Source organism: Gracilibacillus kekensis, from assembly GCF_900143085.1.
In the GTDB taxonomy this organism is placed as follows: domain Bacteria; phylum Bacillota; class Bacilli; order Bacillales; family Amphibacillaceae; genus Gracilibacillus; species Gracilibacillus kekensis.
The window spans coordinates 115,343-160,548 of record NZ_FRCZ01000008.1; the positions used below are offsets into that span (position 1 = coordinate 115,343).

The 45,206-nt window shown below is 37.0% G+C and carries 37 protein-coding genes and 1 other annotated feature (1 of these 38 cut by a window edge); of the genes, 27 read left to right on the forward strand and 10 right to left on the reverse strand.

Features of this window, described 5'->3' with window-relative positions; genetic code table 11:
* The 3 genes from BUC25_RS17015 to BUC25_RS17025 all read left to right on the forward strand — a co-directional run.
* Positions 1-1,542: the 3' portion of a DUF262 domain-containing protein gene (locus tag BUC25_RS17015; protein ID WP_073203079.1), read on the forward strand. Its footprint begins 132 nt before the window's first position; the window shows 1,542 of its 1,674 coding nt (coding positions 133-1,674); its start codon lies off the left edge, out of view; its stop codon occupies positions 1,540-1,542.
* On the forward strand, positions 1,539-3,527 hold the full coding sequence (locus tag BUC25_RS17020; RefSeq protein ID WP_073203080.1) for a DUF262 domain-containing protein: 1,989 nt from the start codon (positions 1,539-1,541) through the stop codon (positions 3,525-3,527). Before BUC25_RS17015 ends, BUC25_RS17020 begins: the two co-directional genes overlap by 4 nt.
* Before the next feature lie 525 nt (positions 3,528-4,052).
* Positions 4,053-4,703, forward strand: coding sequence for a hypothetical protein (locus BUC25_RS17025; protein ID WP_073203081.1), 651 nt, complete (start codon positions 4,053-4,055; stop codon positions 4,701-4,703).
* Positions 4,704-4,971: 268 nt separating this feature from the next.
* Here the strand turns inward: BUC25_RS17025 and BUC25_RS17030 are convergent, their stop codons facing one another.
* From BUC25_RS17030 to BUC25_RS17045, 4 genes are all read right to left on the reverse strand, one after another.
* Positions 4,972-5,847 carry a CPBP family intramembrane glutamic endopeptidase gene (locus BUC25_RS17030; RefSeq protein ID WP_073203082.1) on the reverse strand — a complete coding sequence of 292 codons (876 nt, stop codon included), beginning with the start codon at positions 5,845-5,847 and terminating at the stop codon, positions 4,972-4,974.
* A gap of 143 nt (positions 5,848-5,990) precedes the next feature.
* Positions 5,991-6,635: a response regulator gene (locus BUC25_RS17035; RefSeq protein ID WP_073203083.1), complete on the reverse strand. Its 645-nt coding sequence runs from the start codon at positions 6,633-6,635 to the stop codon at positions 5,991-5,993.
* Positions 6,622-7,800 carry a sensor histidine kinase gene (locus tag BUC25_RS17040; RefSeq protein WP_073203084.1) on the reverse strand — a complete coding sequence of 393 codons (1,179 nt, stop codon included), beginning with the start codon at positions 7,798-7,800 and terminating at the stop codon, positions 6,622-6,624. The genes BUC25_RS17035 and BUC25_RS17040 overlap by 14 nt, the downstream gene beginning before the upstream one ends.
* Positions 7,801-7,860: 60 nt before the next feature.
* The gene (locus BUC25_RS17045; protein ID WP_139251854.1) at positions 7,861-8,181 is read right to left on the reverse strand and encodes a winged helix-turn-helix transcriptional regulator; all 321 of its coding nucleotides are present in this window, start codon (positions 8,179-8,181) and stop codon (positions 7,861-7,863) included.
* Between the two features lie 127 nt (positions 8,182-8,308).
* On the opposite strand from BUC25_RS17045, the gene BUC25_RS17050 reads away from it, so the two are divergent.
* The 17 genes from BUC25_RS17050 to BUC25_RS17130 all read left to right on the forward strand — a co-directional run bounded on the left by BUC25_RS17050 (position 8,309) and on the right by BUC25_RS17130 (position 29,785).
* Positions 8,309-9,226: an NAD-dependent epimerase/dehydratase family protein gene (locus tag BUC25_RS17050; protein WP_073203115.1), complete on the forward strand. Its 918-nt coding sequence runs from the start codon at positions 8,309-8,311 to the stop codon at positions 9,224-9,226.
* Between the two features lie 404 nt (positions 9,227-9,630).
* Positions 9,631-10,758, forward strand: coding sequence for a DUF418 domain-containing protein (locus BUC25_RS17055; protein WP_073203116.1), 1,128 nt, complete (start codon positions 9,631-9,633; stop codon positions 10,756-10,758).
* Between the two features lie 18 nt (positions 10,759-10,776).
* Positions 10,777-11,889: a sensor histidine kinase gene (locus BUC25_RS17060; protein ID WP_073203085.1), complete on the forward strand. Its 1,113-nt coding sequence runs from the start codon at positions 10,777-10,779 to the stop codon at positions 11,887-11,889.
* A complete protein-coding gene (locus tag BUC25_RS17065) occupies positions 11,886-12,491 on the forward strand; it encodes a response regulator transcription factor (RefSeq protein ID WP_073203086.1) in 606 nt (201 codons plus the stop codon). The genes BUC25_RS17060 and BUC25_RS17065 overlap by 4 nt, the downstream gene beginning before the upstream one ends.
* Before the next feature lie 384 nt (positions 12,492-12,875).
* Positions 12,876-14,312 (forward strand): ABC transporter substrate-binding protein, encoded by a 1,437-nt coding sequence (locus BUC25_RS17070; RefSeq protein ID WP_073203087.1) that lies wholly within the window; start codon positions 12,876-12,878, stop codon positions 14,310-14,312.
* A gap of 71 nt (positions 14,313-14,383) precedes the next feature.
* Positions 14,384-15,325: a carbohydrate ABC transporter permease gene (locus BUC25_RS17075; protein WP_073203088.1), complete on the forward strand. Its 942-nt coding sequence runs from the start codon at positions 14,384-14,386 to the stop codon at positions 15,323-15,325.
* On the forward strand, positions 15,322-16,137 hold the full coding sequence (locus BUC25_RS17080) for a carbohydrate ABC transporter permease (protein ID WP_073203089.1): 816 nt from the start codon (positions 15,322-15,324) through the stop codon (positions 16,135-16,137). Before BUC25_RS17075 ends, BUC25_RS17080 begins: the two co-directional genes overlap by 4 nt.
* 29 nt (positions 16,138-16,166) lie before the next feature.
* A complete protein-coding gene (locus BUC25_RS17085) occupies positions 16,167-17,174 on the forward strand; it encodes a zinc-dependent alcohol dehydrogenase family protein (RefSeq protein ID WP_073203090.1) in 1,008 nt (335 codons plus the stop codon).
* A gap of 102 nt (positions 17,175-17,276) precedes the next feature.
* Positions 17,277-19,406, forward strand: coding sequence for a BglG family transcription antiterminator (locus tag BUC25_RS17090; RefSeq protein WP_073203091.1), 2,130 nt, complete (start codon positions 17,277-17,279; stop codon positions 19,404-19,406).
* Positions 19,403-20,809 carry a PTS transporter subunit EIIC gene (locus tag BUC25_RS17095; protein ID WP_073203092.1) on the forward strand — a complete coding sequence of 469 codons (1,407 nt, stop codon included), beginning with the start codon at positions 19,403-19,405 and terminating at the stop codon, positions 20,807-20,809. The genes BUC25_RS17090 and BUC25_RS17095 overlap by 4 nt, the downstream gene beginning before the upstream one ends.
* 787 nt (positions 20,810-21,596) lie before the next feature.
* A complete protein-coding gene (locus BUC25_RS17100) occupies positions 21,597-24,236 on the forward strand; it encodes a winged helix-turn-helix domain-containing protein (protein WP_073203093.1) in 2,640 nt (879 codons plus the stop codon).
* 256 nt (positions 24,237-24,492) lie between these two features.
* Positions 24,493-25,155, forward strand: coding sequence for a DUF4386 domain-containing protein (locus BUC25_RS17105; protein WP_073203094.1), 663 nt, complete (start codon positions 24,493-24,495; stop codon positions 25,153-25,155).
* Positions 25,155-25,871: an NAD(P)H-binding protein gene (locus tag BUC25_RS17110; protein WP_073203095.1), complete on the forward strand. Its 717-nt coding sequence runs from the start codon at positions 25,155-25,157 to the stop codon at positions 25,869-25,871. The genes BUC25_RS17105 and BUC25_RS17110 overlap by 1 nt, the downstream gene beginning before the upstream one ends.
* A gap of 33 nt (positions 25,872-25,904) precedes the next feature.
* On the forward strand, positions 25,905-26,648 hold the full coding sequence (locus BUC25_RS17115) for a CPBP family intramembrane glutamic endopeptidase (protein ID WP_139251855.1): 744 nt from the start codon (positions 25,905-25,907) through the stop codon (positions 26,646-26,648).
* Positions 26,649-27,065: 417 nt separating this feature from the next.
* Positions 27,066-27,905: a hypothetical protein gene (locus tag BUC25_RS17120; protein ID WP_073203097.1), complete on the forward strand. Its 840-nt coding sequence runs from the start codon at positions 27,066-27,068 to the stop codon at positions 27,903-27,905.
* Positions 27,906-28,025: 120 nt separating this feature from the next.
* Positions 28,026-28,742, forward strand: coding sequence for a sulfite exporter TauE/SafE family protein (locus BUC25_RS17125; RefSeq protein WP_073203098.1), 717 nt, complete (start codon positions 28,026-28,028; stop codon positions 28,740-28,742).
* Positions 28,743-29,071: 329 nt separating this feature from the next.
* The gene (locus tag BUC25_RS17130; RefSeq protein WP_244535207.1) at positions 29,072-29,785 is read left to right on the forward strand and encodes a transposase; all 714 of its coding nucleotides are present in this window, start codon (positions 29,072-29,074) and stop codon (positions 29,783-29,785) included.
* A gap of 37 nt (positions 29,786-29,822) precedes the next feature.
* On the opposite strand, the gene treC is transcribed toward BUC25_RS17130, so the two are convergent.
* Together treC and treP are read right to left on the reverse strand one after the other, a co-directional pair.
* Complete coding sequence (gene treC / locus BUC25_RS17135) at positions 29,823-31,472, reverse strand: alpha,alpha-phosphotrehalase (protein WP_073203100.1); 1,650 nt, start codon at positions 31,470-31,472, stop codon at positions 29,823-29,825.
* A gap of 31 nt (positions 31,473-31,503) precedes the next feature.
* Positions 31,504-33,447: a PTS system trehalose-specific EIIBC component gene (treP, locus tag BUC25_RS17140; RefSeq protein ID WP_073203101.1), complete on the reverse strand. Its 1,944-nt coding sequence runs from the start codon at positions 33,445-33,447 to the stop codon at positions 31,504-31,506.
* Positions 33,448-33,705: 258 nt separating this feature from the next.
* Positions 33,706-33,957: a binding site (T-box leader), on the forward strand.
* A 111-nt stretch (positions 33,958-34,068) separates the two neighbouring features.
* Between treP and BUC25_RS17145 the strand changes: the two genes are divergently transcribed.
* The 4 genes from BUC25_RS17145 (at position 34,069) to BUC25_RS17160 (ending at position 38,439) form a co-directional block, all read left to right on the forward strand.
* Positions 34,069-34,413, forward strand: a complete 345-nt coding sequence (locus BUC25_RS17145) for a TIGR04076 family protein (RefSeq protein ID WP_084543513.1) — start codon at positions 34,069-34,071, stop codon at positions 34,411-34,413.
* On the forward strand, positions 34,413-35,459 hold the full coding sequence (locus tag BUC25_RS17150; RefSeq protein ID WP_073203103.1) for an aldo/keto reductase: 1,047 nt from the start codon (positions 34,413-34,415) through the stop codon (positions 35,457-35,459). The genes BUC25_RS17145 and BUC25_RS17150 overlap by 1 nt, the downstream gene beginning before the upstream one ends.
* A gap of 55 nt (positions 35,460-35,514) precedes the next feature.
* Positions 35,515-36,942, forward strand: a complete 1,428-nt coding sequence (locus BUC25_RS17155) for a Na+/H+ antiporter NhaC family protein (protein WP_073203104.1) — start codon at positions 35,515-35,517, stop codon at positions 36,940-36,942.
* 264 nt (positions 36,943-37,206) lie between these two features.
* On the forward strand, positions 37,207-38,439 hold the full coding sequence (locus BUC25_RS17160) for an endo-1,4-beta-xylanase (protein WP_073203105.1): 1,233 nt from the start codon (positions 37,207-37,209) through the stop codon (positions 38,437-38,439).
* Positions 38,440-38,537: 98 nt separating this feature from the next.
* Here the strand turns inward: BUC25_RS17160 and blaI are convergent, their stop codons facing one another.
* The 3 genes from blaI to bla all read right to left on the reverse strand — a co-directional run bounded on the left by blaI (position 38,538) and on the right by bla (position 41,785).
* Positions 38,538-38,921 carry a penicillinase repressor BlaI gene (gene blaI, locus BUC25_RS17165; protein WP_084543514.1) on the reverse strand — a complete coding sequence of 128 codons (384 nt, stop codon included), beginning with the start codon at positions 38,919-38,921 and terminating at the stop codon, positions 38,538-38,540.
* 23 nt (positions 38,922-38,944) lie between these two features.
* The gene (locus tag BUC25_RS17170; protein ID WP_073203106.1) at positions 38,945-40,717 is read right to left on the reverse strand and encodes a BlaR1 family beta-lactam sensor/signal transducer; all 1,773 of its coding nucleotides are present in this window, start codon (positions 40,715-40,717) and stop codon (positions 38,945-38,947) included.
* A gap of 138 nt (positions 40,718-40,855) precedes the next feature.
* Positions 40,856-41,785, reverse strand: coding sequence for a class A beta-lactamase (bla, locus tag BUC25_RS17175; RefSeq protein WP_073203107.1), 930 nt, complete (start codon positions 41,783-41,785; stop codon positions 40,856-40,858).
* 363 nt (positions 41,786-42,148) lie between these two features.
* Between bla and BUC25_RS17180 the strand changes: the two genes are divergently transcribed.
* The 3 genes from BUC25_RS17180 to BUC25_RS17190 all read left to right on the forward strand — a co-directional run bounded on the left by BUC25_RS17180 (position 42,149) and on the right by BUC25_RS17190 (position 44,799).
* Positions 42,149-43,102: a LytTR family DNA-binding domain-containing protein gene (locus tag BUC25_RS17180; protein ID WP_073203108.1), complete on the forward strand. Its 954-nt coding sequence runs from the start codon at positions 42,149-42,151 to the stop codon at positions 43,100-43,102.
* 153 nt (positions 43,103-43,255) lie between these two features.
* On the forward strand, positions 43,256-44,104 hold the full coding sequence (locus BUC25_RS17185; protein WP_073203109.1) for an ABC transporter ATP-binding protein: 849 nt from the start codon (positions 43,256-43,258) through the stop codon (positions 44,102-44,104).
* Positions 44,104-44,799 carry an ABC transporter permease gene (locus BUC25_RS17190; RefSeq protein WP_073203110.1) on the forward strand — a complete coding sequence of 232 codons (696 nt, stop codon included), beginning with the start codon at positions 44,104-44,106 and terminating at the stop codon, positions 44,797-44,799. Before BUC25_RS17185 ends, BUC25_RS17190 begins: the two co-directional genes overlap by 1 nt.
* Before the next feature lie 87 nt (positions 44,800-44,886).
* Here BUC25_RS17190 and BUC25_RS17195 read toward each other — a convergent pair.
* On the reverse strand, positions 44,887-45,206 hold a 320-nt coding region (locus BUC25_RS17195), incomplete at its 5' end, for an IS30 family transposase (protein ID WP_139251856.1).

Sequence of the window (45,206 nt, forward strand, 5' to 3'; positions counted from 1 at the left end):
AATCCTAAAGAAATCGATGAAAATGGTGAAAAAACATGGTATTGTTTGCAGCCAATTGTGGTTAAAAAAAGAGATGAATACTTTGAAGTAATAGATGGACAACAGCGATTAACAACCATCTATTTAATTCTATTTTATTTAAATCAACTTTTAGTAAAGAAACACAGAAAAAAAATATTTGAATTGAATTATGAAACTCGAAAAGGAATTCCTGATTTTTTGAGGGACTTAAATGAAGGTTTGGAAAATACGGATAATATAGATTTTTATTACATATCCCAAGCGTATAACGTTATTAGTAAATGGTTTGAACGTGATGATTTTAACCTCTTTGATTTTCAATCAAAATTTAACTTTAACACAAAAGTAATATGGTACGAAAGCTTTGAAGAAAATCCAATTGCTATATTTACAAGAATTAACATTGGAAAAATACCTTTAACTAATGCTGAACTTATAAAAGCTTTATTTCTAAATAGCTCTAATTTTGATCAAAAATATGATGATAAGGTTAGACTGAAGCAATTAGAAATTGCTGCTGAATGGGATAGAATTGAGCAGTATTTACAAGACGATATGTTGTGGTATTTTATCAATCAATCAAATATGAAAACGAACCGGATAGACTTTATTTTTGAGTTAATGAATACTGATAATAATCCAAAGGATAAGTACTCTACTTTTAGATTTTTTAGCAGAAAATTTATTTCTAAAGATGAGAAAACTATTGAATCAAACTGGTTAGAAGTAAAGAACTATTTTCAAAGGTTTGTTGAGTGGTTTAATGAAAGAGAATTATACCACAAAATTGGTTTTCTAATTGCAGAAGGTGAAGATATTAAGACGATAATTGAAGGTTCACAATCACGAACCAAAACTGAATTTAAAATCTTTTTGAATAACTTAATTAAGCAAAGGCTTAGCAATGTTAATATCAGTGAATTGCAGTGCGGTGAAGATAGCAAGAAAATTAAAGCCATTCTTTTACTCTATAATATTCAAACAATGCTAAACAATGACGTAGATAATTCAAGTTTTCCATTTCATCTTTATAAGGAGGAGAATTGGGATATCGAACATATAACTTCAATTAGGGATAAAATGCCTGAAAACCCCAAAGGTAGAGAGAATTGGTTAAATGATGCAGTTGAATTTATAGACGATAAAGATTTAAAGATTAAAGTTCAAAATTATATTCTCGATGATGAATTTAATGAAATATACAACGAGGTTATTTCGCATTTCAATCGTGATATCAAGGATGATGATATTAATGATTTATCTAATTTAGCTTTACTTGATTCTAGTACAAATCGTGGATATAAAAATGCTGTTTTTCCTGTAAAACGAATGACAATAATTCAAAAAGAGAAAATGGGGAAATTCATTCCTTTATGTACAAAAAATGCGTTTTTAAAATATTTTAGTGAATACCCTCCAAGGATGTCCTTTTGGACGCAAGAAGACCGCGAAAAATACTATTTAGATATAGAGTCAGTTTTAAAAGCGTACTTGCCAGAAGAAAGCGAGGTTAATAAATGAAGTTTTCAGAGGGAAGAGGCGAATTATATAGTTTTTACCAACTTATGAATGAATATGTTATAGAAATACCAATCATTCAGAGAGACTATGCTCAAGGTAGATTGGACAAAATTGAATTAAGAAACGAATTTCTTCAAGCCATAAAAAGTGCACTTTTTGAAAATAAACCTATAAACCTTGACTTTATTTATGGGAGTACAACAAACGGAATACTTCAACCACTTGATGGTCAACAACGATTGACTACTTTATTTTTGCTTCATTGGTATGCTGCAGTCAAAGATAAAACCTTAAATGAAAAAAATAAAGAAATATTATCAAAGTTCACCTATGAAACAAGGGCCTCTTCTAGAGAGTTTTGTCAAGCCTTAATAGACCAATCAATTCAAAATATTGATGAAAATACAACAATAAGTTTGTTAATTAAAGACTCAAACTGGTATTTTCTTTCTTGGAATCATGATCCTACAATTGATGGTATGTTGAGGACTATTGATCATATCCACACACTGTTTAATGATTTACCTGATTTATGGGAACTGCTGGTCTCAGATGAGAATATAATAAGTTTCTATCATATTGAATTGAAAAATTTTGGTCTAAGTGATGATTTGTATATAAAAATGAATGCGAGAGGAAAGGCTTTAACCTCTTTTGAGAATTTTAAAGCATCTTTTGAAAAACAAATAAGTGATAAGAAATGGGATGTTAATAAAGATTTTGAAGAGACCTTTTCATGTAAAGTGGATACGAAATGGACAGATCTATTTTGGAAACATAGGAGCCATAGAAATGGTATAGATGAAGCAATGATAAGATTTTTCTCTTCTATTGCTATGATAAGTTCCGCTATAGAAAAGACACCAAATAGGACGGAAACCATTAGATCGTTACAAAACGACCCAAGGGCAATTAGACCCGGCCATTTTTCAGGTCTAGGTTATAATTATTTGCATAGAGCACTTGATGTTTTCACCAAACTTTACGAAAACGACCACGAACTGAAAGTAGATGTCCCATACGGTTCTTACATTACCAATGGGGATATATTTAGAACCTTAGTATATAACACTGTGAATGCTAGTTATACTCAAAAGGTAATATTTTTTGCGCAAACAGAGTACATTTTAAGAAACCCAGAGATTGATCTTGTATTGTTTGAAGATTGGATGAGAGTTGTAAGAAACATTGTCAATAGAGGGGATATAGAAAGGTCTGGAAGTAAAGCTTCAATAGTCCGTAGTCCAGAATCTTTCGATGGTGCTATTAATTTAATTAACGAACTAGCTACTGGATGTAGTAACATATATGAATTTTTAGTTACTCATACTGTAACATCACAATTTGCTAAAAGTCAGATAGAAGAAGAACAATTAAAAGCAAGATTAATAGGCTATGGAAAGCATAATAAGAAAGCTATTGTCGAAGCTGAAAATATTGACTTTTTTAGTGGTAGAATAAGTTTATTATTTGAATGTATTGATTTTGATGGTAGGGACGATAGTTTTAATCTAGATAAATTTCTCGATGTCGCCAATGTTTTTAGGGTTTATATTGATAATGAAATTACAGATAAATTAAGACGAGCGCTTTTAACAATTTCTACAGATTCAGGTGATAATAACTATTATGATTATTGGTGGTCATGGTCATATGCAGTTGATGCAAATAAACGTTGCTTAATAACTAAAAAAAGTGAACTTGAGTATTATGTTTATGGTAACTATAAGAGTAGAGACGAGTACAAACAATATTTAATAAAACTAGTTCAGCAGCTAGTAGATTATAATTTGGATGAGATAATTGATATGTTTGAACCACCTGTAGAGATGCCAAATTGGAAAAAAAGATTAATAAAAGAGCCAAATTTACTTAGTACCTATTGTAAATCCAAGTATATTGCCATTCCAGAATCAGAGAAATGTTGCTACTTATTAAAAGGAGTCAGACCCAGAGATATAGACTCTTGCTTTAAAGTTCAATAGAGATAATAAACTCTCTACAAAGAAATAAATTGAAAGAGTAATAAGGAGAGCGGAAACATTAAGGAAGAAAGATAAATTTTAATTAAGTTAAACGGATTTTAAAAGAAGTTGGTTTGAACATAATTAATAATAAAGTAAAGATCACATAATTGTGGTCTTTATTACGTTCTATCCGCTTTAGGTAAAAAAACCTCATTTTGGTTGGTTACGGAGAACCGTATCATAAGTAAATGAGGTTTTTGTAAGCTATTAAAATTTTAATAATAAAGTCGGAGATAAGCAATTGTGAAATGATGGCTTATCTTTGTCTTTTTTCTGCTGTTATAGTAATAAATTAATTTGAGTTTTAGTACAGTAATCCATATATACGATATAAATATTTAGAAGAATCAAAGTAAATGATACCTATATACAGATTTTTGTAAATATTATCTAAATATAATCGAGTTTAATGATAAAATAACATTGGGTTGTAATTATTAGTTATGACTTTTTCGATTTAATACTTTAGGGGGGAAGAAGAAAATGAGTTTTATTGTTAATAAATTACTATTAATTGGATTGTTAGGGTTAGTGCTAGGTGCTTGTTCTGCAGCTACCGATACGGAAGAAAGCTCAGAGAATATAACAGAAGAGACCGTAGTAGAAACTGTAGAAGCAATCGAAGAATCTGAAGAAAGAAGTATTGTAGCCGATGAGATTACAACAACCTTCTATCCAGAAGTAACTAGATTAAGACATCTTACCGAAGAAGACCTTGAGTGGTACGATATAATTATGACAAGATTAAATGCTATCGATGATTTCTCAGGTGATCGGGAGACTGTATACGAGATAGCTGAAGAATACGGAGAAGATCCTGAAGAGCTGTGGTTTAATTGGTTAGAAATTGTTGACGCAAAAAGGTACGGTGATAATGGAAATTATGCTATTTTGTCAGAGGCTTATCATAAATTAACTACTGAAATAATTGAAAAGAACATCGTGGGAGCAAATATAGAAATAATTAGCGGTGGATCTAGATTTGACGATGTAAAATTAACCACATATGAACATCAAGAGGTATATGTAGATGGAGAAACTCACAATATTTCCTACATAATTGAACACAGAGATGATTTTAAAATTGCTGAAATAATTGAATTTAAAGTTAACGAGGAAAAGGTAGATTTATAGATGTATTATGTTTAGTTACATTCCTTGTAACTATTTTATCGCTGTTAAAGACCTCATTTAGACATCAATCGTGCGTAGAACCGTATCACAAGAAAAGGCGAAAACCCGCGGTGTTAGCCAATTTAGTGGAATTTCGCCCTTTATATTTTCTTATAAAGAAAAGACTGTTCGCCGATGTGAAGTCAAGTAAAGGGACAGCCATTTCCCTTTTTATAGTACTTTGAAAAATGCTTTACGCATTATTCCTTTGCTCGCGCATGTTTTTAGTTCAAATCTTTAGTAACGATGCCCGTTTCCTTGTAGCATAAATCAGCATAGGAATGGAAATAAGCAGGCTGACTATAATCGGAACAATGGAGGCCTCGAGTCCAAAATCTCCCCCTGTGAGAAGTGCAGATCCGTTTACTTTTACATTATACAGCCCGGCTGTTAAGTATCCAGAAACAGGAATGCCGACCATATCCTCAATTGCATTCCAGGCAAAATGCAGTCCTATGACAAACCACAGGTTCCGTCGCCATAAGAATGCAGCTCCCAGCAGAAGACCTGCTTCAATGGATATAGCGAAGGCACTCCATAGTGTTGCCCCTGGATTCCCAATATGGGCAACTCCAAAGAATAGTGAGGTCACAGCGAGTGCGGGCCAGGCTCCCACCAAATTTTGAATTGCTTGAAACATAAACCCACGAAAGATAAGCTCCTCAATGATGGCTGCGCTTAAAGCTGCTTCAATGGACATTATCAGAACAGCACTCGTATCTACGGAACTCGCCCATTGTAAGGAGTAACCCCCCATAGCAACAATAATTAGGATGGACACTACGATAAAGAGTGCCCCTGTTAGAAGCCCCATCCCAGTTTCAATGCCTGCGCGTTGTATTGATATCTCAGCAGTTGACCGGCGAGCCAGGTATTTCATTGTAAGTCTATAGACCATGATGACAATAAAGCATTTCGTAAGTGTAAGTAGAAGGGAAGTGATTCCCTCTGTTTGATCGGTTAGCTGCCGAAATAGTGAATCTACCAGAATAATACCGATAGCTCCCGTAATCATCCATACGATTGGATAACGCCAAAATGAACTCCATTTACTTAAATTTTCGCCATTCTGTTGTTTCTCGTTATATACATATCTATTTCTCATTTCTTACTTCAGCTCCTTTATATCACGTAAGTACGTTATAAGTGTAAGCTGAAAAAGTCATAGTTGGTAAGTGCGCTTTGGTCATATGACTATAAAAAAGCCAGTAACTAAAATAAGTTACCAGCATCTTAGCTATTGGCCTTTTATTGATCCATGATTCCCGAATCTCGGGCCTTACGGGTCGCCTCTCGCCTTCCACTCACATTCAGCTTCGAATAAATCGTTGAAATGTAATTTTTAACTGTTCCTACACTAAGAAACAACGCCTCAGCGATGTCTTGATTGCGCATGCCTGAAGCTAGCTTATGCAGTACTTCAATTTCGCGGGAGCTGAGCCCGTATACATTACTTTTCGGTGCGGAGGTTTGGTTCATACTTTTGATCATTTTCGTTGCCATCTCCTGCGTAATTAAAGTCCCTCCCGCATGAACCACCCTTATGCCCGCAGCCAGTTCCTTGGGATGAATGGCTTTGAGCAAATACCCCTCTGCTCCATGGCTTAATGCTGTCAGCACATATTCTACTTCCTGGTATGAGGTCAGTATGATAACTTTAGTTACAGGTAGCCGCTCTTTAATCAGTGCCGTTGCCGCAACGCCGTCCATGACCGGCATATTGATATCCATCAGCACAATATCTGGCTGAAACTGCTCACAGCCTTTGATTGCTTCTTCCCCATTTTTGGCTAAGCCAACAATTTCAAAATCTTCTTCCATGGACAGTATGATACTGAGACTCTCCAAAATTAATTCCTGATCATCGGCAAGCAGTATTTTAATCTTTTCCATGCAATACCATCATTCCTTTCAGAGGGATTTCACACCTGACTTCGGTAAATGTGGCTGTTCCTACCTCAGATGATACAAACAGATTACCTCCCAACTCCTCGACCCGTTGTTTCATAGTAGTCAATCCGAAGCCATATTCCAGCTTGTCAAAAGGTTTTCCATTATTTTGAATGAACAATTGCACATTGGACTCGGAAAACCAAAGCTCCAGACGCAGTTGAGACGCTTTTCCATGTTTCAGTGCATTCGTAAAAGACTCTTGGATGACCCGAAGGATCGTTTGCCGCACCTCAAAGAGCAACGGCGGTTCCTTCCCTAGCAGATTCAAGACCACGTCAGTTCCTGTGTGCTCTCGAAAACTGACCACAAGTTCCTCGACTTGTTGTATAAGATTTGATTCTTCTTCTTCGCTTATCTCGTGGACAATGCTTCTCATTTCGTTGAGATTATTTTCAGCTAACGCTCTTAAACGAATTAAGCGATCTTTGACCTCGGCAGTGTTGTTATCCAAAAGAGCAATGGAAACATCAAGGCTCATAATAAGTGAGATAAAAGAATGCCCCAGCGTATCGTGAAGCTCCTTGGACATGCGGTTGCGCTCTTTAAGCAAAGTCATCTTCTCAATCTCAGCGGCGTAGTGAGTTAACAGCTTATTTTGCTGCTCAACTTCAGCCACTAGCTCATTTTTCTGATAATACGCATTGGCTACGGAGCTTGCCCATATGCCGATAAAGCAGAATAAAAGGTTATCTGCTCCGATACCAAGGGTTTGTTTCAAGGATAATCCTAAATGAGACTGAAAGGTAAAAGGAATCAAAGCAACGATGGGAATGATCCAGAGCGTATGTCTAGTCCATAAGAAACCCATTGTAAGACTCGGCAACAAGTAGTCTGCTTTGGAAGCCAGATCTGGATGGAAGACAGTATTCACATAATAAGAGCCGCCTAGCAATAGCTCCAATATGCAAAACCAGGCCTTGTTCTTCCGCCGCCCTGGAAACCAGAATATCATAGGAACGATAAACGCTGCCATCAACCAAATGAAGTTTAACCATGTACTGTTTGAAGGCTCACCTTCTGTAAAAAACCGGGACAACAACAAAAAATAATGGTATGAACGAAGAGCAAATATGCCCCAATCCATAAAAGATAGTATTTTTTTCATATCAGCCACTTTTCCAATAAAATAAATAAATTAGTGCTAGTTAATCGTATGTAATTGTAACTATCTTACATTCCAAGTATTTCCCCATTCTTTCATAGCTTCAAAGATTGGCAGAAGGGATCGCCCCTTTTCTGTAAATGAATACTCCACATGAGGGGGTATTTCTGAATAAATAGTGCGATTTATAATGCCTTCTTCCTCTAACTCTTTTAACCTTAGCGAAAGTGTCCTTGGACTAATCCCTCTTAGAGATCTTTGTAACTCCCCGAAACGCTTCGTTCCTTGTAAAATATCCCTAAGAATTAAGAATGTCCACTTGCCTCCTATTACATCCATCGTCTTTTCAATAGGACAGTTCTGATAATCTGGTTCAAGCATCATCTTTTATCCCTCCTACTATATTTTTGTATAGTAACTTCACTTAAATTCCGTACTATTATTTCTGTTGCACTTCATTTAGTATAGCAATACAGGGTGGTTAAGTAAAATAATGGAAGGGATGATTAAAATGAAAGTTATTGTCTTTGGAGGAACTGGATTTATTGGCAGTCATGTCGTTGAACAACTACAATTAGCTGGGCATCACGTAACGACAGCAGTTCGTACTACAAGCAATACAACTTTTTTAAAAAGCTTAGGGGTTAATATCGTTAGGATAGACTTTTCAGATCCCGGAGCAATTGGTAAAGCAATGGATGGGAAGGATGTAGTTTATAATTGTACGGCAGATCCAAATCAGAATATGCCAAGCGATTTAGATGCTCCAGTAGAAATTAAATTAACTAAAACACTTATTGAAACAGCAGCTTTGCATGGTGTTTCCAGGTTTATTCAGTTAAGTACAATTGTAATTTATGATCTTAAAAGTAATGAACCCATAGATGAATCTTACATTTCCCAACCGGAGTATCCAATACAAAAAGTAGCTATGGAAAGGGAAAGAATAGTTAAAGAAATTGGAAAAAATGCTGGGATTGAGACCATCATTTTACGTCCGGCAAGCACCATTGGAGCGAGGGATACGAAATCTTTTTTTTCAGGACTTTTTACAGCTCATACTCATGATCAATTTCCTATTGTAGGAGAAGGTGATCGGAAAGTTTCTTTAATAGATACAAGAGATATTGGAAGAGCGATGGAGTTTTTAGGAGTTTACAATAAACCAAAGGATGATAAAGGCGTTTATTTAGTTAAAGGATTTGATGTTACCTGGTATGAACTAAAGAAGGAAATGGACCGAATAACTGGAAGAAACGCTATAGTTAATCCAATATCAACATCTGAGCAGACATTTATGATAAAGAATTTTTCAGTAAATAGAATTTGGAACGATAACAAATTAAGAAAGTTAGGTTTTCAAACAAGGTATTCCTTATCTGACGCAGTAGGGACTTCGGTTCATGATTTACTTAATAGAGCAGAATAAATAAATTATTTGATCCTCTTCTAACCCTGAAAATGATCAAATTAATCAAGCTATAAGGGAGAGCTTTTATAGCCTCCTTTTATACTTTTTCCAATTATAGTCAAGAACTTTTGAACAATAAAAGGTCAGGCTCTATTACGCTACTATGTTAGTTAATTAGAATCTGACCTTCTTTTAAGTATAGGATCTTAAATAATTATCAAAGTTTTCAACCGGTCGCTCATACAAGGGTGACCGTGTGCACATTGAGGCTGTGGAAAGCTAGACAGGCTGCTACAGAAATCGTTAATGATTTTGATTATATATGACACGTGTCATAGGGTTCCTCTTACAGGTGTGAATTTTCCTCGTTGCTTTTGTTGGATAAGATTAATTTATAAATAAAGAAGGAAAGTGTGAGAGGAATGAAAGAGAGAATTAGACTGCTTGACATATTGAGAGGAATCGCTGTATTAGGTACGTTGGGAACAAATATATGGATATTCGCGCATTTGGGTGATCTGTCTTTTATCACCACGTATGAGTACTCTGACTGGTGGAAAACTGAAGATCTCATGAGAATGTTCGTTTTATTTTTGGTAAACGGTAAACTTCTCGGATTGCTTACGATCATGTTTGGTGTGGGAATGGAATTGAAATACCAGCAGATGGTACGGAAGAACAAAGCATGGCCAGGTGTGTACAAATGGACGGCGATCTTTCTGATTGCGGAGGGTTTTCTCCATTATGTCCTTGTGATGGAATATGACATATTAATGAGTTATGGTGTGACAGCTCTTCTCGTCGCATATATCCTGAAACGGGGCGACCGTTTTATCTCCAGAATTATGAAGCTGATTGGGGGATTTCAACTGGGAGTGATCTTGCTAATAACGATTGCCAGTCTTTTTGGTGGAAATGTGTCACTCGGAAGTTTTGATGATGTAGTGGCATTATACCAGAACGGCAGCTGGCTTGATCAGGTAGAATATCGACTCTCCAGCTTTTTGCTGCTGAGAATGGAAGCTATATTAATTATCCCAATGAATATTTTCCTGTTTTTATTAGGTGTTCGTGTGATGAGGGCAGGGGTATTTTCACCAGATGAGAATGGCAGAAAACAGCGGAGTAATCTGTTTAAAATTGGAATCTATTTCGGTCTGCCGCTGAATTTATTAATTTTTATACCTGGGGGAGCATTTGATCTGCCGGTTCGATATTTGTTTGCGCCAATATTGTCACTTGGGTATATTGGTTTAATAGGAAAAATGATAGAATATAAGAAATGGGACTGGTTATGGCAGAGACTGGAACAAGCAGGGCGCATGTCGCTAAGTTGTTATGTGATACAAAATGTGATTGCTTCTGTTATTTTCTACGGGTGGGGTTTTGCTTTAGGTGGTAAGGTTGATTCACTGACGATTATCCTCACCTGGACAATGATCTCCTTATCTCAACTAATATTGGCATCCGTCTGGAGCCATAAGTTTCAGCAGGGTCCAATGGAAATTATTCGACAGCGGACAATCCGATTACTTTCCCAGAATAACTAAAAATGGAGAATGTCAGTTATGATGAAAAAGATATATCCAAGTGATCAGATAAACCATTATTTACTTATTGATGCCATTTCTATTGTTTTCTTATTCTTCCTTATCCTACGCGAGGAAACCATATTTGGTTTGTTTGGTAATTTACTGTTACTAGCGGTTTTCTTGCTATCTTTTTATATCGGGATCTGGCACCGGGATTGGCGATTATTAGCCGCGTCTTTGTCAGGCTTGTTTGTTTTAACATTATTCGGTGTTTTTGTCAGTTCTTCTATTTTACTATTTGGTTTTATTTTCGCAGATTTAATAGGCAGATCCAGGTCAAAATGGCATATCGGATATGGAATAGCAGCAATCGCCATTATGTTCGCCATTGTGTATTGGCAAAGTTCAGATAGTCAGGATAATTACTTCCTCTTGCCTGTTATGATTTTGCAGTTAGTTTTCCCAATACTAATACATATTAAGGAAAAATCAAACCGTTTGCAGGGGGAATTGGATGCAGCAAATGCCGAAATAGAAAAGTACATCCAGGAAGAAGAAAGACAACGAATAGCTAGAGATATCCATGATACACTTGGCCAGACGCTAACAATGATTAAACTGAAAAGTGAATTAACTACGCGGTTGATCGATAAAGATGTACCAAGAGCAAGAGAGGAATTAACTGATATCCTCATAACATCAAGAAGTGCCTTGAAACAAGTAAGAGAATTAGTTTCAGATATGAAATTTATTTCATTACAGAGTGAATTAGACAGTGCGGAGAAATTAATACAATCTGTCGGAATGAAGTATAAATTACATATTGGGGAGCTCCCACTTTTATCAAGTGTTGCGGAGACGATGACAGCTCTTTCTATCAGGGAAAGTGTCACAAATGTAATTAGACATAGTAGGGCAAGATGCTGCATGATCACAAGCGAAGTGATAGGCAGCAGCCTTGTTATCCGGATTTATGATGATGGCATTGGTCTAAATGATTCGGGGAGCGGCAATGGTATCCAATCTATTAAGGAGCGGATGCAATTAATAAAAGGAACAGCAGCCATTTCCAATGCATCTCCTTGTGGCACAGAAGTAGAATTGAATATCCCATACTATGGGGAAGAAAAGGAGAACCGTATCCAATGATTCGTGTCATGATTGCAGAAGATCAGCATATGCTGAGGGGCGCCTTAAGCTCTTTAATTGAACTGGAAACAGATATGGAAGTACTTGCAGAAGTATCTGATGGTGATAAAGCATGGGAAGTCATCGAGAAGGAAAAACCTGATGTTTGCATACTAGATATTGAGATTCCTGTTGTAAGTGGTCTTGAATTGGCTGAAAAAATAAGAGCGACAGAGCAATCATGTAAAGTTTTGATGGTGACCACTTTTGCGCGGCCGGGATATTTGCAAAAGGCAATAGATCTCGAAGTGGAGGGCTATCTGCTGAAGGATGAACCAATTGATTATCTGATCGATGCGATTCGAAAAGTGATAAACGGTGAACGGGTGATTAGTACAGACCTTGCTGCAACACTTTTTATGAAAGAAACGAATCCAATGACGGAACGGGAAACGGAAGTGCTTCGCCTCGTAAAAGAGGGGTTAACGACAAATCAAATATGCGATAGATTATTTTTAACAAAAGGCACTGTGCGTAACTATCTGTCAGCAGTCATTCAGAAGTTATATGCAGAATCAAGGCAACAGGCTGTTAAGATAGCTTCAGAAAAAGGATGGATATAGTCCTTTAAAGTGGCTGATGTCTCAGCTAAATACTAAACTTGAAATAAAGACTCGACAAGAACAGTGGAATGAATCAGAATTTATTTCAACAGTTAACAATGATAAAAAACAAAAATTAAAGTTGAGTGAAAAATCAAGGTAAAATCCTTGATTTTTTTTTCATTTTAAAGTGTCGATAGTTGATAACATATAGACCCAAAAACGAGTTAAATTTTCGCTTTTAACCCTAATAAACAAAGATTATGAACTTGTTATAAAGGAAGTGATTTAAATTTTGTCATCACTTAATTGTGACAAATTTATGACAAGTCGCATGCCAAAGGTAATAGATAATTTGCTATGATTTAAATTGTAAGCGCGCTCAAAAATTAAGGAGGGAAATTGATGAAGAAAATTTGGGGTCTATTATTTGTCATGATTATAATGTCAACATTGATTTTAGCAGGATGTAATACGAGTTCACCTAATAATGCAACAGAGGGACCTTTAGGTGGTACTGGTACGGAAGAAACGAGTGGCGAAACCGATGCCAACTCGGAAACTGAGTCTGACGGTGATACCACACTTACTATTGCAACAGTAAATAATCCAGATATGAAAATTATGCAGAAAATGACAAAGGAATATTTTGAAAAGGATACTGGAATTAATGTAGAATTTGTTGTTTTACCTGAAAATGACCTTCGTAAAAAGGTAACAGAAGATGTGGCACTTGGAGCAGGACTATTTGATATTGTCACAATAAGTACTTACGATACACCAATTTGGGCAGAAAATGGCTGGATTGAACCATTAAGTCCGATGTTCGAAGAGTTAGATGCTGAGGAATTAGAGGCATATGACATGGAAGATGTGTTTCAAGTACTAAGAGATGCACTTTCGTATGAAGATACTCAATACGCATTACCGTTCTATGGTGAAAGTAGTATGCTTTACTACAATAAAACAATTTTTGAAGAGCTTGGACTGGAAATGCCATTAGAACCTACATGGGAAGAAGTTGGAGAGCTAGCTAGAACGATCAAGGAGGAAACTGGAAAGCCTGGTATTACGTTAAGAGGTTTACCTGGTTGGGGTGAAGTAATGGCACCTTTAACAACGGTTATAAATGCATACGGAGGATCTTGGTATGACATGGAGTGGAATGCACAATTAAACAGTGAAAACACGGTAGAGGCCGTTCAATTTTATGCTGACCTAATTCAAGATGCCGGACAGCCTGGAGCAATTAATACAGGATTTACAGAAGCGCTAACATTAATGTCTACAGGAGAAACTGCGATGTGGTACGATGCGACTGTTGCAGCAGGCTTCTTAAACAACCCTGATGACTCTCAAGTTGTAGGTGACATTGGATATGCCTTTGCACCTAAAATGGAAAAAGAAAATACAGGATGGCTTTATGCATGGTCACTTGCAATAGAATCTGCGAGTAAAAACAAGGATGCTGCCTTTGAATTTATCAATTGGGCAACAAGTAAAGAATATATTGAATTAGTTGGTGAAAATGAAGGCTGGGTTGTTGCTCCATCAGGAACACGGACATCAACCTATGAAAATCCAAACTATCAAGAAGCAGCACCATTTGCTGAAATGGTATTAGACGCTATTGAACGAGTAGATTACGAACAGCCAACAGTTGATCCAGTTCCATACGAAGGGGTTCAGTATGTTGTGATTCCTGAATTCCAAGAACTAGGGACAGAAGTAAGCCAGCATATCGCATCTGCAATTGCGGGAGATGTCACGGTAGAAGAAGCAATGAATGAAGCCCAGAAGCTAGCAGAAGCAGTGGCAGAGGAAGGCGGATATAAAGAGTAGGACAGTATAGCAGAAGAGGATTGGAGGATCCTCTTCTTACTATTCTAAATGTAAGCTGAGGAGAGTGAATCATGAATCAAAATGAGGCTGTTCAACAAAATTCAAAACCAAGAAGGGTATCCAAAAAGAAAGGAAAAGCCCTTAATAACCCTCCAGTGAAAAGGTTATTACTACCGACTGTCGTCTACCTTATCATTGCAACTCAAATTCCGTTTATTGTTACCATTTATTACAGCTTTCAAGAATGGAACCTAATGAGGCCTGATAAAGGAGTCACCTTTACTTGGTTTACAAATTTCATTAAAGCGTTAAGTGCACCTTCTTTTTATGAAGTTGCAATGAACACGTTAATTTTAACGACATCGGTACTAATGATTTGTTTTGTATGCGGCTTATTATTAGCGTTATTAATGAATCGGAACTTCGTGGGCAAGGGAATTGTCAGAACCATGTTTATATCCCCTTTTTTCGTGATGCCTACCGTTTCAGGTATTATTTGGAAGACAATGGTCTATAACCCAAGCTTTGGATTTTCCGCTTATTTTGCTAATGTTTTTGGAGTAGCACCATATGATTGGTTCACGCAAAATCCTTTGCTGGCAGTTATTTTCATTATTTCATGGATGTGGATTCCGTTTTTTATGCTGATACTTCTTGCAGGTCTACAGTCATTACCAATGGAATTAATCGAAGCGGCACAATTAGATGGAGCCAATCGTTTGCAACAATTTTTCAATGTAACGATTCCACATCTTGTACGATATATCGAAGTAGTAGTTTTACTTGGGTTAATGTTTATCCTGCAAGTATTTGGTGAAATTTATGTAACGACTTCCGGTGGTCCAGGCTTTGCATCTACCAACCTTTCCTTCTTAGTGTATCGAACCGGATTCCAAAGCTGGGATGTTGGTGGAGCATCAGCAATTGGAGTAATTACCGTTATTTTAACTATCGTTATGATGTTGTTAATGTTTAAAGTATTACGACGGATGTTTAAGGAGGAACAAGCATGAAAAAACTTACGTCAGGTGGATTGACTTTTCTTACCTATCTCTTAGCGTTCTTGTTCTTCTTCCCTATTTTATGGGTACTCATCACAGGGTTTAAAAGTGAAGGAGAAGCCGTCATTATACCACCAACGATTGCTTTTAAACCGACATTGGAAAACTATCAGGTGATTTTTGATTTAGGTGTAGTTGGATATTTCTTAAACTCGGTCACTGCTACTTTGGTATCCACATTGATTGCTTTATTAATTGGTGTGCCAGCAGCATATGCCCTGACCATGTATCGTGTAAAAAGGAGAGACGATATTTTGTTTTGGATTATATCTACACGCTTTTTGCCTATAGCGGGTGTTATTATCCCACTATATCTCATTTTTAAAAATTTGAATTTATTAGATTCGCTGACAGGTTTAATCATTCTATATGCTGGGATGAATATTCCTTTAATAATCTGGATGATGCGTTCTTTCTTTAATGATGTATCATTTGAAATTATCGAAGCAGCTCAAATTGATGGTGCGACAGGAATTCAAAGTTTCTTTCAGATTGTTTTACCATTAGTTAGACCAGGTCTTGTTTCCACTGCGCTATTATCCATGGTATTTGCATGGAATGAGTTTTTCTTCGCAGTTACATTGAGCTACCATAAAGCAGCTACATTGCCTGTATATATGGCATCTTTTATGACACAAGAAGGATTATTCTGGGCAAGTATGTCAGCAGCAGCTACGATAGCAATACTACCTGTTTTAATTTTAGGGTGGTTTACACAGAAACAGCTTGTTCGAGGGTTAACGATGGGTGCGGTAAAAGGATAAGCATTAACATAAAAATGGAGGTAATCGCTATGAAAGCATTAGTTATTGAAAAACCAAATCAAGCCGTCATTAAGGAGGTTCCATATCCTAAACCAGGTCCAAATGATGTGACCATCCGTGTGAAAAACATCGGGATTTGCGGCACAGATATCCATATATTTTTAGGTGAGTTTATTTCACCATATCCTATTATTCCGGGGCATGAGTTCTCAGGTGTAGTGGAAGAAGTGGGAGAAAATGTAACAGAATATCAAGTGGGTGATCGGGTAACTGCAGATCCTTCCTTATTTTGTGGCCATTGTGAATTTTGTTTAACGAATAGAGGTAATCAGTGTGAGAACTGGGGGGCACTTGGGAACACAGTTGATGGTAGTATGGCGGAATTTGTAAAGGTTCCAAGTAGCAATGTCGTCAAAATTCCAGATACAATGAATTTTCCAGAAGCTGCCTTTATTGAACCAATGGCTTGTGTTGTGCATGGTATGAATCGATTACAGCTTCAAGTCGGTGATCGGGTGTTACTGTTTGGTGCAGGTGCTATGGGGCAACAACTTATTCAATCCGTAAAAATGGCCGGCGCATCGGAGTTAGTAGTGGTTGATATTTCCCAAGATAAACTTGACATGGCTTTAAAATGGGGAGCTACCAAGGTGGTTACAAGTGATAATGTAAGTGACGAATTATCCGATGAGCATTATCCAAATGGATTTGATGTCGTCATTGATGCTACCGGTATTCCTAAAGTAATTGAACAAGCATTCGGATTCTTGGGCAAAACGGCAAAATACTTGCAATTCGGGGTGACACCAATAGGATCCACCGTTCCACTAGACCCTTTTCGTTTATATAATAAAGATTGGACATTAATTGGTTCAATGGCTATTAATCATACCTTTTATCCAGCTTTTCATTGGGTTAAGGAAGGCCGGATACAATTAAACCATTTAATCTCAAAGGAAATTTCTTTAGAAGAAACAATCGATTATTTGAAAGGTCCAAGAGATCCGAACAATCTTAAAGTTCAAATCAAAATATAATATAAAGACTTGTATATATGAAAAGCCACAATATTTCTGTGGCTTTTTCATGGTATTATACTCTAAAAGGAATAGATAATAAATGTTTAGGAGGGACAATCTATGATACTTAATTCAAGACAAAGAGAATTGTTAAGAGTGTTATTAAGTATGGATAAGCCTATTTCCTATAAAGATTTATCCGACATTTTTAAATTTAGCATACGAACGATTCAAAGAGAAATGAAAGGATTACATTCCTATTTCGATTCATATAATTTAAAATTAGTCAAAAGAATGGGGAAAGGAATTGAATTAAGTGGAGATTTACACGATAAACAAAGGTTAAATCTAGCATTAGAACAGGTTAAAATCTTAAACGCCTACTCACAAAGTGAACGTCAAGAAGGAATTGTTTATGATTTATTGCTTGCGAAAGAACCTATTAAACAATATACATTAAGTAAAAAATATGATGTAGCGGAATTAACGATTAGTAATGACATGGATAAAATCAACAAATGGTTAGAAAAAGATGATGTAAAAATAGTAAAGACTCCAGGTATTGGAGTGTACATAGATGGAACTGAACAACAGCGCAGAACGATCTTATCTCGTTTGCTTCATCGAGATATTACCTTTGAGGATTGGATAGAGCTATTCCAAGGAAAAAAAGGGGAAGAAAGATTAAATGGAAAGCTAGGTTTAGTGATTCGTAGTCGCTTACTAAAATTTGTTCAGACAGATAAAATTCTGGATATTGACCGTGTATTGCAAAAAGCACTTCTTGAACATCCTCATATCACTCTAACAGATCGAAATTATGTTAACCTGATTGTCCATGTTATTCTTGCATTGGAGAGAATCCAAAGTGGTGAAGTGATAGAAGAGAACATTACCATAGCAAGTGATGACTGGCATGATCCGGAGATATATTCATTAGCAGAATTAATTGTAGAAGAGTTAGAAAAACTTACATCTCTGAAAATTCCCAGAATAGAAATAAACTATATTGCGCTTCATTTAGCAGGAACGAGAATCGATTATCAGAAGAAGCCGTTTGATGATGATAATCAAGATTTTACATGGATTGAACTAACCAAAAGTTTTATACGTGCGATCGAACATTTTCTAGATGAAAGTCTTATAGAAGATAAGATCCTATTTGAGGGGTTACTCTCCCATTTTGCACCAGCATTTAACCGGTTAAAGCATGGGCTTCAAATTCATAATCCAATGCAGGATAAAATAATCGAGATGTATCCCGAAATCTATCATGCTTGTCAGAAGGCATGTGAATTAATAGCTGAAAAAACCGGTTATACTATTCCTGAAGAAGAAGTAGGTTATTTAGCCATGCATATCGGAGCATCACAACTGAGAAAACATGAGCAAATCAGGCAATCCTATCGATGTATTGTTGTATGTACAAGTGGTGTAGGGTCCTCTACATATTTAGCAACAAGAATTCGCACAGAAATGCCTAGTCTTAGTGTAGAAGCGGTGTTATCATTAAAGGAACTTGAAGAGTGGTTAGATAAGGGTGAAAGCTTTGATATTGTCATTTCGACTGTAAATGTTCCTTTTTTACAAGAGGAAAAAATGGTGATTGTTACCCCTTTTTTAAAGGAAGAGGATATAAAAAATATCGAACATACCTTAATAGAAATTGACAAGCATCAATTGGTTATAAAAAGCGAAGAACAGACCTCACTGCAATTTTCATCAATTCTTCCATTAGCGAAGTATGGTGAAGCACTACTCCAAATCTTAAAGAATTTTGTTATGTTTCAAGAAGTTAAGATAATGGATCCAATGATCGATCGAATTGCTAGCTTATTAGATAGTCATCAGGGTGTAAGCGATATCAAAAAAGTAGTAAATGACCTAGAAAAGAGAGAAGAACAAGGTGGCTTTGTACTGGGAAACCTGGCGATGATGCATGCTAAAACTAAAGGGGTTAATGAAATAATTGTTTCGATTTTTCGTATGGAAGAACCAATATTATGGAAAAACGATAACGAGGAAGTATGTAGGATAAACGTAATATTAATGTTAGCTGTACCAGTTGAGGCACCAAAGGAACATAAGGAGATGATAAGCGAAATTACAGCAATGTTAGTAGATGATCAGTTTGTTAACACCATTTTGAATGGATCGCAGGAATTAATGGAAAATTCACTGGAGGATATTTTATTAAATGCCTATGAATTAAAAATAACTGCATCTATAAAGGAGTTACAAAGACAATGAAGAAATTAGCACAAATATTGAGTGCTATGGTATACCAAAACATTGTTATTATTATAGTTGTTGGAGTAATTCGAGAGTTATTTGGAAATTATGGCTGGTGGTATAATGAAGAAATATTGAATATCGTAAATCCTGCTTACCACGTTTTATTACCAATATTAATAAGTCATACTGGCGGAAGAATTATTGGTGGTCAAAGAGGAGCAGTAGTTGCCTCCATTGTTACATTTGGTTTGACTCTATCCAGTACAGTTCCAGCGATATTGGGGGCCATGATCATTGGTCCATTAACTGGTTGGATTATAAAAAAGTTAGATCAAATGATTAAGAAAAAGCTCCCTGGTGTTGGGTATGAATTGCTTATCAGTAATGTTTTGGCATCAGTGGTTGCAATTGCCCTTACTTTAATTAGTTATCGTTATATTGGCGGGATCTTATCTGTTGGAGTGGAACGAACAACAGACATATTAGCATCTGTTATTAACTCTAATTGGCTTCCGTTAGCTGCAGTTATTATAGAGCCAGCCAAGGTAGTATTTTTAAATAATATTATAAATTTCGGTTTCCTAACACCTCTAGGAATACAACAAGCTAATGAGCTAGGTAAGTCAATTTTATTCTTATTAGAAGCTAATCCTGGACCAGGGTTAGGTGTTCTCCTTGCATATTGGATGAAAACAAAGGGTGCGCAAAGGAAAGGAGCGAAATTGGCTACATATATCCACTTTTTCGGTGGTATACATGAAGTTTATTTTCCTTATGTCTTGAAGAATCCTCGACTGATTATTTCGCTTGTAGTAGGAGGAATGGCTGGAATCTATGTTTTTCAATGGTTTAAAGTAGGGCTTGTTGCTGTATCATCTCCCGGAAGTATTTTCCTGTTTGTCGGGTTAGCTCCTAGAAGTGATATGCTTTATGTTGTATTAGCTGTTTTTATTTCTGCACTTATTTCTTTTGGATTAAGTTTTATTCTAATAAAAAGCGTATCTAACTCACCTACTGTTTCCGAAAATAAGAATACGATCATCGAATTTTACCAAATAGATAAAGAAGATGTATTAAGTGACACTAAGAGAAATGAAGAAATTCAATCGACTACATCAGTGGAAGACAGGAACACCTTTTTTAATAAAAAGATAAACACGATTTATTTCGTTTGTGAAGCAGGTATAGGGTCCAGTGCCATGGGGGCTTCCATGCTAAGAAAAAAACTAGAACAAACGAGTCATAACATTATTGTTGAGAATGCCTCAATTGACGAGATTCCTCAGTATGCAGATTTAGTTATTTGTCATCAAAAGCTGTTACAGACTGTTCAAAAGGAGTTTCCTAAAAAAGTTGTCTATCCGCTACCTACTTTTACTGACATGAAGGAATATGACCAATTAGTTAATAAACTGTGAGGGGCAAAGGGATGAGGGACAAAGGGACAGGTCTCTTGTCCCTTTTTCGTTATAATCATTTCTTTCTTTTAGTCCAACTAAAGAAAGGAAAAAAATAAATCTTTTGGGAGGTTTCTTGTAATTTTTATGGAATAATTATTATATAAAGTCCCTCTTGCGCTTTAACATATATCCTTTTTCATCAATTTCTTGAGTATTGTAAAATGTATAATACTCTCTAATCCCTACTTTCCTTCTATCTTATCCCTATAAATGTAACTTTAGCTTGAACTATGGCTTTGGTGATTTATCTAAATCTTACTGTGAGGTGATGACCGTTGGCGAGAAGAACAAGAACAAAGAGCAGTACAGGTGTTTATCATATAATGATAAGAGGCATTAATTAGTAAACCATTTTTGAAGATGAGGAGGATAAGAGAAAGTGCTTTATTTGATGATTAGGGTTTATCGCCGCAATAAAGTGGAGTAATGTTTTCGACTTTTTATTTTAATTTATAACAGATATATTAAAAAAATAGTATAATAAGGGTTAATAATTCATTTGCGCAAAGAAACTGTCATTCAAAAAAGCACCTCCTTATACACACCTTCATTGCCATTTTCATAACCGGATGTACCAGGGTATCATCAATCAAACTGGATAGAGAGAATACCTAGATAACATCTATCCCGCAAAGGCTACAGCTAAAGGCATGATGCTACTCTAACAAATAGATTGTACATGAAAAACATTTTTAATAAGTGATTCCAAATAAATTCATTTTTCAAATCGAGGTGTAAGTCTATTATGAGTCTGCCTATATTGAGCACAAAACTGCATATCCCCCTAGCTAAGTCTGAAATGGTCCCGCGAACCCATTTATTCAGATATTTAAATGAGAGCCTTGATAAAAAATTAACGCTTGTTTCCGCTCCTGCAGGCTATGGGAAGACTACATTAGTCGGTGAGTGGATAGCTCAGTCCGAATATAAAGCAGCCTGGATATCTCTCGATGAATATGATAATGACCCCTTTCGTTTCCTACAGTATTTAATGTTCTCAATAAGGAAATTCATTCAATTGAACAAAAAAGACATAGACACCTCCTTGTCATATCATCAATCAATGCCTATTGAATACATTCTTACCACTTTGATCAATGACATTTCCGCGTGTGAAGAACCATTCATTTTTGTTCTCGATGACTACCACTTTATTGAATCCAAAGCTGTACACGATGCTGTATCTTTTCTCATTAACAATCAGCCTTCACAAATGCATTTGATTATTTTAACTCGAAAAGACCCTCCACTTCCAATTGCTGGATTAAGAGCAAAAGACGATGTAACCGAAGTTAGAGGTAATGATTTACGTTTTACAGTAAATGAGGCGACATTTCTCTTTAATCATATTATGAAGTTTAGTTTGTCACGTGATGAAGTGGATTTTCTCGAGTCACTTACTGAAGGCTGGGTGGTCGGGTTGCATTTGGCGGCTATTTCTATGCAGGGTCGTTCTAATAAAACTCAATTCATTTCCTCGTTTACCGGCAATCACCGCTATGTACTAGATTATTTGATGGAGGAAGTCCTTATGCAACAACCTCCGGAAGTACAAACCTTTTTGCTACAAACCTCCATTCTTGAACGGTTTTGTAGTCCTCTATGTGATGCTGTTTTGCAGAAAGGGAGAGAAGGTGGTAATATTCTGGCGCTACTCGAACGTTATAATCTTTTTGTAATTCCATTAGATAATGAGCGTCGGTGGTATCGGTATCATCATCTTTTTAGTGATTTGTTACGCCAACGTCTTCACCATACTTACAAGGAAATAGACGAAGAGGTTTACGTTCTGCACAACAGAGCTAGTCAATGGTTTGAAAAGAATGGTTATGAGATCGAAGCCTTTAAACATGCAACTGCTGCTCAAAATGTGGAGAGAGTCACTAAATTAATATTAGGAAAAGAGATTCCTTTACACTTCCGAGGTGGCGTAAGGGAAGTGTTAAAGTGGTTAAAACACCAAAAACAATCCACGCTTGATAAACAGCCTTCACTTTGGGTTACATATGCATCTGCATTACTAATAGTTGGTCAATCGAATGGCGTTGAACAGAAGCTATCTGCTGCAGAAGCTGCGCTCAACTCAAAGGATCTGGATGAGCCCGAAGGAGATATCATTGGACATATAGCTTCTATAAGAGCAACGCTTGCAGTCACTAGGAATAAACCGGATACCATCATTCATCAATCACTTATCGCGTTAAAGCATCTTCATCCTCATAATCTACATGTTCGTTCAGCAACTACCTGGTCCTTGGGAGTCGCCTATCAATTAAAGGGGAAGCGGAGATATGCCAAACATGCCTATTTAGAAGCGTTATCGTTGAGTAAGAAAATTGACCATAAAATCATTACACTAATGGCTACTTTAGGAATTGGACAGATAGAGGAATTGGACAATCAGTTAAACTTAGCGATGCAAACCTACAAACAGGTCGTACAGATAGCTGGTGAACCACCTTTACCAGCAGCCTGTGATGCTCATTTTGGAATGGCTCGTATTTATTATCAATGGAATAAAATAGAAGAATCGACTGTGCATAGTGACCAAAGCATTGTATTGGCAAGGGAAGTTGAGAATACAGATCGGTTGTCAGAATGCGAATTATTTGCCGTGAAGTTAAAGCTGGCAAAACAAGAATTGTCTGAAGCCGAAGATTTGTTGATGAATGTTCGGCATAAGGTGCAAGAACGGTCTTATGATCATCTTCTGAGTGAAGTGACACACTTGGAATTTGTTCTTGCTCTATATTGTGGCAGCTTTACAAATGAAATGAAGCTTCTGCAAACGGAACAATTCCCAGTACTTGAAGCTAGAAGCCATATCGCTAAAGGTAATGCGAAAGCAGCTTTGACTCTATTAGATTTTTTACATGAACAGGCGATAGAAAACCAATGGCAAGACGAAATTCTTAAGCTTCTGATACTCCAAGCCTTAGCCTTACAAGTAGAAGGTAATATGGAGGAGGCGCTTCAAAAATTGAAGGAAGTGATTACTCTTGCGGAGCGGGAGAACTTCTTACGGCTTTTTGTTGATGAAGGAAAGTCTTTATACGTTTTATTAACCGAAGCATACGCCCGACGTATTCATCCCGATTATACGAAGCGATTGCTTTCTGCTATGCGCAAAGAACAAAAACTTTTGGACTATTCTTCACTCCAAAATCTTTCTTTGAAAACTGATTATTTTGTTGATACTTTAAGTAATCGTGAATTAGAAGTCCTTTATTTGATTGCAGAAGGTCTCTCCAATCAAGAGATAGGTGATAGGCTTTTTTTGGCTTTAAGCACTGTAAAAGGATATAACCGAAATATTTTTGAAAAATTACAAGTCAAAAGACGGACCGAGGCTATCGCACGCGCGAGGGAAATAGGACTGATCTAATCATAAAAGTCTCAAGCAATGCCCATCAGGCGATGCTTGGGCTTTTTTATGAGAAACATACTTTAGTATCTACCCGATCATGTTGAGTGACAAGTATAATGTTAATAACCACGGAGACAAACTTCCCCAGGAAGAAAACATGATAGGCAGGCCATTTTTCATCGAGGTGTTTAGGTTATTTATTGGATGGACTTAACGCAAAGGCTTTTAAAATACATCACTAAGAGGAGGGGATATTATAAAATCGAAAAGAAAGATGTCCATTGTGCTCGGACTCTTGTATATCTTCAGTTTTATATTTGGAATATTCAGCTCGGTTCCTGCGCTAGAACGACCGGATTACCTTGAGCGTTTAGCAATAATGGAAACGCAAGTAATGGCTGCTACTTTCTTTCAAGCAGCAATGGCAGTTGTATATCTCTTAATTACCCTAGTGTTTTATTCCGTAATTAAAACCTACAATAGCCATTTGGCGTTGTGGTATTTCGGATTTAGAATTATAGGATCTGCCTTTCTGTTTCTTGGTTTAGGTTTTCTTCCTCTTTTATTATGGAACAGTCAAATTTATGTAAGTACTGGAGAAATTGATTTGCCGACTTTGGAATGGACTGCTGAATTGCTAAGAAAAGGAAGAGATATTGTCAATCATATCGTGATGATCTTGCCTTGGGCTTTGGGGGGATTCATCCTCTACTATGTGCTTTATCAAAATCGGCAGGTTCCGCGATGGCTTTCGGTGTGGGGGATTGTCGGGTGCAATTTTACTCTTCTTGCTACGCTATTCTTGATGTGGAATATCGTAACGGTATCCAGCCATATATATTTTATTTTAAATGCTCCATTAGCCTTTGGCGAATTACTTTTGTCATTTTTTTTGATTTTCAGAGGATTCTTTCCACAAGAGAAAGGTGGGATATAATGAAAGTGTTGGTTTTAGGTGCAAGCGGAGCAACTGGTCAACAAGTTGTCAGGGAATTAATCAAGAGAAAAATTAATACTAGAATTCTTATCAGGGAGAGTGCAGTTCTTCTGGATGATATTAAAGATAGTACATTCGTTGAGACGATAAAAGGGAATATTAGTGAATTGAATGACAATGAACTGACCTTTCTACTGCAGGATTGTAATGTTGTGATCTCCTGTCTTGGTCACAATATGACCTTTCAAGGAATGTTCGGTAAACCCAGATATTTAGTATACGATGCAGTTAAAAAGATCTGTGAAACAACTAAGTCAAACTCCGGAAATAACATAAAATTTATCCTCATGAGTACAACCGCGTATACAAATCAGTTATCTGGAGAAGAAAATCCATGGAGAGAAAGAATCCTACTCTCTTTATTGAACTTTACTCTTCCTCCTCACAAAGATAATATGAAGGTCGCAAATTATCTGGTTAGTGAATTAGGAAGCCAGGATAAAGCTGTAAAATGGATTGCTGTTAGACCTGACACATTGATAAGCGATGAAGTAAACAGTCCTTATGAAGTGTTTGACTCGCCAGTACGTAGTCCAATATACAACCCGGGTAAAACCAGTCGAGTGAATGTGGGGCATTTTATGGTTGAACTAGCTACCAATCATACACTGTGGGCTCAATGGGAAAATAAAACTCCAGTGATTTATAACAAATAGGGAAAATTTACACAGGGGTAACCTATCGGGAAGGTGATTCAAGCGTTAATGTATTTATCTTCATCCGAAAGAATAGTCGAAATGGAGGGAGAAAAAATTAAAAGCATAGCCATTTTTCTTTTAGTAGTAATAGTTGGATTCAGTCTGTTCGTACTTACACAAATACCTTTTCAAATTGGGATGTTTGGGGGATATAAAGGTGTTAGCTTAACTCTTATAGGATTATTACAAGCCATAATGATCATTCCTTTACTATATGTTGGATTGAAGGCTTTAAAGATGAATTTCAAAAAGATTGGTCTCACATCATTTAAATGGAAAAGAGATAGTTTATTAGGAATAGCTGTAGCCTTAGGGTGGGCAGTTGTCCAATTTGTATGGATTATTCCAAATACAGGTGGGGCTTCCCGTGAGGATATATCTGAGATTCTTACTATGCTTGAGTATAGTTGGATAAATGTATTATGGTATTTACCCTTAGGTATTATTGGTGGAGGAATCGTGGAAGAGTTATATAACCGGGGTTTTTTTATTGGTGCATTGACGGGTATTTTTAAAGATTCCAGACTCGTTCTTTACATCGCCTCGGCGCTCTCGATCACTTTTTTTGCAGCTGGACATATACCTAGAGATTTTGTCGAGTGGATGGATCTTCTAATACCTAGCACAGCTTATACTATTCTTTATTTATATACAAAAAGATTAACTGCATCTATGGTCGCTCATGGACTATGGAACAGTATAGTCGTCTTATTGGTCATGATAATCTATGCATAGAGGGACAAAGGGACAGGTCCCTTGTCCCTTTTATTATTAAGCAAGAAAGTATAAAATTTCGCAGATGTCTAGCTTCGGGCACCCAGAAACCAAACGACTTCACGAATCGCCTTGCGATAAGTCATCATCGATTCGTAGTTTAGGAGCATCTGTTAAATTCGCTTACGTCCTGTAGGCAACACAGATGTCAACACTTCCTGTGTAAGTCCGTGATTTCTTTATCTCAGTTGATGCGCTCTAGTCACTAAGTTTCTAAGCGGGCACTCTGCGCTTTTCTTATTAGTTAGGAATTTATCTTGAAAGAGGAAATTTATGTTAAAATAAGGTTGAATTTATCGCCTATACAGATGTTGAAAAATCAACAGAATGGCATGTGAATTTTTTGGTACAATCATAAGTCGTTGGGAGGGGGATGTTTTGAGGTTCTTTGGTGGACTCAGTATAGTGATCGCTTATCTAATTCTGTTAAAAGTGTATGATCATTGGATCGGAATTTTGGGATCGTTTCTTTTTTGTGTTGCAGGTGTTTTGATTTTGAAGGAAAAAGGAGAACGATGGTTTGAAAATAATTGGTTTAAAGGTTATGTCTGCGCATTGTTTTTACTCTTGTTAGTTTATGTATCCGGTTCTTTACAAGAGATGAAGCTAGAATGGTTTGTACCTAGTGATGCATTATATGTGCGTGACTTCCATAATAAATATACCGAAATGGTCTATATCTTCCTTCCTGGTATAACTATGATGATATTTGCTAATTGCTACTTCTCTTCAAAGAAATATTGGTTTAAAAAATGGCATTTCACAATATGGGCATTACTGCTATTTATTGGAGTGAACACTGCATTTCTTAGCCACTATCAATATGTTGATGAGGGAGTAATCCACAGTAAAGGACTATTCTCGTCAACGACGTTTTCATTAGATGAAATAGAAAGAATGGATATACACCCAAAAATTATGGTCTTATTTAGAGCAAGTGGAGTTACTGATAAAAGTTTTAGATTTGATCTATACTTTGCTAGTCATAAAGGTGAAGAAATCACTTTTGGAAATATGTTCTTAATTGAAAAAGATATTAATGCTGTAGTTATGTTGCTTGAAAAAATAGAGAATAATAATAGAGAAATAGATACTGTTGTCAATCGGCCAACTTCGATGTCTTATGACATGTGGTCTATTTTAGAACAAGAATTAAATTGGTTAGATGAAGAGTTAGCAATACGCTTTAGGGAAAATGTAATGGTTAGCAACCGATGAATTATAGACAAATTATACCCATTATAAAAGCACAGAACTGAAAAAGAGTTGGTTATTAATTAAAAAGCATGTAAAAATAACATAGTTAATGGTGTTTACATATATAGAAAGGTGCTTCCCATGGAGATAACAACATTCATTATAATCATTATAATCGCATCCATACTTCAAACTAGTACGGGATTTGGATTTTCTATTCTGGCTACTCCATTTCTTCTTTTACTTTTTGAACCGGTTGAGGCAATTCAAATAAATTTAATATTGTCGTTAATTATATCTGTTGCATTAATGAGGAAAATCAGACGAGATATTGATTATGGAATTCTTAGAAGATTTGTCGGTGGAAGTGTTGTAGGACTGCCCATAGGCATTACGGTCTTTTTGTTAATGGAGATAAATAGTTTAAAGATGGGAATCAGTCTTATTATTATAGCATTAACACTGATGCTCATTTTTAAATTTCGAATTAACCAGAATAAAAAGAGAGACATACTAGCAGGTGGACTTTCCGGTTCACTGACAACAAGTATAGGTATGCCAGGGCCACCATTGTTATTATATTTTTCAGGAACAGAGACTCAAAAAGAAAAATTAAGAGGTACTACATTAGCCTTTTATTTATTTATCTACTTAATCAGTTTAATCATTCAAGTGATCTTCGCTGGTACAAATAAAACTGTCTGGGTATCAAGTTTATGGGCCATACCTTTAGTGTTTGTAGGATTGTATTTGGGACAACTATTATTTAAAAGGATAAATCAAAATAGTTTTCGAGTACTTACATATATAATCTTATTGTTTACAGGGATTTACTTGCTGATTGAGAGTTTCAACTGAGGGACAAAGGGACAGGTCCCTTGTCCCTTTTTTTGTTGTGATAAAACATTTTTTATAGAAAATCAAAATATTGACAGGTTTCTTATAATTTTTGTTGAATATTTATATAAAGCCCCCCTATAACGTTTTTAACACTTGCCCTTTTTCTTCGATATCTTTTGATTGCTAAGGTATCTAATCTCACTAATCCCTACCTTTTTTCTATCTTATCTCTAAAATCCAACTTTAGCTTCAATCATTTTTTAAATGATTTTTTAAAACCGATTGTGAGGTGATAATCATTGCCAAGAAGAGCAAGAACAAAGAGCCGTACAGGAGTCTATCATATAATGATCAGAGGAATTAATAAGCAAACTATTTTTGAAGACGAGGAGGATAAGAGAAAATTTATTAAGACCCTGGCGAAATATAAAGAAATAAGCGGTTTTGAAGTGTATGGGTATTGTTTAATGGATAATCATGTCCACTTGCTTTTGGAGGAAATAAAAGAGTCCATACCCACTGCTTTAAAAAGAATCAGTTCTAGTTATGTTTATGGGTACAACAAAAAATATGAGAGGATAGGTCATTTGTTTCAGGATAGGTATAAGAGTGAAAATGTCGAAGATGATACTTATTTTCTAACAGTATTGAGGTATATTCACCAAAATCCGTTAAAAGCAGGAATAGGAAAGAGTGTTTGGGATAGTAGATGGACAAGCATTCATGAATATGTACATAAAGTGGAATTTGTGAATATAGATAAGGGGTTTCAGTTATTTTCTACGAACAAAAAAACTGCATTAGTGCAATTTATCGTTTATATGCAGGAAGTAAATGATGATCGATGTCTGGATTTTGAGGATAGAGTAAATCTCTCGGATGATCAAGTTAGAGAATATCTGCACGATTTAGGTGTCACGAACAATAGTATGCTACAGCAAATGAACAGGAGAAACAGAAATGTTGTTTTAGCTCATCTTAAAAATCTGGAAGGTGTATCTATCCGCCAAATATCACGAGTTACTGGAATCTCCAAAAGTGTGATTGCTCGAATTAAGTGAAGGACTTTGATGAGAGGGAGGGACAAGGGACCTGTCCCTATGTCCCGTAATACACGACAGACTCATAAGGTCGTAACGTTATGTTTCCTGGACCTTTCGCTGAATGATCGTAATTAGAAATCAGTATGTCAGCGTGTTCTATTGGAAGTTCAATAGAAACTTCTTCACCATAAAAGTTATTCACGACCATTAATTTTTCGTTTTTCCATTCTCGTGTATATGCAAAAATTTGTGGGTGATCTGCTAAAAGCAGCTGATAATCCCCATAAGTAATGATATCGTATTTTTTCCTTAGCTCGATTAGCTTTTGATAATGATTGAAAATCGAGCTTGGATTCTGACGTTCTGCCTCTGCGTTAATTTGATTGTAATTTGGTGCGGGTTCTATCCAAGGTGTCCCGGTAGTAAAACCAGCATTTTCTTCATCTGACCACTGCATTGGTGTTCTTGCATTATCACGAGACTTTTGTTGTAAAATTTCAAGGATTTCTTGCTCCGGCTTTCCTTGTTGTTTCAGATTTTCATATGCATTCAATGATTCGACATCACGATATTGATCAATCGATGCGAAACCTGGGTTTGTCATACCTAACTCTTCGCCTTGGTAAATATATGGTGTTCCCTGCATCATATGGATCGTGGTCGCCAGCATTTTGGCCGATTCCTTGTGATACTTTTGATCATCACCAAATCGTGAAACGACACGGGGCTGGTCATGGTTACACCAGAACAAGGCATTCCAGCCTCCACCTTCATGCATTCCAGTCTGCCAATGAGATAGGATGTTCTTCAGTTCCACAAAATCAAATGGAGCTTTTGTCCACTTCTCGCCATTAGGGTAATCCACTTTTAAATGGTGAAATTGGAATGTCATATCTAATTCATTACGTTCTGGCTTGGTATAAAGAATACAATTTTCTAAGTTAGTTGATGACATTTCCCCAACGGTCATCATGTTATAGGGCGCAAAAGCTTCTTGATTTATTTCATGCAAGTATTTATGTACACGTGGGCCATCGGTATAAAACTTTCTTCCGTCTCCAGTTGAGTCGTTAGGAAAGCGTTGATCTTTCGAAATGAGATTAATGACATCCAGTCGAAACCCATCGATTCCTTTTTCCGCCCAAAAGCGAGTCACTTCTGCTAACTTCTCTCTAAGCTCAGGATTCTCCCAATTGAGATCAGCTTGAGTGACATCGAATAAATGTAAATAATATTGACCAGATTTTTCATCATACTGCCAAGCAGAACCGCCAAACTTCGACTCCCAATTGTTCGGTTCTTTGCCATCAATAGGGTTTTTCCAAATATAATAATCACGATATGGATTGTCTTTTGAGGCTGCTGCTTGTTTGAACCATTCGTGTTCTGTTGAAGTATGGTTGATGACTATGTCCATGATTAGCTTCATCCCGCGCTTATGGGTTTCATCTAATAATTGCTGAAAATCATTCATGGTTCCATAAGCTGGTTCAATATCAAAATAATCACTGATGTCATAGCCATTATCCTTTTGTGGTGACTTGTAGACAGGTGTCAGCCATAAGACGTCCACACCTAGCTCCTTCAAATAATCAAGCTTCTCAATAATTCCTTGTAGATCACCCATGCCGTTTCCAGTTGTATCATTAAAGCTCTTTGGATAAATTTGATAGATCGTAGACTTTTTCCACCATGCTTCACTCATTGCGATCACTCCTAAAATGATTTGAAACTTCTTATAACTTTCGTTTTGCTATAAGGTACGTAATGATAAAAGGTATAACGATAACAATCAGCATTCCAATTAAGAAAGAAATCCAACCTGTTGGCTCAATAGATAATGGAGCTGGAATACCACCAACACCAATGGAAGTTGCTTGTACGCCTTGGAATGTAATAAAAGCACCAGCTATCGACGTACCAATTACCGCAGCAATGAACGGATATTTATAGCGTAAGTTAACCCCAAACATCGCAGGCTCTGTAATTCCAAGCCATGCCGAAATACCTGATGTACCTGCTAACCCTTTGAGTTTTTCATCTCTGGCAACGAGCATCATCGCAAACACGGCAGCACCCTGAGCAATGTTGGATAGTGCGAGAATTGGCCATAAGAACGTTGATCCTGTACTTCCAATCAGCTGTAAATCTACTGCAAGGAAGGTGTGGTGCATCCCTGTAATGACAAGTGGAGCATATATCGCACCGTACAGTAGTCCACCAATTACTGGTAACGTCTCAAAAGTCGTAACTAATCCGTCGGTAATCCAGCTGGCAATCGTAAAGGTAATGGGTCCAATTACAATAAAAGAAAGGAATCCTGTTACAAGTAATGAAACGGGAGCAACTACTAATAGCTGCAGCGAATCATGGACGCGTTTACGAAGGAAAATATCTATTTTAGCCAATACCCATGAAGCAACTAAAACGGGCAGCACTTGACCTTGGTAACCGATTTTTTCTACTTCCAGTCCAAATATGTTCCACACAGGGATATCCCCTTCATTTACCGCACTACTGTAATCCCAGGCATTCATTAATGCGGGATGTACAAGTATTAACCCGAGCACAATACCTAATAATTCACTTCCGCCAAACCTCTTGACGGCAGACCAGCCAATTAATCCAGGCAGGAAGGTAAAGGCGGTATTCGCGATGATATTAATCATATCCGCAATACCAGCCCATTGTGGATATGTTTCTATAAGTGCTGGTGCTTCTCTACCGAAAATTCCTTCATTCGCTAAAATATTATTAATACCCATTAGTAGACCGGCTGTTACAATTGCAGGTAAGATCGGAATAAAAATGTCTGCTAATGTCTTGATTCCTCTTTGTAAGGCGTTTTGTTTTTGCCCGCCAGCAGCTTTGACGTCATCCTTGGATGCTTCCTCTATACCAGTTTCAGCAACCATTGCTTTATAGACTTTATCAACGGTACCTTGACCGATAACGATTTGGTATTGGCCATTTACGGCAAAGGATCCTTTGACAATGCTCATTTCTTCTAATGCTTCTTGGTTTACTTTGTCTTCATCTTTTAATGCAAAGCGTAATCGAGTCACACAATGCGTGGCAGCATCGATATTTTCCATACCACCAATTGCAGCAACAATGTCTAAGGCTTCATCACCATACTGCATGCCACTTGAAGATGTTTTTGCCTCTTCTTTTTGCTCTGGTTCATCTCTTTCTGTCGTTTCAGCTTTCATTTTTGTACCTAATAGAACCGAGTCTAGAGCAATTACTTCCTTTTCTTCTGTTTTTTCTAGAGGTTCAAATTGGTCACCATTTGTCACAATGATGGGAGTAATATGACTTTCCGCCTTTTTCTTAATAAGGTCTACATCAAATGTGATTAGAGGATCTCCAATCTTTACCTTGTCACCTTGTTGGACATGGGCTTCAAAACCTTCACCATCTAGTTTCACCGTATCAATTCCAATATGAATCAAGAGTTCCAGTCCAGAATCCGTAACAAGTCCAATCGCATGCTTTGTTGGAAAAAGTTGAACTACTTCCCCATCAACGGGCGCCACTACCTTTCCGTCCGTTGCGTCAATTGCAATTCCATCTCCCATCATTTTTTGAGAAAACGTTGGATCTGGAACCTTATCCAAAGGAACAACATCACCACTCATAGGAGCATAAATTAATATTTCACTTTCTTTATTCCCCATCAAATAAACCTCCTTCTCATAATTCACGACTTGTAATATTATATCCACTATATACCCTGACTTATGCAGTCAAAAACATGGGACAAAGGGACAGGTCCCTTGTCCCGTTTCTTTTTTATTAGCTATCTAGTTTAAAGTTTTTTTTCATTTGAAAGTACAAGTGTATGTCGTTCAGTAAAGACATACAAACAATCATGGAATAAAATGGATTTGATTTTCTAGTAAAATAGTGATAAATTATTTTCAATATAATAAAAACGAAAAGCGAAGATAGAGAAGAGTAGATATTTAGGAAACTTAAGAGAGCTGGTGGTTGGTGAGAACCAGTGTGGAATAAATATGGAATGGGCTCTTGAGCAGCAACCTGAACGTCACAAGTAGGGTTGACGTGAAAATCCACACGTTACAAATAACAGACGTCGTATTAGAGTATACGGCTAAATAGTGATTTAATATCTAATAAACATATTAAATAAATATGGGTGGTACCGCGGTCCAATCGTCCCTTTTTTATAAGAGGCGATTGGACTTTTTAGATGTATATAATCAAAATATGACCATAGAGAACATAGAATTTTCAGAATTATGAAAAAAAGACAATTGGGAACAGGAGGTAGTTTTATGAACGATAAATTTACACTTTATAACTTAAAAGTAGAGGTTATTGCTACAGACAAGCCAATGGTATGTAATCATAAGGAGGGTTCCTATTTCATAGTGGAAGGTGAGGACATTATCTTTCCAGAGCATAATTCCTTTTCCATGTATGCTTTAAGCGCGATCTTACCATTACTTCCAGCAAAACAACGGGTTCTTCATAAAAATGATTGGATGTTGTCTGACAGTCTCATTGCCTGCCCGGATCCAAACTGTGGGGCAAGATTTAAAATTACTAGAACCGAGACAAAAGAATTCAGTCATGCGGATTGCACGATAGAACCTTTACATAAAGGAGACACGGAATAATGGCAGAGAGAATGGAACTGGCAAAAGACTATACAATTAGCAGAGTGATCAATGGTTGCTGGCAGTTATCTGAAGGACATAGCCTAAAATCAAAAATAGATAAAAAAGATGTCATGAAGGCTTTTCATATGCTTGCTGAACAAGGTTTTACGACATTCGACTGTGCAGACATCTATACGGGAACGGAAGAATTACTTGGTGACTTTCAAACCGAATTAAAGTCAGGGAGCACACTATCGCCACAAGATATCCAAATCCATACCAAATATGTACCAGATATAAATTTGCTCGATAAAGTCGATTACAGTTACACCGAAAAGATAATCGATCGGAGTCTCAAGCGTCAAAAGCGAGAGGTATTGGATCTTGTACAGTTTCATTGGTGGGATTATAATATCCCGGGTTACTTGGAGACAGCTTACGATCTCTTGAAACTTAAAGAAAAAGGAAAAATACGTAATATCGGTCTTACAAACTTTGATACGAAACATTTATCCGAAATGGTCGATGCAGGAATTCCGATTGTTTCTTGTCAAAATCAATATTCGGTTTTTGACAGACGTGTAGAAAAGGAATTATTAGCCTACTGTAAAAGTAACGGCATCCATTTACTATGCTATGGCACATTATCAGGTGGATTATTAGCGGAGACATGGATCGGTAAGACACAGATTGATCCGGATAATCGTTCACAAGTGAAATACATACAGGTAATGGAAGAAACTCTCGGCTGGGAAGGCTATCAGGAATTGTTAGTATTGCTTGAGAGGATGGCTTCTAAGTATTCGGTCTCACTTGCTCACATCGCGACAAAATATATAATAAGTCAAGAAGGTGTAGCGGCTTCAATTATTGGGGTTAGAAATAGCAAACATGTAGAAGCCAATTCAAACATTTTTTCTTTTGAACTTGATCAATCGGATATCGATGAAATTACACAATTTTTAAGTAACTTTACAATATTGGAAGGGGAACCTTTTGAGCTAGAACGTACCGAGGGTTCAAAGTTTAGAAATATTATGAAAATGAATTTAAATGAGAACTAAGTAAGTCAATTTAATTGTATGAATCAAAATTTAATTGAGAGATGGAGGGTTTACGATGAATCAAAAGCTTGAATTTAGAGGTGGTTGGGGCACTGCGTTTGTCCCTGTTGCAATTTTTCTATTTTTTTGTATATTATATTTTATTGTTTTCAAAGCATTCGAAATGCATGCACTTGGCATGGGTGCTTTAGTTGCCTTGATCGTCGGTGCCATTTTTGTGAAAAAGGGAAACTATGAGCGTTATTGGAATTCGGTTTATGACGGAGTAAGAGAGGCTGTCCCTATTATCGTCCTCTTGTTCGTTATTGGAATGTTCGCTCAGTTAATAAAAACGACGAACATTTCAGGTGGTTTTGTATGGATGGCCAATTTGCTGAATGTCGATGGTGGATTGTTCACTGCGTTAACCTTCTTGGCCGTCTGCATCATTGCAACGGCTACTGGCTCGTCCATTGGAACGATGTTTACTTGTTTTCCGATTTTCTACCCAGCAGGCGTATTATTGGGTTGTGATCCTGCCTTGCTTGCAGGTGCCATTGTTAGTGGTGCTATTTTTGGTGATAACTTAGCACCTATTTCAGATACAACGATTATTTCAGCAGGAACGCAAAAGTATACAAAGAAGGAAGGTATTGCTGAAATAGGTGGCATTGTTGCCTCGCGATTTAAGTATTCTTTCGTTGCAGGTACTATTACTTTTATTCTATTTTGGATTTTAGGCGGTGGTGGAACGGTAAGCGGAAATGCAACAGAATTTCTAGCTGAAAATACGAACCCGATCACCTTGGTGATGCTCGTTCCAGTAGCAATCATGTTAATTGTTGCCATCAAGTTCCGTAATATCTATATAGCGATTACGGTTGGTCTTATTTTAGGTACGATTACTGGTTTAGTGTCTAACCTGCTAAGGTTCGATGATATTATTTCCGTGGTCGATGGTGTACCTGCAGGATACTTAGCAGGTGGTATTAGTTATATGATGGGAACAGTGACATTAGTACTTTCGGTTTACGGGATCATGGGTGTACTTAATGGCGCGGGTGTAATTGAAAAAGTAACCAGTGCTATCCTTAATAGTAAGATGTGTCAATCGGTCCGTGGTGCAGAAATTGCCATGATGTTAGGTATTTCCTTCACAACGTTGAGCTTTGGTGGTGTAACCAGTGCTTCGATGGCGACGTTTGGAAAGGTACAAAATGAAATTGGCAAACGTGTTGGCCTGCATCCATACCGTCGAGCAAATTTATTAGATGGTTTCGCCAATTCACTTGTGCTAGTTGTTCCATTTCTAAGTGTATTTGTTTTCATTGGTGCTTTATTGACACAAGGTTATGATTTTGTTGAACCACTCTTATTAACAGAAATCAGTAGCGCTTTAATTTATTGTATGATCCTCTTTCTCGTACTATTATTTTCAGTAATAACAGGATGGGGCCGCGAGTACGAAGGTCCAGGAGGAAAAGCGATTAGCCAGAGGGACTAAGGGACAGGTCCCTTGTCCCTTTCGTTTATCCACCGAATCTCTAAAGTTACTTGGATAGCGAACAGCGTTGGCCGAACGAAGTCAAGGAATTTTAAGTGAGAGAGTGGGACAAGGAACCTGTCCCTGTGTCCCAATACCTTTAGTTTTTACACTAAAACCTTTAGCTTTTATGGTTTTATGTAAGCGTATGTCTGCTAAAATTTAGTTGACAGGAAAGAAAGCGTTTTCTGGTTATAACAACATGATGAATTCGGAGGTATTAGGATGGGACAAACAAATAAATTGGCACATCGAATGGCGAGTAAAACGATTAAACTCATTGATCCATCAGGGAATCCTGTGGCAGGAAAGAACGTTGAATTGAAGCATACAAATCATCAATTTTTATTTGGTGCCGGGATTTTTGATGTCATCGATGTAGCGAACAAAAATGTACCAGCAGACAGACTTGCATTTCAAGAAGAAAAACTGGATCGATTTTTAGATGTATTTAACGCCGGTACATTACCCTTTTATTGGGGAAGATTTGAACCGGAAAAAGGGAAACCTCAAACAAAAGAATTACAGGCAGCAGCTCAGTGGTTAAAGGACAGAAATGTAAGTGTGAAAGGACATCCACTTTGTTGGCATACCGTAACAGCTCCATGGCTTCTTGATATGAGCAATGAAGAAATTCTGAAAGCTCAGTTTGATAGAATTGAACGAGATGTAACAGATTTCAAAGGGCTTGTCGATATGTGGGATGTTATTAATGAAGTAGTGATCATGCCGATTTTTGACAAATATGATAATGGCATTACAAGAATAAGTAAAGATCTTGGCCGTGTCGGAATTATAAAAGAAATGTTTGCAAAGACCCGTGAATTTAATCCAGATGCAACTCTATTACTAAATGACTTTAATACATCGATTAACTATGAAATTTTAATTGATGGTTGCCTCAATGCAGGTGTAGAAATTGATGCGATTGGTATTCAGTCCCATCAACATCAAGGATATTGGGGACAAGAAAAGTTAGAAGAAGTATTAGAGAGATTCTCGCATTTTGGAATTCCTATTCATTTTACAGAAAACACATTAACTTCTGGACACATTATGCCTCCTGAAATAGAGGATTTGAATGATTACCAGATTCCAGATTGGCCATCAACACCAGAATTTGAAGAACGTCAGGCAAAAGAAGTGGAAGAAATGTATTCTATTTTGTTCGAGCATCCACTTGTAGAAGCAATTACGACATGGTCCTTTAGTGATGATGGAGCGTGGTTAGGGGCTCCATCAGGATTTGTAAGGAAGGATAACAGCACGAAACCATCCTATGATGTATTAAAGAAATTGATTAAAGGAGATTGGTCTACAAATAAACAAGCACAAACAGATGCTAACGGTTTGTTAACATTTGAAGGATTTCTTGGCGAGTATGAGCTTTTATGCGATGGTAAAAAAGTGAATTTCACACTAGATAAAAGAGAAGGAACGGTTCAGCTGACAGTGTGAATGAATCGGATATAAAGACAGGAATCTGACCAGCTCACACAACTTACAAACAAAACGAAATGTTCCCTCTTTACATAACATACTAAATGAGGGAACATTTACTTCTTATTCTCTTTCTTATCGAGAATAGACCGCAATTCTCTAATCTCATTCTCTGATAAGTCTTCATCCTGAATAAATTGAACGAGCATAGATTGTAAGGTGCCGTCGTAAAAGCGTTTCACAAAGGATTTTGCTTTGGCACGCTGGCATTCATCTTGAGAATATAGTGGATAAAAAGTATAAACACGCTGATCTCTATGGACACCGATTACTTCTTTTTTTGTGAGTCGATCTAGCAAGGTTCGTACGGTTTTTGGCTTCCAATCTGTTTCAACCGCTAAAGTAGAAATGATCTCATTTGCTGTTAGTGGTGCTTTTTTCCATAGCACTTTCAATACTTCCCATTCCGACTCTGATATAGTGGGTATTTTTTTCATCACGTACATCCCCTTGCCTTTCAAAGTTAATAGATAACCTTGTCTTCTAGTATCGATTTGGTAATATCTTCAGCTATACTTCCCTTAGCATGGTGGTCACTTTTAATATTGGTTGCAAAGAAGAAGGTGTTGTTTTGTGATTCAACATAGCCGATGAACCAGCCATTTACATGTTTATTGTTGACGGTTCCTGTACCTGTTTTTCCATATATTGTTGCGTTGTTTTTCGTCTCCAGCTTGATAGTATCCTTTATTAAAGCAATGTGTTGCTCATTAAAGTCAAATTGGTTTGTATAAAAGTCTTTAAGTGTCTGTACTTGTTCAATCGGTGAGATTTTTAAAGAAGACTCTAGCCAATAGTTTTTTACTCCTGCAGAAACATCCTGGTTACCGTAATGGATTTTATCAACATATGTTTGAATCGTTTGTTTTGGCATTTGCTGGTCTAAACTCTGGAAGTACCAAGTCACAGAGTTTTTCATTGCGGTATAAAGATTCTGATTTTGGTTCCACTCTTCAAATGAATGTTCTTCCTTATCCCACTTCAGTAGAGAATCACGGGTGCTTATCACACCAGAGTCTAATGCGAATAACGCACTATATATTTTATAAGTGGAATTCGGTGACACCCGGAGCATGCTTTTATCCTTATTATAGATAAGGTATTGGGCCTTGCGCAAATCATAGAGTACAAAGCTAGCATCGTATCCATGGAAATAGTTACTTAAATCCTCCTCAATTGTTTGTGGATGATCAAAATGGATCCTATCCTCACGATCAGACATTGCAGATACGATCGGAATCTGACTGATCACAATTCCTATTAGAAGTACAAAAATAATTATACTTTTCCATTTTAAAAGCCTTGATTCAGTTGAGTAATTTGCTATTTTTTCAATTCTATTTCTTAATTGTTTTCTAGAACTAACCAAATGATTAGCCGTTGAGAATCGATTTTCGAAAAAGGATTTATTAGCAAATGTTAGGATCGTGTTTCCATATGCCGAGTAATGCTTGTGATTGAGCATCTTCAAAACGGCGCTATCACAGGCAATTTCTCGGTCTAATCGCATTTCTCTAAATGCAACCCAGATTAATGGATTATACCAATACAGAATCTGAAAGAGATTAACTATGTGATTTGTGGCAATGTCCTTATATTTAAAGTGATGTAATTCATGCAGGAAAATATATGTAAGTTCATCTCTGGATAGCCATATTTCAGCATTACGCGGCAAAACAATATAGATCTTGAATATACCAAATGTCACGGGTGACTTTATTAGTGGTGATTCTACTAACATTACCTTTTTTGAAATGCGGAGGCGGTATTTGCAATTTTGAAACAATGTTTGAACCACCTGATTCTCTATGAAGTTGATTGACTTTTTTATACGTTGCAGGTTCATCCATGAGTGAATCGTCAGGATTAACATAACCAGCACGCCTGAACCCCATAGTATGTTTAGAACAGAGTTTAAAAATGTTAAATCAATTCGACTAACAGAAACAGAAAAGTCCCGTACCCAATCTCCTTCACCCTCTGTTATAAAATTTTCGGTTGAGTTAGAGGGCGAGGATGGTAGGTTGTTTGGGTTCTCACTCCATGTAATGGGAGATCCAATATCCACTAAAGCGGTAGGTAGAAAAGGTAGGGTTAAGCCAATTAATAACATAAACCATAGATTATATTGCCAACCAGATGATAAGTGATGTTTAAAAATCTTTCGAAACAGCAGAATAATAATGACAAGAAAAGATGAAAGAAACAGGCATATAGCCAATTGAATCGCGGACATCTTACGTCATCTCCTTCACCACGAATGTATACATCTAAAGTTATCTCACTTCAATCCCAACGTCAATAAGAGACTGAAGAGAGAGCTTTAGTATTTTTGTCTAAATAAGAAACAATATTAATGTACTTTTGACTTTGACTATTTTAAAGCATTCAATGCTATTTTTGCAGCCTGTGCAACCAACTCATCGTCATATTCGGCATCCTCCGTATCTCGTCTGGACATAATAGCTATCACGATTGGTTCTCTGTCTGGAGGATATACCACTGCAATATCATTTCTGGTACCATAGCTTGCTGCTCCACTTTTATCTTTGACAACCCATCCTTCAGGCTGACCTGCCCGAATCAGTGCATCCCCTGTTGCATTTCCTTCCATCCAATTGAGCAATAATTCGCGCTTATCCTTGGGCAGGAAATCATCAAATACGATATGCTTCAAAGTGGTAGCCATCGCTTTTGGAGTACTCGTATCCTTGTTACTCCCTGGTGTAAAATCATTTAACTCAGTTTCGTAACGTTCAGGATTGGTAATATCGTCCCCCATTTCTCGTAACGCTTGTTTTAATCGATCTGGACCACCTAGTGCCTCAAGCATTAAATTAGCAGCCGTGTTATCACTTTTTCGAATAGCGGCTTCACTCAGTTCAAGTAATGTCATTCCCGCACCTACGTTTTGTTCGGTAACCGGAGAATAAGTAACCAGATCCTCTTCCTTATACGTGACAATTTCTTCAAGGTCTTGGATATTGTTTTGCTTAAGCAGTAGAGCAGCTGCTAGTACTTTGAACGTGGAAGCATATGCGAAACGCTCTTCAGAATTGTAGGTAATGATTTGATCGTTACCTGTATCTAATGCATAGACGCCGAGTCGGGCATCGTATTCATTCTCGAGCTTGCTAAATTCTTCATCCCTTTCAAGGTTTTGCTCGGTCTCTGTTTCTTCATTGGTTGATGCATCGGAATCAGCAGGTTTGGTTTCTTTGGTGCATGCAGCAAGTACTGTTAAGGCTATGCATGTTATAAAAAAATATAAGGTTATTCTAAGTATGTTCGAAGAATAGTTCATCAGTTACCTTCTTTCTATTAAGTGTGAATTTCAAAATAAATATTCATTGTTAAAGTAGTACCTATCTGATAACCCTCCTTTGGTTTATTGGATTACATTTGTAGTATAATATTACAATTGTAGTCTGTATGAAGTCAACCGTAAAGTTAAGTTTAAAAAAATAAAGCAACATCTGACAACCACCGGTGATATAAAGTAATGATCAAGCAACCTCTTTGAAAAGCGAGCGAAACACAGAAGAAATCCTAGTCAGTACACGCAAGGTTGGAGATTATTTAGTCAAATAAAAAAATATACTAATTATAATGTTATACTATGGTAAATGATTACATCGATTTTACAGCGAAAAAAGGAGTTTGCAAGATGACGAGTTATAAATTAAATTATGAAACTGTGAAAAGTAATATACTGCCGCCGATTTCGCTTCACTTACATGATTCACATACCACTGCAATATACAGTGATACGGATATGCAGGCAGAGTTAATAGATACAATCCTTCGAAATGGTGATATAACCATCTTTGACCGCAAAGATGGATTATATGAGCGGTTGTCCGTAGGTGATAATGTTACTTTCTATCATAAATGGTTTGGCTGTACGATACCGTTGCCTGAAATTTTGGTAATGTTCGAGTTGCAAACATGCACAAAAAAACCCTTACGGAAGTGCACCCATTTTGAACTTGCTCGTGTATATTATGCAAGATACTTTATGACGAATACGTATCCTAAGGTATTTCAAGAACCTATTCAAGGTGTCGATATCAAAACGATCAATATCTTTCTGAACATGCTACAAAAGCTCACAGAAAACAAGACGCCAACACTTATTTTAGTATCCAATATGGAGCATGCACTGCTACTTAGTGATGTTGCCTATCGTTTGCAGGACAAAGGGCTGCTGAAAATTGAAGTAGATGCAGAGGTGATGGAAAAGGATACGGATGAGGAACCAGCTCCTGCATTATCCACTGCAAAGTTATTCAAGGTCCCTGCAAAGATCGAGGATAAAGTGATTTTGTTCGACCCAACGGAAATTGATTACATTGAAAGCCAGGATGGTAAGGCAATGATTGTTGTCAATCACGAATCCTTCTCACTGGACTCAACACTGACAGAAATAGAAAAGACATTAGAAGTCTATGGATTTTACCGCTGTCACCGATCCTACATCGTAAATTTGCAAAAAGTACGTGAAATTATTACCTGGTCAAAAAATACATACTCACTAAGAATCGATAACCAGGCAAAATCAACGATTCCGTTAGCCCGTACAAAAATTCAAGGAATCCAGGATATGTTCAACCTGAAATAAGTACAGTTCGGCTTTTTGTATGAAAAGGGGAGCCTTTTTTTAACGATAAAAGAGTACAATTGAACTTCTATTTAGTACATTTCACCTTGATTTGACTGCATGAAGACCCAATCCGGTATACGATAAGCACAGATCATAAAAGGAGGAGTTCAATTGGAACATGCAATTAAAGTAACTGGACTTAGAAAGGTGTTTGGCCGACATGCAGCTATTGAAGATATCAGTATTGGTGTGAAGCCAGGGGAAATTTTTGGCCTATTGGGACCGAGTGGTTCTGGTAAAACAACAACGATAAAAATTTTAACAGGCGAGCTTGGGCAAACAGCAGGAGAGGTAAACGTATTAGCTACAAATGCTGGAGCTTTTGGAACAGCTGAATTTAAATCAAGAATTGGAATACTATCTGATAATAGTTCGTTGTATGAACGACTGACTGTGTATGATAATTTAAAGTTATTTTGTAAGTTGTATGATGCACCATTGGCGCAAATTGATGTGATGCTGGATGAAGTTAATTTGAAAGATGCACGCAACAAGGTCGTTTCCAAATTATCAAAAGGGATGAAGCAGCGTGTTTTGCTGGCTAAAGCACTTATTCATCAACCTGAACTCGTATTTTTAGACGAACCTACTTCTGCCTTAGACCCAGGAAATGCCGCACATATTCATCGCGGGCTACAGAAATTAAATGATGCAGGGACGACGATTTTTATAACGACACACGATATGGAGGAAGCAACAGAATTGTGTGATCGTGTAGCTTTTTTAAACAACGGAAAAATACAGGAGCTCGGCAGTCCGCACGCGCTACGATATAAATATTCCACACATGCTTTCCATGTGGAAACCTTTCAGGATGAATGGTTGGTCATCGAAAATGAGAAAGAGAATGCGGATAAAATAGGGGACTTGATTAAAAGTGGAAAAGTAAAAGCCATTCACTCTGATAATCCTACGCTTGGACAGATCTTTTTAAAAGTAACAGGGAAGGAGCTTGTATAATGAATACACAACGTATAGGTGCCATTTTTGAAAAAGATTTTAAAGATTTTATGAAGAATATGATGCTTTTAACGATGCCAGTCATTCCTATTATATTAGCGATAATATACAGTCGATTGGGTGATGGGGAAGAGCTTCCGATCCCGATGTTATATTTAATTGTCGGTGTCACCTTTTCTTCAGTAACAGCCAGTAGCATGATGACGATGATGGCGGAAGAAAATGAGAAGAAGACATTAAGAGGACTTATGCTGTCACCCGCTTCTTTTATGGACATCATCATCGGAAAAAGCCTGGTCGTCGGACTGATGACTCTGATCTCATTGATAATTTCTTTAGCACTTGTCGGCATTGAGCCATTCCTCAATGTGCAGGCTATCATCGGGCTACTCTTGTTATTTCTATTCTTTTTATTTCTGGGAATTGGAATCGGATTGTTCACAAATTCTATTGCTGCAACATCTGCCTACCTAATGCCGGTGATGTTTTTGTTTGGATTTACACCGATGATTGATTTTCTCGGTCTCGGAGAAGACAGTCTCGCGATTACGATAGCGAATTACTTTCCGATCATGCAGTTAATCGAGATGCACGACACGAATTCCTGGTTGCCAATAGGAATTGTAGCGATATGGACGCTAGCTGCCGCGATATTTACTTATATTTGTTTTAAAAAAGAAAAAACGGATGATTAAATAAAGAAAGTGTTTAATTAGTGGGAGTTTTATACTCTCACTATACTCTTTTATCCTCTACTTATCCTCTTTCTTTATGACCTTTTGTCAAATTAAGTGCAACAGTTCTTCCTGAAACGCTTCGTGTGTAGTTTTCCAATTCAAGCATTTTCTTGGTCTATTGTTAATTAAAGATAGAGCTCCTTCTAACTCATCATTGGAAACGTTGGCTAAATCCGTTTGCTTAGGGAAGAACTCTCTTAAAAGCCCATTCGCATTCTCATTACTACCACGTTGCCAAGATGAATAAGGATCCGCAAAATACACTTTGATGTCGGTATCTTGTTCAATGGTACGATAACAAGCGAACTCTTTGCCTCTGTCTACTGTGGCTGTTTGAAAGGCACCAGAGGGTAATTGTTCATTTA

What these genes read in the sequence shown, in the direction of transcription:
- BUC25_RS17020 (WP_073203080.1), top strand. Translation starts at nt 1,539, where the DNA reads ATGAAGTTTTCAGAGGGAAGAGGCGAATTATATAGTTTTTACCAACTT.
- BUC25_RS17025 (WP_073203081.1), top strand. Translation starts at nt 4,053, where the DNA reads ATGAGTTTTATTGTTAATAAATTACTATTAATTGGATTGTTAGGGTTA.
- BUC25_RS17030 (WP_073203082.1), bottom strand. Translation starts at nt 5,847, where the DNA reads ATGAGAAATAGATATGTATATAACGAGAAACAACAGAATGGCGAAAAT.
- BUC25_RS17035 (WP_073203083.1), bottom strand. Translation starts at nt 6,635, where the DNA reads ATGGAAAAGATTAAAATACTGCTTGCCGATGATCAGGAATTAATTTTG.
- BUC25_RS17040 (WP_073203084.1), bottom strand. Translation starts at nt 7,800, where the DNA reads ATGAAAAAAATACTATCTTTTATGGATTGGGGCATATTTGCTCTTCGT.
- BUC25_RS17045 (WP_139251854.1), bottom strand. Translation starts at nt 8,181, where the DNA reads ATGATGCTTGAACCAGATTATCAGAACTGTCCTATTGAAAAGACGATG.
- BUC25_RS17050 (WP_073203115.1), top strand. Translation starts at nt 8,309, where the DNA reads ATGAAAGTTATTGTCTTTGGAGGAACTGGATTTATTGGCAGTCATGTC.
- BUC25_RS17055 (WP_073203116.1), top strand. Translation starts at nt 9,631, where the DNA reads ATGAAAGAGAGAATTAGACTGCTTGACATATTGAGAGGAATCGCTGTA.
- BUC25_RS17060 (WP_073203085.1), top strand. Translation starts at nt 10,777, where the DNA reads ATGATGAAAAAGATATATCCAAGTGATCAGATAAACCATTATTTACTT.
- BUC25_RS17065 (WP_073203086.1), top strand. Translation starts at nt 11,886, where the DNA reads ATGATTCGTGTCATGATTGCAGAAGATCAGCATATGCTGAGGGGCGCC.
- BUC25_RS17070 (WP_073203087.1), top strand. Translation starts at nt 12,876, where the DNA reads ATGAAGAAAATTTGGGGTCTATTATTTGTCATGATTATAATGTCAACA.
- BUC25_RS17075 (WP_073203088.1), top strand. Translation starts at nt 14,384, where the DNA reads ATGAATCAAAATGAGGCTGTTCAACAAAATTCAAAACCAAGAAGGGTA.
- BUC25_RS17080 (WP_073203089.1), top strand. Translation starts at nt 15,322, where the DNA reads ATGAAAAAACTTACGTCAGGTGGATTGACTTTTCTTACCTATCTCTTA.
- BUC25_RS17085 (WP_073203090.1), top strand. Translation starts at nt 16,167, where the DNA reads ATGAAAGCATTAGTTATTGAAAAACCAAATCAAGCCGTCATTAAGGAG.
- BUC25_RS17090 (WP_073203091.1), top strand. Translation starts at nt 17,277, where the DNA reads ATGATACTTAATTCAAGACAAAGAGAATTGTTAAGAGTGTTATTAAGT.
- BUC25_RS17095 (WP_073203092.1), top strand. Translation starts at nt 19,403, where the DNA reads ATGAAGAAATTAGCACAAATATTGAGTGCTATGGTATACCAAAACATT.
- BUC25_RS17100 (WP_073203093.1), top strand. Translation starts at nt 21,597, where the DNA reads ATGAGTCTGCCTATATTGAGCACAAAACTGCATATCCCCCTAGCTAAG.
- BUC25_RS17105 (WP_073203094.1), top strand. Translation starts at nt 24,493, where the DNA reads ATGTCCATTGTGCTCGGACTCTTGTATATCTTCAGTTTTATATTTGGA.
- BUC25_RS17110 (WP_073203095.1), top strand. Translation starts at nt 25,155, where the DNA reads ATGAAAGTGTTGGTTTTAGGTGCAAGCGGAGCAACTGGTCAACAAGTT.
- BUC25_RS17125 (WP_073203098.1), top strand. Translation starts at nt 28,026, where the DNA reads ATGGAGATAACAACATTCATTATAATCATTATAATCGCATCCATACTT.
- BUC25_RS17130 (WP_244535207.1), top strand. Translation starts at nt 29,072, where the DNA reads ATGATCAGAGGAATTAATAAGCAAACTATTTTTGAAGACGAGGAGGAT.
- treC (WP_073203100.1), bottom strand. Translation starts at nt 31,472, where the DNA reads ATGAGTGAAGCATGGTGGAAAAAGTCTACGATCTATCAAATTTATCCA.
- treP (WP_073203101.1), bottom strand. Translation starts at nt 33,447, where the DNA reads ATGGGGAATAAAGAAAGTGAAATATTAATTTATGCTCCTATGAGTGGT.
- BUC25_RS17145 (WP_084543513.1), top strand. Translation starts at nt 34,069, where the DNA reads ATGAACGATAAATTTACACTTTATAACTTAAAAGTAGAGGTTATTGCT.
- BUC25_RS17150 (WP_073203103.1), top strand. Translation starts at nt 34,413, where the DNA reads ATGGCAGAGAGAATGGAACTGGCAAAAGACTATACAATTAGCAGAGTG.
- BUC25_RS17155 (WP_073203104.1), top strand. Translation starts at nt 35,515, where the DNA reads ATGAATCAAAAGCTTGAATTTAGAGGTGGTTGGGGCACTGCGTTTGTC.
- BUC25_RS17160 (WP_073203105.1), top strand. Translation starts at nt 37,207, where the DNA reads ATGGGACAAACAAATAAATTGGCACATCGAATGGCGAGTAAAACGATT.
- BUC25_RS17170 (WP_073203106.1), bottom strand. Translation starts at nt 40,717, where the DNA reads ATGTCCGCGATTCAATTGGCTATATGCCTGTTTCTTTCATCTTTTCTT.
- bla (WP_073203107.1), bottom strand. Translation starts at nt 41,785, where the DNA reads ATGAACTATTCTTCGAACATACTTAGAATAACCTTATATTTTTTTATA.
- BUC25_RS17180 (WP_073203108.1), top strand. Translation starts at nt 42,149, where the DNA reads ATGACGAGTTATAAATTAAATTATGAAACTGTGAAAAGTAATATACTG.
- BUC25_RS17190 (WP_073203110.1), top strand. Translation starts at nt 44,104, where the DNA reads ATGAATACACAACGTATAGGTGCCATTTTTGAAAAAGATTTTAAAGAT.